This window comes from Flavobacterium sp. EDS (assembly GCF_020991525.1).
In the GTDB taxonomy this organism is placed as follows: domain Bacteria; phylum Bacteroidota; class Bacteroidia; order Flavobacteriales; family Flavobacteriaceae; genus Flavobacterium.
On record NZ_JAJMOZ010000007.1, the window covers coordinates 1 to 57,671 of the forward strand.

Genomic DNA, 57,671 nt, shown 5'->3' on the forward strand with positions numbered 1-57,671 from the left:
CAATAGATGTCTTTTTTATTTTTTGAATATGAGGGTTATTCGCTTAAAGCGTCCCATCCACGAGCTTTTAAAGCAATTTTTGTATTAGCACGAGTTACTAAGTGAATCCCTTCGCTTTCTTGCGTCATATGACCAATAATTGAGAAGTTTGGATTTGCTTTTATTTTTTCGAAATCTTCCATAGCAATAGTAAAAAGTAATTCATAATCTTCTCCGCCATTTATTGCTACTGTGGTGCTATCGATATTAAACTCTTCACAAACACTAATGAATTGAGGATCTAGAGGTAATTTATCTTCGTATAAATTACAACCTACTTTAGATTGCTTGCATAAATGAATAATCTCAGAAGATAATCCATCAGAAATGTCAATCATAGAAGTTGGTTTAATTTCAAGAGCGTGTAATAAAGTACGAATGTCTTTACGAGCTTCAGGTTTTAATTGGCGCTCAATTAAATAAGTATAAGCATCTAAATCGGGTTGAGAATTAGGGTTTACCTGAAAAACTTGTTTCTCTCTTTCTAAAACTTGTAATCCCATATAGGCAGCTCCAATGTCGCCAGTAACAACCAATAAATCGGTTTGTTTGGCGCCATTTCTATACACAATTTCATTCTCATCGGCTTCACCAATAGCAGTAATGCTAATAATCAGCCCTTTTTGAGATGAGGTAGTATCACCACCAATTACATCTACATTATATTCTTTGGCAGCATGTGTAATACCTGCAAATAACTCTTCTAGGGCTTCTAAAGGAAAACGATTAGAAACTGCTACAGAAACAGTTATTTGTGTTGGCTTGGCATTCATAGCGCAAATGTCAGAGATGTTTACTACGACAGCTTTGTAGCCTAAATGCTTTAAAGGCATATAAGCCAAATCAAAATGCACGCCCTCGATTAATAAATCGGTAGAAACAACTACTTTTTTATCTTTAAAATCTAATACGGCTGCATCATCACCGATACTTTTTAAAGTAGATTCCTGAGTAACATCAAAGTTTCGTGTTAAGTGCTCAATTAGTCCAAATTCGCCTAATTGTGCTATGCTGGTACGTTGTGGGTTTTTATCTTCAATCATTTTTTCTAAGTTCCAAAGTTTATTGAGGGGCAAAGGTACAAAGGTTTTTTTTATAAATAAGTTTCTGACTCTAAAGACACCAGACAGCTTTTTTTGAGTAATAATTAAAATAATTAATAACTTTATTTTACTACTGACAAACTGTTGTCACCAGCTCAATTTACTTTTGAAGTAATAAAAAATCAAACTTTAAAATTATGAAAACACTAGTAGCACAAGTTATTACTCCAGAAGATTTATTAAAACATTGGCAAGGACATCGTGCGTTAACACGTCATGTTATAGAAGCGTTCCCGGAAAAAGATTTTTTTGAATTTTCTATCGGAGGGATGCGTACTTTTTCAAAAATAGCAGATGAGCTTTTGGCTATTGCGGCACCAGCTCTAAAAAGTATCGTAGAAAGAGAGAGTCAGCCTTTTAAAGAAGGAGAAGAAAAATTGATTTTTAAGGCACAATATCTTGAAAAATGGGATGAATCTACAGAAGAGATTAATCGATATTGGGAAAAATTAACGATAGAAGACTTTAATGAAACTTTCAATTTGTTTGGACAATATGAATTTCCGATTATTCAGAATATCTTGTATTTTATAGATAATGAAGTACATCATCGTGGACAAGGCTATGTTTATTTGAGAGCCTTGGGTATTGAACCTCCATTTTTCTGGGAAAGATAAAATGATTAAAACTCCTAAAATAAGATGAAACTTGTTTTAGGAGTTTTTTTCTAGAAGTCTGTTTTTGTTTTTATCTAACAATTCTAAAACCCGAAGTTTTAATCGCTCAGGTTCAATTATCGTAGCATAATCACCAAACATTAAAAACCAACGAGGGAAACCTTCTTCAATGTCGCGTGACATAAAAGTCATTTCAATTTGGTGCTCTACTTCTCTTTCAGAAATAAAACCATGGTATTTTTGCTCATATGATAAATATCGAGCTATTTTTTTTTCGACAAGAATACGCACTTTGGTAGTCGAGATAGTTTCATTCTTGTTCAAATAAGTCTCTAGAGAATCATGTTCTAATGTAAAGAGCTTATCTGTTTTTTTTATCGCATGTATGCGATCGGCTCGAAACTGTCTGTAATCGCTACGTAAATGACAATATCCTATAACGTACCAATTGTTATTATCATGAAAAACGCCAACCGACTCTATGTTTCTCTCAATAATTTCATATGAATTTAATGCTTTATAGGAAAGGATAATTTGTTTTTTCTTGGCAATACTTTCAAATAGAACTGCTAAAGTATTTGGAGATTTATCATTAAAAAGCTTTTCGGCAGATTGCATCAAAACGTTTGATTCAATTGTAGAAACCCAATCCTTATCGTCGCTATTGAGCACTGCTTTTAATTTATACATGGCCGAAGCATAATGGTTTCCCAATGCAGTGTCAGTGAATTTTTGCATCAATTTTTCGGCAGCGATAAAACTGCTTGCTTCTTCTTTAGTAAACATTACAGGAGGTAAGCGGTATCCTTCCATCAAAGCATAACCAACTCCGGCTTCACTGTAGATAGGAACTCCAGAAGCTTCAAGAGTGCGAATGTCGCGATAAATAGTTCGCAAACTGCAGTCAAAACGATTGGCCAATTCCTGCGCTTTTACAATTTTTTTAGATTGCAATTGGATAAGAATAGCCACAATTCGGTCAAATCGTTTGGGAGTTTCGTCGAGCATTTTTTTCTTTTAAGGAACTAAGGTTTTGAGATGCTAAGTTACTAAGGTTTTTGAAATTCGTAGCGACAGAAAACAAAAAACCCGACAACTTTCGTCATCGGGTTCAATCTATATTCTATTCTCTTTATTCTTTCTTTCTTCTAAAATAAAAAACTAGTCATTCAATTTAAGTACAGCCATAAATGCTTCTTGCGGAATTTCAACGTTTCCTACCTGACGCATACGTTTTTTACCTTTTTTCTGTTTTTCAAGAAGTTTACGCTTACGCGAAATATCTCCACCATAACATTTTGCAGTAACGTCTTTACGTAATGCTTTTATAGTTTCACGAGCAATAATTTTAGCTCCAATTGCAGCTTGAATCGGAATGTCAAATTGTTGTCTTGGGATTAATTCACGTAATTTTTCGGTCATTTTTTTACCGATGTTATAAGCATTGTCTTCGTGAATCAATGCAGAAAGTGCATCAACAGTTTGTGCATTTAAAAGAACATCCAATTTTACTAATTTAGAAGTTCTCATTCCTATCGGAGTGTAATCGAAAGAAGCATAACCTTTAGAAACCGTTTTTAAACGATCATAAAAATCGAATACAATTTCGGCTAATGGCATATCAAAATTTAATTCTACACGTTCTGTAGTTAAATAGGTTTGATTGGTAATTTGACCGCGTTTTTCGATACACAAACTCATTACGTTTCCAACAAAGTCAGCTTTTGTAATAATTGTTGCTTTAATATATGGTTCTTCAACTCTGTCTAGTTTTGAAGGCTCTGGTAAATCTGATGGATTGTTTACTACAAAAGCCGTTTCTGGTTCTTTTTTGGTATAAGCAAGATACGAAACGTTAGGTACTGTAGTAATTACAGTCATATCAAATTCGCGCTCTAAACGCTCCTGAATGATTTCCATGTGAAGCATTCCTAAGAATCCACAACGGAAACCAAATCCTAAAGCAGCAGAACTTTCAGGAGTAAAAACTAACGAAGCATCATTTAATTGTAATTTCTCCATAGAAGAACGCAAATCTTCATAATCTTCAGTATCTACAGGATAAATTCCAGCAAATACCATTGGTTTTACATCCTCAAAACCGGTAATCATATTAGTTGTAGGGACTTTAGCATCAGTTAGAGTATCTCCAACTTTAACCTCTTTGGCTTCTTTAATTCCAGAAATTAAGTAACCAACATCACCTGCAGAAATTACATTTTTAGGAACTTGATTTAATTTTAATGTTCCAATTTCATCCGCAAAATATTCATTTCCAGTGGCCATGAATTTAATTTTTTGCCCTTTTCTGATTTCTCCATTTTTCACACGGAAAATAACTTCAATTCCACGAAACGGATTGTAATGTGAATCGAAAATCAAAGCCTGTAATGGCTCATCAATATTTCCTGTTGGAGGTGGGATTTTTTCAATAATGGCAGCCAAAATATTTTCGACACCAAAACCTGTTTTTCCAGAAGCATGAATAATATCTTCTAATTTACATCCTAATAAATCAATAATATCATCACTAACTTCTTCTGGATTTGCACTTGGTAAATCAACTTTATTTAAAACTGGAATGATTTCTAAGTCATTTTCTAGTGCTAAGTATAAATTTGATATGGTTTGAGCCTGAATACTTTGTGCAGCATCAACAATTAATAGTGCTCCTTCGCAAGCAGCAATTGATCGAGAAACTTCGTATGAAAAGTCAACGTGTCCTGGAGTGTCAATTAAATTCAGGATGTATTCTTCTCCTTTATAAGTGTACTCCATTTGTATTGCGTGACTTTTTATGGTAATTCCACGTTCGCGCTCCAAGTCCATATTGTCTAGCAATTGGGCCTTTTCTTCACGAGCAGTTACGGTTTGTGTAGCGCCAAGCAAACGGTCAGCAAGTGTACTTTTACCGTGATCAATGTGTGCAATAATGCAAAAGTTACGTATCTTTTTCATTGTTTATTATGTCAATTCTCTATGCGAGTTTAAGTGTTTTTTTGTTGTAAATCTATGGTGTAGCAAAGCCGTAACACCTCTTCAATAATCTGCAAAGATAATGCAAAGTTTTGGATTCTAGAATCTAGATGTATTATTGTTGAGGCTTTAAGAAATAAAAGATGAATTCGGCTGTTTTTTACACTCTTATATGTTTATTCTAAAATCTAAATTTGCATAAAAGGCAGTCTTTGTTATGTAAGAAAAGATCTTTTATTTGGTTGTTTCAGATTCTTTCTCAGCACTGCTTTTCTTTAAGGTATCATACCAGTTTTCTATTGAAGGATAAATAAAACTAGCTACTTTTTGTATTGGATTATAAAAGATTGATTTATCTAAGGTTTCTTTTTTTGCAAAAGTATGGTTGAAGTTTATTTTTTCAAAAAGGGTAAAAACGACACTTAATATTAAAACAGTTTTTAGAATTCTAAAAAGACCACCACCAAGTTTATTAAGCCATCCTAATTGAGCAAAATCTGCAATTCCGGTTAAAAATTTAGCTAATAGATATACAACAATGACCACTAAAATAAATGTCAATATAAATGCTGTAATCTGAATCGTATTTGGATTCCATGAAACATGTTTCATGATGATTTCTTTCATTAAAGACGAGAATTTAATGGCTAAATAAATTCCCAATAGTAGAGATATAAAAGAGGCAACCTCTACAAAAAGACCATTTTTGATGCCTTGGTACAAACCGAAAATCAATAAAGCACCTAAAATCATATCGAAAAAACTCATATTCTTAATTTTTGTTTAATGAATGCGCAAATATAAAAGAATTATCTACTACGTATTGTCAAATTTCAAGTTCTTATCTTTGTAAACGGATTTATATTTTTTAAATCCTATAAAATGTTATCCTGAGCAGAGTCGAAGGGTACAAATCATAATCAACAATATAAATATGTCAAGAGACACACAACTTAAAGAACGCTGGGAACAGCTTGTAAATATACTTTCTGATCAATTTTCACAAGGAGAAAACTTAGATTTAGATTCCATAATTTATTTAATCGGGGTACAGGAGTTAGGAAAATTACATCGCGAATTTAAAAAAGATGAAAAATTAAACCTAATGCATATCGCTATATGTAGGTTATTAGAACCTTATGGGTTTTATGAATTTGAGTTTTTTGACGAAGAAGGTTGGCCGCATTACAAAGTAAAAGAAGAATTACCTCCATTAAAGGCAGGAGAACAATCTGTTTTGATGAAAGAAGCAATTGTGAATTATTTTTTAGAAAGAAAACTTATTGATTAGTTTTTTAGTATTCAGTCTCAGTCTACAGTCACAGTTTCGGTTTGTCTTTCAATAGGTACTGAAAACCCAGAATGAATATCGCGACTGTAAACTGCGACTAAAAATTAGTTTGATAAGATAGTTTCTTGAAATTGAAAGGAAACTTTGAATTTTAGACATTATACTTAGAACAAAATCCTTAAATTTGTAGTTTCAAAGTAAGATCGATGATAGATAAGATAAAAGAATATATTGGGGAAGCTCAAGCTTTTTCAACAGAAAACAAAGAAGAATTAGAAGCATTCCGAATTAAATTTCTTGGTAAGAAAGGTGTTTTAAACGATTTTTTTGCCGAATTTAAGACTGTACCAAATGATCAAAAAAAGGAATTTGGACAAGTTATAAACGCTTTAAAAACAGCTGCTGAAGATAAAGTAAAGGCTATTGTTGAAGCTTTAGAAAGCAAGGAAGAAGTTAAAGGTGTTTATGGAGATTTAACTCGTGCTGCAGAACCAATAATTATTGGCTCTCGTCATCCGATATCAATCGTGAAGAATCAGATTATAGATATTTTTGCTAATATTGGTTTTAACGTTTCCGAAGGTCCAGAAATCGAAGATGACTGGCATAATTTTACCGCATTAAATCTTCCGGAATACCATCCGGCACGTGATATGCAGGATACATTTTTTATACAAACAAATCCTGATGTATTGTTGCGTACACATACTTCATCAGTTCAGGTGCGTTATATGGAAAATCATAAACCGCCTATTCGTACTATTTCTCCAGGACGTGTTTTTCGTAATGAAGCAATTTCGTCACGTTCACACTGTATTTTCCATCAGGTAGAAGGATTGTATATTGATAAAGATGTTTCGTTTGCCGATTTAAAACAAACTTTGCTTTACTTTACGAAAGAAATGTTCGGAAAGTCAAAAATTCGTTTGCGTCCATCATATTTTCCATTTACAGAGCCTAGTGCTGAGATCGATATTTATTGGGGACTAAAAACGGAAACTGATTATCGTATCACTAAAGGAACGGGTTGGTTAGAAATTGGTGGTTGTGGAATGGTAGATCCAAACGTTTTGAAAAATTGTGATATAAATCCAGAAGAATACAATGGGTTTGCATTTGGAATGGGAGTAGAGCGTATTGCAATGTTGTTGTACCAAATTGGAGATATTCGTATGTTTTACGAAAATGATGTTCGATTCTTAGAGCAATTTAAATCGAATATATAATATAAGTTGAAAGTTATAAAGTCGAAAGTTTCAAAGTATGGGATTTTCGACTTTATGATTTTATAAGTTTAGACTAATATGAAAAAGGATATAATTATTCCAGAAGTAGAAAATGTATTTTTGGCAGTTGTTCAAGAATGGAGCGACGATTTTATGGAGAAAGTGTGGTACGCTTATCTTATAAATGATAGTGATTTTAATATTGATAGTGTAATGGTGGTTTCAAAAGCTTTTGGAACAATCGATGGCGAAATGAAAAAAACGTCACTTTTGCGTCATGCTTTTGTTGAAGTTCCTGCAGTTTCAGTTGTAAAAATCGAAATGGTAGAAAAAAGCCTATTGACTTTAAACAACGAATTTATGGTTACTTATTTTATCGGTAATACATTATATGATAAGAAGTTTATTTTCAAAGCACATTCTATTCATGAAGATTTTTCTGAAGAAGTGCCAATTCTATTCGTTGAAGGAATTATGGTGAAATAGTTTGTTGTTGCAATTTTTAAAAAATGTAGCATATAATTTCTATAAAAAGAGTAAATAGATGAATAAAGAAGAGTCCCAAATAATTTAATTATTTGGGACTCTTCTTTATTTTTAACAGATAGAAAACGAAATATTAGTCTAATAAATCCGTTAATTTTTTAAATACCACTTTGGCGTCTTTGCCTTCATATAAGATACTATATACAGCATCTATAATTGGTGTTTTTGCACCGTAACCTTGGTTTAGTTTGTAAGCGCTTTTGGTTGCATAATACCCTTCAGAAACCATGCTCATCTCCATCATAGCACTTTTTACAGTGTATCCTTTTCCAATCATATTTCCAAACATTCTGTTTCTTGAAAAAACAGAATATCCTGTAACTAATAAATCGCCTAAGTAAGCTGAGTCATTAATGTTACGTTTCATTTTATGCACTTTCTTGATGAATTTCTTCATTTCACGAATGGCATTACTCATGATAACCGATTGAAAATTGTCGCCATAACCTAAGCCATGTGCAATTCCAGCAGCTATCGCATAAATGTTTTTAAGCATTGCAGCATATTCGGTACCAATAATATCATCAGAAATTTTGGCTTTAATGTAGTTTCCAGATAGGTTTTTAGCAACAACGCCAGCTTTACTTGGATCGCCACATGCAATTGTTAAATATGATAATCTTTCAAGCGCAACTTCTTCGGCATGACATGGACCAGTAATAACACCAATATTGTAAAAAGGAATGTCGTATTTTATATGAAAATGCTCTCCAACAATCAAACTCGTTTCAGGAACAATCCCTTTAATAGCAGAGAAAACAATTTTATTCTCTAACGATACAGTTAGTTTCTCTAACTCAGCATGTAAAAAAGCCGATGGAATAGCAAAAATAATATAATCAGCATATTCAACGGCTTCATTTATATTATTGGTAAGCTTTAGTTTTTGAGTATCAAATTCTACCGAACTTAAGTAATTCGGGTTGTGTTTGTATTTATTAATGTGTTCGATAGCAGCGTCATTACGCATGTACCACGAAATTTCAGAAAGATTTACACATAGCATTTTTGCAATGGCGGTCGCCCAGCTTCCACCACCGATTACTGCAAATTTTAAATTTTCGCTCATTTAATTATTAATTTTCATCAAAAGTACTTAATAATGCAGTAATAACACAAAAAAGAGCCGAATTAATGTGCTATTTTGGTTTCAATAATAAAAAACGATTTTTTTTACATTGCATACAATAAGTTATTGATTCTTACGTTATAGTAGTTTATGAATTAGAATTTTAGTTAAATGAATTTACAAATTGAGTTAGTTAGTTTTGTTTTAGTATTGTGAAAAGGCGTCCTTAAAATAAGTTTAAGAACGCCTTTTCTATTTTATTTCTATCTTGAGAAGTTTAATAACTCATTTCTACAATCGATTTTACTTTATCCAAAGTAACCAATTGATTTTCTCCTAAACCTTTCCATCCTCTTTCTTCAAAGCGATTTACTATAAAATCGGCTGTTTTGTCATAGTCATTTGTATATTGAGATAGTTTGGTATCCATTCCCATAGTATGAAAAAAGGCCACTGTTTGGTTGATAGCTTCTTTAGCAACTTCATCATCTGAACCTGTTAGGTTAAAAATACGTCTTCCGTATTGTGCTAGTTTTCCTTTTTTAGTTTCAAACATTACATGGTATAAACTAGGACCAACAATTGCTAATGTTCTAGCATGGTCGATGCCATATAAAGCAGTTAATTCATGACCAATCATATGAGTTGCCCAATCACTAGGTACACCTTTTTGAATTAATCCATTTAGCGCCATAGTACAACTCCACATAAAGTTTGAAGCCAGAGTATAATCAGTAGGGTTTTCAACTACTTTTGGTCCAACCTCTATTAAAGTTTGTAAAATACCTTCGGCAATTCGGTCTTGTAAATAACCTTCATGAGGATACGTTAAGTATTGTTCCATAACGTGAGTATAAGCATCTACAACACCATTTTGTAATTGTCTTTTTGGTAAAGATGCAATTACAGTTGGATCACAAATAGAGAATTTTGGAAACAACGCACTTCCACCAAAAGCTAATTTTTCCTGAGTAGCTTCAATGGTAACTACAGCACCTGAATTCATTTCGCTTCCTGTTGCAGGCAACGTTAGAACGGTTCCGAATGGTACAGCATTTTCTTTAATCAACAAACGTTTATGAAGGATATCAATTGGATTCCCATCAAAATTAACGGCAGCCGAAATAAATTTAACTCCGTCAATTACAGAACCACCACCAACAGCTAAAATAAAATCAATTTTTTCAGCTTTGATAACCGCTACAGCTTTCATTAAAGTTTCGAAGTGTGGATTTGGTTCAATTCCGCCGAATTCAACAATATCAAAACCTTTAAGATTATTGATTACTTGTTCGTGAATTCCGTTTTTAAAGATGCTTCCACCTCCATAAGCCAATAATATTTTCGCTCCTTGAGGAACAAGGTCTTTTAGTTTATCAATTTGTCCTTTTCCGAAAACTAGATTTGTCGGATTGTATAATTCAAAGTTTAACATAGTTTTTTATTTTATAGTTACTAAGATACTAAGTTGTTGAGGTTCTATGTTTTTTTCATAGTAGAATAGAATCTCAGGAGCTTAGCATCTTTATTTAGAATTCAATTTTTGTAATAACTTTTTAGCAACCAATTTTGATGATGCAGGATTTTGTCCTGTAATTATTAATCCATCTTCAACGGCGTATGGTTCCCAGTTTCCTCCTTTTAAGAAATTTGCTCCATTATGTTTTAAAGCATCTTCTAATAAAAAGGGAACGACTTTAGTTAAGCCAACGGCCTCTTCTTCTTCATTTGTAAAACCAGTTACTTTTTTTCCTTTTACTAAAAATTCACCATTTACTTTCACATTTTTTAACACAGCAGGAGCGTGACAAACAAAAGCTACAGGTTTTTTGTGAGTATAAAAAGACTCAATTAAAGCAATTGAATTTTTATCTTCTACTAAATCCCACAATGGTCCATGACCTCCAGGATAAAAAACAGCATCGTAATTTGCTTGATTGATAGTCGAAAGTTTGTGTGTGTGTGCTAATTTTTCTTGTAATACTTTGTCAGTATCAAATCGTTTTGTGTCTTCTGTTGCAGATGCTGGATCTGCACTTTTTGGATCTATTGGTGGTTGCCCTCCAAGTGGTGAAGCAATTGTAATTTCAATACCCTGATCTAATAACTCATAATAAGGTGCAGCAAATTCTTCTGACCAAAAACCTGTTTTTTCTCCTGTATTGCCCAGTTTGTCATTACTGGTTACAACAAATAATACTTTTTTCATAGCTTTTTTATTTACTTTTTGGGCAGTAACTTTTGTACTGTTTATAGTTAATGCGATAATAACAAATAGAGCAATTTTCTTCATAAGATGTTTTATTTGATACAAAATTAGAGTAATTAAGGTATTAGTAAAAATAAAATAAATTATGTTTGTGATAAATATATTTATATCATGGTTAATTTAGAATGGTACAGAACGTTTAAATCGGTATATAAAAATGGTAATTTTTCTTTGGCCGCCAAAGAGCTTTTTATCAGTCAACCAGCAGTTAGCCAGCAAATATCAATGTTGGAAGCACACGTCGGTTATAAGCTCTTTAATAGAAAATCAAAAGGAGTAGAACCAACGGACTATGCTAAGTTACTTAATAATCTAATTATAGATGCCCTAGATCGTCTCGAAAATGTAGAGAATGGATTTCGTGCAAAGGCTTCCGATGCCAATCGATTAATTTCAGTAGGGATTTCTAAAAATTTATTTGCTAGTTTAGGAAGTGTTCTGATTTCTAAATTCGATTTTATAGATTTTAGTTTTCATGATAATGATACACTTTTTGAGTTAGTTGATACTAAGAAGCTTGATTTTGCCATTATCACCAAGCAGTTTGATACGTTTGATACGATATACGAAATTGTTGGAAAAATTAAATTAATAATGGTTTCATCCCCGCAACTTGAGACAAATGAATTCAAGTTAAAATTAAAATCTAAAAAATTATCTGAAATAGAGCAGTGGCTTAATGAGCAAAAATGGTATAGTCATGATGCTCGAATTCCGCATATTAAATTATTTTGGTTAAGTGTTTTTAATAAAAAAAGACCATCTATGGTGGCCAATTATATTATTCCTAATGAAAGTGAAATGCTAAGGGTGCTTTCTAAAAATAGTGGAATTGGAATAACATGGGATTGTAATGCAAAAGAATTAATTCAAGAAAATAAGATAAAACTACTATGGAATAGTAAAGAAATGCCTAGTATAGATGTTTTCTTATTGTCTGGAAAAAACAGTAACCTGAGTCCTATTTTTGAAACTATTGCTACAGAATTAAAGGAGGTTTTAAAATGATAATCACTTATGTTTATATTTGATAGAGGTTAAATCTTAATCAGTACAAATAGTATTTATATTTGTGTAAATTTTACGCATTAAAGTTATGATAGAAAATCAAAATATTAGAGTTGCTGTCGATGCGATTGTTTTTGGATACCAAAACAATCAATTATATGTGCTTTTAATTCAGCAAAAATTTGGATCTACAGAATCGTATTGGGCTTTGCCAGGCGGATTAGTGAAAAATGATGAATCATTGCAGCAAGCAGTAAAACGGGAGCTAAAAGAGGAAACTAATATTACGGTGAATCACTTTGAACAATTATTTACTTTCGGTGATGATGTTTTCAGAGATCCGAGAAACAGAGTTATTTCTGTAGCATATTTTGCATTAGTAGATCCTTCAAAGCTAAAAGTTAAGGCTGATTCTGACGCAGATAATGCACAATGGTTTAAAGTGGATGCTATTCCAGTTTTGGCCTTTGATCATAATTTGATTCTAAAAAAGGCAATTGAACGTTTAAAAGCAAAACTTACTTATGAACCAATCGGGTTTGATTTATTGCCAGTAGAGTTTATGTTTTCAGAATTAGAGAATCTATATTGTACGATTTTAGAGAAAGAAATAGATAGAAGAAATTTTAGAAAAAAGATTTTAAGTTACGGGATTATTCAGGAAACAGATAATTTTTCTCCTAATAAAACAGGAAGGCCAGCAAAATTATTTAAGTTTAATCAGAAGAAATATAATGACTTATTGAAAGAAGGATTCCACTTTGAAATAAAGTTTGCGTAATTTTTACACAAAATAATTGTTGAATAAAATATTAAATGTATATTTGCGTATAATTAACGCAAACTAAAAAACTATGATACTTAATTTAGACCCAAATTTCAGACCATTTCCAGGACAAAAAGAAATAGATTTTAAAAGTTTCATTTTTTCAGGAGGAGAACCACACATCAAGATTAATCCTGATTTTGATGTCAATCAAAAAATAACAATTACACATAGATTAAATTCATTCAACGATTTTGGATTATTATGTTTAGCTGTTGACGCATTAAGAAGGATGGACGTAAAAGTTATTGATTTGTTTATTCCTTATTTTCCAGCAGCAAGACAAGATCGTGTCATGATAAAAGGAGAACCATTATCAGTAAAAGTTTATGCAGATATCATAAATGCAATGCAGTTGAACAAAGTATCTGTTTTTGATGCACATTCTGAAGTTACCCCAGCTTTGGTAAACAATTGTGATGTAATTCCGAATCATATTTTTATCCAAAAAGTGATAAAAACAATAGGAAGCAATGTAAAATTAATTTCTCCAGACGGTGGAGCGTTGAAAAAAATCTATAAAGTTTCTGAGTTTCTTGGCGGAGTAGAGGTTGTAGAATGTAGTAAAAGCCGTGATGTAAAAACAGGAAGATTATCTGGTTTTAAAGTATATGAAGATGATTTGCAGGGAATGGACTGTCTTATTGTAGATGATATTTGTGATGGAGGGGGAACCTTTGTAGGATTAGCAGAAGAGTTAAAAAAGAAAAACGCAGGGAAATTATATCTAGCTGTAAGCCACGGAATTTTCAATAAAGGTTTTGAGGTTTTAGATTGTTTCGATAAAATATTTACAACCAATTCTTTCAAAGATTTTGAGGGAGAAAGTGTTGAAGTTGTAAAATTAAGTGAATTGATATGAAGTATAGTATAGAAAAACTCATAGTAGAAAATCAAGATAATAAATATCTCTTTTTTTGGGGACATCAGCCAAATAAAGATGGAAGTATTTCTAAAACTTGTTTCAGTCAGTGGTGGTTAAGCTCATTTGAAGTTGATAATGTGACTTATAAAACGGCAGAACACTGGATGATGGCAAAGAAAGCAGAATTGTTTAACGATAAAGAAGTTTTAGAAAAAATAATTAAAGCCAATTCTCCCGCAGAAGCTAAAAAGCTAGGCAGAGAAGTTAAAAATTATGATGATGCTGTTTGGTTAGATAATAGATATGAGATTGTTCGACAAGGGAATTTTTACAAATTCAGTCAGAATAAGAACCTAAAAGAATTTCTGATCAATACAAAGGATAGAGTTTTAGTAGAAGCAAGTCCAGTTGACCCAATCTGGGGTATAGGAATGGCAAGTGACCATAAAGATGTTTTGAATCCTAAGAAATGGAGAGGGCCAAACCTTTTAGGATTTGCTTTGATGGAAGTTAGGGATGAATTAAAGTAATAGATTATGAAAATAGAACTTCTTAAAGCAGATATTACAGAAATTCATGTTGATGCAATTGTAAATGCTGCTAATACTTCTTTATTAGGAGGAGGAGGAGTTGATGGAGCTATTCATAGAAAAGGAGGGAAAGCTATTTTAGACGAATGTGTCCAAATCCGAAACAAACAAGGAGGCTGTAAAGTTGGAGAAGCAGTAATTACAACGGCAGGTAATTTACCAGCAAAATATGTAATTCATACCGTTGGTCCGGTTTGGAATGGAGATGAGGAAGAAAAGTCCAAATTGTTATCTGAGTGCTATAAAAATAGTTTAGAATTAGCGGTTCAGAATAATATTAAGACAATTGCTTTTCCAGGAATTAGCACAGGAATTTATCATTTTCCAAAGGATAAAGCTGCTGAAATTGCAATAAAAACTGTGAGCGATTTCGATGAAATTTCAGAAATAGATAAAGTAATCTTTGTCTGTTTTGATGAAGAGAGTTATGAAATTTATAATCGTTTATTAGATAATAAATAAACTAAAATAGAATCAGATTATCAAAGACTAAATCTGATAAAATTAAAATAAAATGCACACAATGAAGATATTGTGTGCGAAATAAAATGAAAATAGAATTAAAAAAATACGATGAGCAAATTACAGCATGGCCAAAATCAGGCTATCACATTATGGCTCAATATGACGATGAAGAAATAATAGTTTATCAATCGTACCGAAAAGAAATAGGAGATTTTGCAGTGAAAAATCAGTTTTTTGGAGGAGAATTTAGTCTTACCCGAATGACTTGGATAAAACCTAATTTTTTGTGGATGATGTATAGAAATGGATGGGGAACAAAAGAAGGACAAGAAGTGGTGCTGGCAATTCATCTCAAGATTTCAGCATTCAACGAATATTTGCAAAACGCAGTTTATTCGTCTTATGATACGTCACTAGGAATAAGTCATGAAGAATGGCAAACACAAGTAAAAAGTTCATCAATAAGACTGCAATGGGATCCGGATCATGATCCTTACGGAAATAAGTTAGAGAGAAGAGCCATACAGATTGGCTTAAGAGATGACTTTATAAAATCTTTTGCGAAAGAAGATATAGTGCTAATCGAGGATATTTCAGATTTTGTAAAAGAGCAATATTCTTTTGTTCAGAATAAACAATTAGAATATCTGATGGTTCCAGCAGAAAGACCTTTCCTTTTTAAGGATGAAGAATTGAATAAAAAATTAAAAATCTCATAGAAATTATGAATGAAAAAATAGCAAAAAGCATTAGCAAATTCCTGAGTTTAGTACTCAGACATTCGCCAGAAACCATAAATTTAAAACTAGATGAAAATGGTTGGGCAGATGTAGAAGAATTGATTGCAAAATGTTCGAAAAACGGAAACACATTAAATTCAGAACTTCTGGATTATGTAGTAGAAAATAATGATAAAAAAAGATTTGCTTTTAATGAAGACAAAACTAAAATAAGAGCAAGTCAAGGGCATTCAATTTCGGTTGAGTTAAACCTGAATGAAGCTGAACCTTCGGAGTTTTTGTATCACGGAACAGTTGGGAAGTTTATGGAAAGCATCAAAAGAGAAGGACTTCAGAAAATGAGCCGTCAACACGTACATCTTAGCCAGGATAGAGAAACAGCTATTAAGGTGGGAGGAAGAAGAGGAACTCCGCAGATCTTAAGCGTTAGGAGTGGAGCCATGCATAGAGAGGGATTTAAATTTTATTTGTCTGAAAACAATGTTTGGTTAACGGATGAAGTGCCTGCAAAATATATAGAATTTTAATCATGAAAAGGACTTTGGTAATTGGAGATATTCATGGCGGATTAAGAGCTTTAATTCAGCTTTTGGAGCGAACCAATATCCATGCAAATGATAGATTGATTTTCTTAGGAGATTATGTTGATGGTTGGAGTGAATCTGCAGCAGTAATTGATTTTCTTATCGAATTGAATAAAACACATAGCTGTATATTTATTAAAGGGAATCATGATATTTGGTGTCAGGAGTGGTTACAATCAGGAAAGCCAAATAATATTTGGTTGCAACACGGAGGAACGGCGACTATAAAAAGCTATGAAGATTTTACTTCTGAGAAAATAGTGGAGCATTTGTTCTTTTTTGAAAGCATGAAAGATTATTATATCGATGAGCAAAATCGCTTATTTATTCATGCAGGATTTTCCTCAATGCATGGTCCAGAAAAAGAACATTATTCGAGTAATTATTCTTGGGATAGAACATTGTGGGAAATGGCTTTGACAATGGATAAACGAATAAAAAAAGATTCGCTTTTATATCCCAAAAGATTATCGCTTTACGAAGAAATATACATAGGTCATACACCGACCTTACATTATAATATCGAAGTTCCTATGCAGGGTTGTAATGTTTGGAATATAGATACAGGAGCTGCTTTTCATGGAAAATTATCCTGTATGGATGCTGAAACAAAAACATTTTGGCAAAGCGATATAGTCCAGGAATTATATCCGAACGAAAAAGGAAGAAATTAAACGTATAAATTAAAATAATAAACCATGAACCCATTATTACTAACAGATGGTTATAAAGTAGACCACAGAAGACAATACCCAATAGGAACAACATTAGTATATTCTAATTGGACGCCAAGAAAATCAAGAATAGAAGGAGTCGATGAGGTTGTGTTTTTCGGATTGCAATATTTTATCAAAAAGTATATTATTCAGGATTTTGATTTGTACTTTTTTAAACAGCCAAAAGAAGAGGTTGTGAAAAAATATGCAAGAAGAATCAATAACTATTTAGGTGAGAACTTAGTTGGAACGAAACATATTGAAGATTTACATGATTTAGGATATATCCCTATGGTTTTCAAAGCATTGCCGGAAGGAACAAGCGTCCCTGTTCGTGTACCTATGTTTACAATGTATAATACGCTTCCAGAATTTTTCTGGTTAACAAATTATTTCGAAACATTGCTTTCAGCAGTGGTTTGGTTGCCATGTAACTCTGCAACAATTGCTAAACAGTATAGAATTGTACTTGATAAATATGCACAAGAAACGTCATCAGCTCCAGAGTTTGTAGATTGGCAAGGACATGATTTCTCTATGAGAGGAATGGGAGGGATAGAAGCGGCTGTAACATCTTCGGCAGGACATTTATTGAGTTTTGCAGGTTCTGATACTATTCCTGCAATTGATTTTCTAGAGGAGTATTACAATGCTAATTCAGATGTTGAGCTTGTTGCTGGATCAGTAGCTGCAACCGAGCATTCAGTAATGTGTATGGGGACAACTGAAGGGGAATACGATACATTTAAGAGATTGATTTGCGAAGTGTATCCTAAAGGAATAGTTTCGATAGTTGCAGATACTTGGGATTTGTGGAAGGTATTAACGGATTATTTGCCTCGATTAAAAGACGAAATTATCTCAAGAGAAGGAAAAGTAGTAATCAGACCTGATAGTGGAGATCCTGTTGATATTATTTGCGGTAATCCAAATGGGAAAACAGAAGAAGAAAAGAAAGGTGTTATTGAGTTAATTTGGGACGTTTTTGGAGGAACTACAAATAGCAAAGGATATAAAGAATTAGTGCCTCAAATTGGAGCAATATATGGGGATAGTATTACTGTAGCCAGAGCAACTCAAATTTGTGAAAGATTAAAATCTAAAGGTTTTGCTTCTACAAATGTGGTTCTTGGAATAGGTTCGTTTACATATCAATACAATACCAGAGATACATTTGGATTTGCAATGAAAGCAACTTATGGAGAAGTAAATGGTGAAGGAAGGGCTATTTTTAAAGATCCAATTACAGATGATGGTACTAAGAAGTCTGCCAAAGGATTAATGAAAATTGACTTAGTAGATGGCGTATATCATTTAACCGATAATGTTTCTTGGGAAGAAGAACGTAAAGGAGAGTTAAAAGAAGTCTTTAGGGATGGTAAATTATTAATCGACCATTCATTATCAGAAATCAGAAATAACGTAAAAAAAGAAGAGCCTGTTATAAGCTAATCAATAAAGAAAAAGCCTAAATGTTAATTCATTTAGGCTTTTTTATTTTTATACAAATTACTTTTTGTAGAAATTATTGTGGTCAATATATTCCCAGACTTTTTCTGGTAATAGTGGTTGAATATTTTTTCCTTCTTTAATATTGTTACGAATAAAAGTAGAAGATATTTCTACAATAGGCGCATCTATTAAATGAATTTTAGGATGGTTTTTTAATTCTAAATTCTCTACTTCAGATGAAATTCGAGGATAAACATAAATGTCATAATCTTGAAGGATTATTTCATAGTTTTTCCATTTGTGAAGAGTCTTCAAGTTGTCTTCGCCCATAATCAATGAAAATTCATGATTAGGATATCTTTCTTGTAAATGAACTAATGTATTTACAGTATAATTAGGCTGAGAGAGTTTAAACTCAATATCCGAAGGTTTTAATTTTTCAAAACTATCTGTAGCCAGATGAACCATTTGCAAGCGATGATAGTCATCGAGTAAAGTATTCTTCTTTTTAAGAGGGTTATGAGGTGTAACTACCATCCAAACCTGGTCTAAATCGGCATGTTCTGCCATGTGATTGGCAATGATTAGATGCCCAACATGTATGGGATTGAAAGTTCCGAAATAAAGACCAATTTTCATAAAAAAGGTAATTTTGTTTGATCGAATAAATAGTGAGTAACTACATCATTATTTAACAGGATGAGGTAGTGTGTACTTTTTTATTTTCAAATTGTTCTAAAAATATTAGCTGTAAAGCTTAAAAACGACTCTTTTTACTAATGAAGTTGTCTATTGAGAATTTACCACTTCCAGTTACAAAAAGGAGTAAATAAAATAATAGATATAAAATAGCCATTTCTTTAACATCGATTGGGTCGGCTCCATGAATAACAAATACTGCAACTGCCATTGTTATTATTAAAGGGATTGAAGCTAATCTTGTGCCTAATCCTATTGCGATAAGAAATGAACATACAAATTCTGCAAAAACAGCAAGTCCTAAAGAAAGCGTGTTTCCTACTCCAAGAGGATCAGGGAATTGAATTTCACCTCCTGCTAAAAGTGTATTTAACTTTGGTAAACCATGAAAAATCATCAATGTAGCAATTGATAATCGGATTATAAGAATGATAAAATCTACGTTGTTTTCGTTTCTTTTTACTTGAAATAATCTATTCATAATAATACTGTTTTTATTTTAAAATAATTTTGGTTTTATATTGCTTTTTATAGCGTAGGAATGTTATTCTTTATTAATGAATTCTTTTACCAGTTGATACGCTTCTTCTTTGGCGGTATCCAAATCGTAGTTTTTGATGATTTTGTCAAATTGTGGTGCAGTTGCTAATTCTACAGATGCTTTAGCAATGCGCATATTGATTTTATCTTCACTTTCGGTCGAGCGTTTTTTCAAACGAATTTTTAGTTCATCGATACTTGGTGGTTTCACAAAAACTGCAAGAGTTTCTTTAGGAAATTTATGTTTAATACGCAATCCTCCAGAAACGTCAATATCAAAAATCACATTTTTGCCTAAAGCCCAAATACGTTCGATTTCGCTTTTTAAAGTCCCGTAAAAATTATCACGATATACTTCTTCCCATTCCAGGAAATCTTCGGCCTTAATGTGTTTTTTAAACTCTTCTAAGGAAATAAAATAATAATCCGTTCCATGAACTTCTTCTCCACGAGGTTCGCGGGAAGCTGCCGAGATAGAAAATTCTAGGTTTAAATCTTTTTTACTTAATAAATGCCTAACGATGGTTGTTTTTCCTGAACCGGAAGGCGCTGAGAATACGATTAATTTCCCTTTTTTCATTACTTATGCTTTTGGCTTGAAGCACTATGCTTTAAGCTTGTATTTGTTATATCTTTTTGGTTTCTTGTTTTACAAAACATTTAAAACCTGCTCTTTTATTTTTTCTAATTCATCTTTCATCATCACAACCAATTTTTGCATTTGGGCATGATTAGATTTAGATCCCATTGTATTGATTTCACGTCCCATCTCTTGGGTTATAAAACCTAATTTTCTACCATTGGCTTCAGTGCCATCAATAGTTTCTAGGAAATAATCAAGGTGATTGGTTAAACGTACTTTTTCTTCAGTTATATCTAATTTTTCTAGATAGTAGATAAGTTCTTGTTCAAAACGATTTTCATCAACGTTTACCTGAAGTTCAGAGATTGCAGTTTGCAGACGGTCTTTAATAGCTTGAACGCGTTCGGGGTCTAATGCCAAAGCATCTGTCATATATTGACGGATATTACCTATGCGTAATTGAAATTCTTTTTCAAGAGATTCTCCTTCGTCTTTTCTGAAGGTTAAGATATTTTGTAATGCTTCTTCAATTACAATTTGAATTTGCTCCCAATCATTTTCATCAATTTCCTCACGTTCCGTTTTTAATGTGTCTGGCATACGAATAGCCATTTTCATTAATTCGGTTTCGTCAGCTTCAGGATAAACCTCTTTTAACTGGTTGATATAAATTCTCACGATAGGAACATTTACTTTCGTAGATGTTTGTTCAGAAGTACTTTCGATAAAAATAGAAAAATCAACTTTACCTCTTTCTAGTTTCAATGCAATCTGATTGCGTAAACCCAACTCCATTTCTCTGTAAAGGGAAGGCATTCTAACATTGAGGTCTAGGCCTTTACTGTTTAACGATTTTACTTCTACAGTAATTTTTTTTGTTGGTAATTGCAAAGAAGCTTTACCGAACCCTGTCATGGATTGTATCATATAATTGGATATAAAGGGGCAAAGATAATGAAATATTTGCTGTAATGCAGTTGAAGCTTATTTCGCTAAAGCTTTCATTACCTGTAAGATATTTTGTTGTGAGTTACCAATGTATATTTTTTCATCAATAATAAAGACAGGACGGCTCAAGAAAGTGTAATGTTCTAGTATGTATTTTTTAAAATCTGCTTCTGTCAATGATTTGTTTTTTAAATCCATTGATTTATACAATTGTGCTTTTTTGCTGAAAAGCGCTTCGTAACTGCCAGAAAGACGGTGCATTTCTTCAAGTTCAGTTTCAGTAATTGGATTTTGCTTGATGTCATGAAATACCAGATCTATATCTTTAGGTAGTCCTTTTATTATTTTGCGACAAGTATCACAAGAAGCGAGGTAGTATATTTTATTCATAGCGTCGAAATTTAGAGTACAAAGAAAACCCTTTTAAATATTTAAAATGGCTATTTTTATAAAAAAACAAAATCATGGATCAAACATTTGAAATTATTCGAACAAGTAGAAAATTGACTTCGCAATTTTTAGATAATTATTCATTAGAACAACTAAATAAAATTCCAGAAGGATTTAGTAATAATCTAATTTGGAATATTGCACATGTTGTTGTTACACAGCAAATTTTAGTTTACAAGCTGTCTGGATTACCTATGATAGTTTCGGATGGGTTTGTAGAAAAATATAGAAAAGGAACCAAGCCTGAAGGTGATATATCACAAGAAGAACTGGAGGAAATTAAATCATTACTTTTTGAAACTATAATTAAAACAGAAGCAGATTATAATGCCAAAGTATTTAATACGTATAATGAGTTCACGACAAGCCTTGGTTTTACTTTTAAAAATGCGGAAGATGCGATAATCTATAATAACTATCATGAAGCGCTCCATTTTGGAGTCATGATGAGTATTCGAAAATTTATTTAATTTTTTCGATTGTCTCAATAGTTACTTTCATTGCACCAGCACCTTTGTTTTTGGTGATGTCCATAAAAGCACGTTTGGATAAATCTATCTCGCGTGTTTTTACAAATGGGCCTCTGTCTGTAATTTCTACAATTACAAATTTTCCATTGGCTTCGTTTGTTACTTTTACTTTGGTGCCGAAAGGAAGTTTTTTGTGAGCGGCAGTATATTTATTGTTGCTGAAACGACTTCCATTTGCGGTTTTTCGACCATTAAAACGATCAGCATAATAAGAAGCGTGGGCAGATTTTTTGTATAATTTTAATTTGGAATTTTTGTCTATAGTTATAGAGTCATTTTCTTTATTAGTAGGGGAGGCAACTGTTTTGTTTTTTGGGTTTTTTAGGGTATCCTGTATTATCTTAGGCTCAGCTGGTTTGGTTTGACTTGTAATATATGAAAAACCGCAACTTAAAAAAGTAATGATAAGGATAGAGATAAAGATTGATGTTTTATTACTCATAAATTTATTTTTAAGGTGATAACTTACACAAATAATATGCCGAAATTAAAAAAAAGCCCTGTAATTAGGGCTTTTTCTGTATTTTTAGAACCATAAGTTCCATGGCAATCTACTTAAAATCAGTACTAATCCTAATCCGTAAAAGATTGAAAATGTTTTAAATTTTGATTCACTCGTGATTAAATTTTTATGTTTTGACCAACCAATAGTTATCAAAATGATTGCAATGATATTGATTAATGGGTGCTCTAGTGAAGTAAGTCTAAGTTCTGCATTTGACATTTGTCCGAAAGCGGCTTTACCAAGCGGAGAAATAAAATAAAGAATCAAGCCAATTAATAATTGTGTATGAGTTGCAATTAAAGTAAAAAGACCAATCTTACGATCTGTAGGTGTGAACTCTTTTTTTGAAGAAAAACCGATGATGGCATTTACAACTGCAACTAATAGAAGGATTAAGACAATATATGCCCATCCAGAGTGGAATTTTTGTATGAAATCGTACATAGAACTAAAGTTTTTTAAACAAATATAAACAAAAATGTGGCATAAAAAAAACGGCATTAAGCTAAAAGCTAATGCCGTTTTTAATAATTATTTTGATTCTAAATATTAGAAATTATAACTTAATGTAAAGTTCCAAGTTCTTCCAAAACCAAAGAATACTTGATTGTTTGTTGCTACACCATTATATGTTCTTCCAGCTGAAGCATAAGTAGCCCCATCTTTTCCATTAATGAAATCGCTTGCGAAATAATTAGTTCTAGATTCAGCAATGTAAACTTTGTCTAAAACGTTGTTTACGTTTAATCTAAAGTTCATTGATTTGTCTTTGTCTTTACCTAAAAGCATTTTATAAGAGAAACCAGCATCCAATATTCCGTATGAAGGTAATTCTAAAGCTCCTTTGTTGTTTGGAGAAGTAAAATCTACTGGGCTTAATCCTGCGTACAATTTGTCATTAAAATTGTAGTTTGCATCTAATGTTACTCTTGTTAGTACTTCGTAAGATGCACCTAAAGAAGCTGTTATTTGTGCGGCATCACCAACTTTTACTTTGTCAATGTAAACTGTAGTCCCTGTGAACTCTGGAATTGGAGTATTGTCTGCTTGTAAATAAGCATTTACGGTTGCATTTCCTTTGTATTCCCAAATTCCGTAAGAGAACATTGCATTAACTTTTAATTTTTCAGTCAAATTTGAACTTCCTTCAAATTCAATTCCTGAGTGAACTTCATTAAGACCTACGTATTCTGTATAAGTAGTATTTGAAGGGTATTGAACACTAGTTGGAAGAGCTTTACCTTTTAAGTATCTATCATTCCAAGTTGTGTTATAAACGTTAACAGTAGCATTGAAGAAACGAGAACGGAATCCGTATCCAGCTTCAAAACCAATGATTTTTTCGTTAGTAAGGTTAGGGTTTACTGTTGATTTGTTATTTGGGTAAACAGCGTTAAAAAACGGTTGTTTTGAGTAGTAACCTGCATTTACATATACATTGTTTTTCTCGTTAATGTTGTAATTTGCTCCTCCTTTTACGTTACCACCTACTATATTTTTGTAGTCTGTTGAAGCTAATTCAGGATTTACAGCTGGATCGTATAAGAAGTTATCTTCTCTTTTGTATCCTTGTTGAGAGATTGCTCCTTGAACAAATGCAGTTAAGTTATCTTTAGAATACTCAAGTTGAGTAAAAGCCCCGTACCATCTTACATTTCCAGTACTATTGAATGAAATTTTCTCATAGTCTACTTTTTTGAAAACATTCCATTCAACGTCTGTAGAGTAAGTATTTGTGAGTACTCTACCACCTGGTTGTAAGCTTTTGATTGATGTATCGTAAAATTCATCTCCACCTAATAAATCATTTAGTACAGTAAAGTGGTATCCTTTGTAAGTTCTAGCATCAACTCCAAAATCTAAAGTTAATGTATTGCTTAATTTTTTGTTTAAATTAATTACAGCTCCAAACCAGTCATGCGAGTTGATAGAAGAAGTTTGAGAAATTCCAGAAGTTCCTGTTAAAGCAGCAGCAGGAGTGTCGGCACTAGATCCTGAAGAGAAAGTGTTTCTGTAAGCTCCGTTAACATCTTTTCTTCTTTGTAATCCAGTAAAACCATTTATGAAAACTGGTTGACCAGAGTTGTAAGCTACAATTTTATCGTAATCTACTAATCCGTTAGCTGTTCTGAATGCTGTTGCATCACTGTAAGCTTTTCCTCTAATACCACCTGAAGCACCTGCTCCAGCACCACGACCCATTGAAGCATAAAGTACACTCGAAAGTTTAGTAGTTTCGTTTATTTTATAATCCCAGTTGATAGAAGCAATTGGTTTGTGGTAGTAGTTTTTTCTAATATTGTACGTCTCTCCATCTAAATATCCTGCATCTGCATTATATCTTGTATTTGGGTTGTCAATAGAACCGTATTTTTGGTAAGTTTCAATTGAAATGTTTGAAGATCTCTGGTTGTGCCATTGTGGAGCACCAGTTACGGTAAATTGAAAATCGTGTTTGTTATTTTTTGTAGCATATCCTAAAGCTACATAATAGTTAGTACCTTCAAATTCTGTACCTGTTATATATCCGTCTCCACGAGTTTGTGATAATAAAACAGAAGCAGAAAGACCATTATCTAATTTTCCAGTATTGTAAGATCCTTGTAGTTTTAAGTAATTTGCATTACCAAATCCTGAAGAAAAAGATCCGCCTTCTTTCATGTCAGAAGATTTAGTTACAATGTTTATTGTTCCTCCTACAGAAGATACAGCAAGTTTAGATGAACCTAAACCTCTTTGTACTTGCATTGCTGAAGTTACATCTGAAAGTCCAGCCCAGTTACTCCAGTAAACAGTTCCACCTTCCATGTCGTTAATTGGCATACCATTTACCATTACAGCAATATTCTTTTGGTCAAATCCACGAATGGTAATTCTTGAATCTCCATATCCACCACTACCTTTTGTAGCGTATACTGAAGGTGTATTTCTCAAGATCTCAGGAAATTCTTGAGTTCCTAATTTTGCTTGAATTTCTGAAGCTTTTATAGTAGAAACAGCAACAGGAGTTTTTCTATCCTTAGCAATATCAACTATAGTACTTTTTACAACAATCTCATCTAATTGGTTAGAGTTTGAAGTTAAAATGATTGTTCCTAAATTAACAGTCCCTCCTTTAGAAAGAGAAAATTTAACTGTTTTAGAATCGTAACCTAGGTAAGAAATAACTACTTCTCCAGATGCTACTGAAGTTGTAATAGTAAATTTACCATCAAAATCGCTAGAACCAGCATCAGTTGACCCTTTAACAACAGCGTTAGCTCCTGGTAAAGAATTTGAACCATCAGTAATAATACCAGTGATTTTTCCTTGAGAAAATACGGTTGAAACTATCATGAACAATAGTCCTGTGAGTAACCAATTTTTCATTGTCTTCATTGTGTTATTTAGTTAATTGTTTTTGGCAAAATTATAACAATTTAATCGGATTATGTTATCAAAACGTTAAGAAAATTATGTTTTACGTAATCTCTTGAATATTAAAGCGGTTTTATTGATTTATAGTAGTAAAATTGTCATTTTTTTGAATTTATGAGTTGATTTTTTGTTAAAATAGCAATGAGTGTTGATGGGAAAAAGCGAGGTGGTGTTAATTTTTGATTAACTGAATATACTGAAAACTAGTATTATAAGAAAAAGCTTATTGATTGCATAGGAATCAATAAGCTTTTATGTATTTTACGGTATGTAGTTTTTAGGCTTACTTATTTTTTAAGAAATGATTTAGTAGAAAAGAAGTAGAGCTGTCGTGATTCTTTACTGTTTTTGTATTGATTTCTTCAAGTATAGAATTAGCTAATTGTTTTCCTAATTCTACCCCCCATTGGTCAAAACTGAATATATTCCATATTACTCCTTGAGTAAATATCTTGTGTTCATACAAGGCAATTAGTGAGCCTAAAGATTTTGGAGTTAATTTTTGGATCAATATTGTATTTGTAGGTTTGTTGCCTGCGAATACTTTAAAAGGTGATAAAAATGCTGCTTTGTCTGCAGGTATACCTTGTTTGTCAAATTCGGCTTGAACTTGTTCTTTGGTTTTCCCGTGCATTAAAGCTTCAGTTTGTGCAAAGAAGTTCGACATTAGTTTATCGTGGTGGTCTTCATTACCGTATAAAGGTTTTATGTATCCGATAAAATCTGTTGGGATTAATTTTGTTCCTTGGTGTATTAATTGGAAAAATGCATGTTGTGAGTTTGTACCAGGCTCTCCCCAAATAATAGTTCCGGTTTGGTAGTTTACAGGTTTTCCATCACGGCCAACACTTTTTCCGTTACTTTCCATTGTTGCTTGTTGTAAATAAGGAGCTAGTTTTTGTAAATATTGTGTGTATGGAATTAAAGCTTCACTTTCAGCTCCGAAAAAATTATTGTACCAAACGCTTAATAAAGCTAATATTACAGGAATATTTTGGTCAAATTCAGCTGATTTGAAATGTTCGTCCATTTCATAAGCACCATTTAATAATTCATCGTAGTTATCAAATCCAACAGCTAAGCTGATGCTTAAACCAACTGCGCTCCATAGAGAAAAACGTCCTCCAACCCAATCCCACATTGGGAAAATGTTATCAGGATTAATTCCGAATTCGGTAACTTTTTCAATATTAGTTGATACAGCAACAAAATGCTTAGCAATATCTTCCTGACTAGCCGATTTTAAGAACCATTCTTTTATTGTTTCAGAATTGGTTAGTGTTTCTTGAGTAGTAAACGTTTTAGAAACAATTACAAATAATGTTGTCTCAGGGTTTAGTTTTTTGATAACTTCATTAACGTGGTCTCCATCTACGTTTGAAACAAAATGGGTTGTTAAGTGATTTTTGTAAAACTGTAAAGCTTCAACAGCCATTACAGGGCCTAAATCTGATCCGCCAATACCAATGTTTACAATATCTGTAAAAGTTTTTCCTGTGTATCCTTTTCTAGTGCCTGAAGTAACTTCTTGAGTAAATGTTTTTATTTTGTTTTTTACACTATAAACTTCAGGTATTACGTTTTCGCCATCTGCTTTTATTACTGCTGATTGTTTGGCGCGTAAAGCAGTATGTAAAACAGCTCTGTTTTCAGTCTGGTTAATGGTTTCTCCATTGAAATATTGAGAAATAGCATCTTTTAATCCAGTTGAATTTGCTAATTCTAATAAAAGAGAGATGGTTTCCTGATTGATGTTATTTTTAGAATAATCTAGTAGAATGTCATTCCATTGTAAATTGAATTTTTCAGCACGAGCACCATCTTGTTGAAATAATTCTTGTATCGTAGTTTCGCGAATTGCGTTATAGTGGTTTTGTAGATTTTTCCACGCTTCAGTCCCAGTTGGGTTTGTTGTGTTTAAAGCCATTTTTTTGTTTGAATTGAAAATTTGGTTATTAAACAACAAAAATACTGAAATTAGTTTCTAATAGAGTAACCCTTCACAATTATATAGCAATTAGTTACGAAAACGATTTATATGTTTGTTAGTCTTTAATTCTTGCAGTTATTATGATAGCGCCAGCATTTTCTTTTTCATTATATATTATACGGCTACTATTTTGGTTTAAGAATTCTAAATTTAGGATATCGGATTTCTTAAGAGGTAATAATATAGTATCTTGTTTTTTGTTGTATTTAAAAGGAATTCCGTTTATTACAATCAAAGGAGATTTGTCAATCTGATTTTCTTTGATAGCATGGTTGATTGATTCTGAAACAAAATATTTGTTTGCCTCGGTATCATTTAAAATAAAAGTTTGATGATTGGAACATCCTAATACAATTATAGAATAAACTACTAATAGAACTTGTTTCATCAATTAATATGATTTAGTGAATTGTTATTTTTTAGGTGTGAAGTTTTACCATATTTTCCACCAAGGTTTTTTATTTACCTCAATTGTTTTCTTAGTCATATTGATTTCTATTCTTTTAGGTGATTCTATTTTAATTTTAGAATCATCAAAAAACATTTCACCAGTATCATCCATTCCAATTGGAGTTTTTGTTTTTTCTTTCCAGTCTTTAGTTTGTAGTTCTGGAATCAACAGATTGTTTCTTTTGTTAATAAAACTATCTCTTGCTTCTTCTGTAATTTCTTCTTCTAGGTTTGAAGATGAATTTTTAAAAAGCGTTAGTGAATTGTCAGGAATGTTTAAAAGAAAAATCTGTGTTTTGTCATCGATTGTCTGGATGTCTAATACTTTAAAATAAGCAATAGTGTCTAATAGGAAATGTCCGATCTTTGCTGAATCGGGATTGAATATAGACAAGTCTTTTGCGTGAGCACTTGCAATTATATATCTACAATTTCCAGAAAGTCCTCCGTTTAAAGAGCTCATATCCGTAAATCCTTTTTCATGAATTATTTGACCGACTTTATAATTAGAAATTAGGCTATCGGTCAAATTTGTATCTCTGTAAAATAGTTTTAAACCTGAAAAAGTTTCATTGTATATAGACTTAAGTCGAGAGTTTTTCATTGGTTCCTATTTAAAAAAAAAAGATTTTATTAAAAGCTATAAATTCCCAATACTATCCAGTTCTCTTTTTAAAGGTTCTATTTGGTTTAAAAAGCGTTCTCTGTTTCTGCCAGTCAATGATTCTCCTGTTGGTAGGTTTAATTTTAAGGCATCTACCTGTACACCATTTTTCCAGAAACGATAACATACGTGAGGGCCAGTTGCTAAACCTGTGCTTCCTACTAATCCAATAGTTTGACCTTGTGTAACGCGCTGTCCGCGTTTTACTAATATTCGGGACATATGTAAATATTGAGTAGAGTAAGTACCGTTGTGTTTTACTTTAACAAAATTTCCATTTCCAGCGGTATAGCCTGTAGTTTCTACTATTCCAGCCGCTGTTGTCGATATTGGAGTTCCTGTAGGAGCTGCATAATCAGTTCCTTTGTGCGCTTTCCAAGTGTGTTGCACAGGGTGAAATCTATTGCTAGTAAACCTAGATGTGATTCTACTAAATTTTATAGGTGTTTTTAGGAAGAGGTTTTTAAGTGTTTTTCCCTGATCATCGTAATATTCTATTTTTCCAGATGTAGTATCTTGTTCAAAAGGGAAGGCGTAAACGATTTTGCCTTTATATTCAAAGAAGGCAGCTTCTAGTTCTTCTACACCATCATAAATAGAGTCATTTATGAAGCGTTCTTTGAAAATTAAGCCATAGCGATCTCCTTTTTTTAATTTAAAGAAGTCAATAGACCAAGCAAATATTTTAGTAATTCGGCTTGCAAGTGCAGCTTCGACACTCTCATTTCCTAAAGTTTCTGACAAAGAGCTTTTTAAAACCCCACCTATTATTTTTCGTTTAAGAGTAACGGGTTTTACTTTTTTATATGCTTTTGCAATGCTATCTCGTAAATCAATTACATAATAACTTAATGCGTCGGGTTGGTATATGAATACTTGGAGGTTGTTTGTTTTGTTTTTTGATCTAAGTAGTGTGTATGGTTTGTGGTATCGAATGTTTCTAACATTAAACGAATCTTTTATTTGCTCAACAATAGTGTAAACTTGTTTGTTCCCAATGTTTTGTCCTTGTATTATAGTTCCGAAGGTTTGTCCTTTTTCGATAGTGTCATTAACTACATTATAGTCAGCATAATTAAATCCAAATTCAGTTTTAGATGGTTTTGGTTTGGTTGTTTTAGTTTCAATTTTATCCGTTTTTTTATTACATGATATTATTAAAAATAATACTATTATAATTGCTGCTACTTGTTTCAAACTGTTCCTTTTTTTATTAATTAAACTTCTTTTTCATTTCCCCAATTGGCTAATTCTTCTGGGCTCCATAATTCTGGAAAAAATATTCTGCGTTGATATTTTGGATGCATATATTTTTGCCAATCGCTTCCTCCAGTTGCTTCTCCATTTCCTTTTCCGCTCTCAAGGATGTATTTTATAGCTGTGTTTAAATGTTGCATTACCCAAGTAATATTTACTGTATGGTCATAATGACGCATTGCTTGGACTAATGTGGGGTTTTTTTGATCTTCTTCTGGGAGTTGTTTGAATTTTTGCCAAATATTTTTGGTTCGGTATTCTTTCATTTGGGTTAGAAATTGAGATTTGTATTTTTTCTCAAATTCTTGAAGTAAATATGATTTTTTTCCTGTTTGGTAATCTTTTCCGGCTGCCTGCCAATATAAATGCTCAAAACTAGTTTCTAAATCGGTATTTGAATCAAAAGTTTCTTTGTATCTACGATCTGTTAGATTGATAACATCGGTTGATGAAAACTCTATTAGGCGATATTGTGCGCTTTGGAAACCACTGGCAGGAGTTAGTGTATTTCGGAATTTCATATATTGTTCAACTTCCATTCCGTTTTCCATGATGCTAAATGAATTGGTTAGCATATCAAAATATCGTGTGATTCTAGAAAGACGTTCACTGAAAAAATCAGTTTGTATGTTTTCTACCTCCGAAATTTGTTCAATTTCCCAAAGTATCATTTTGAATATTAATTCATTTACTTGATGGTACATAATAAATACCATTTCGTCAGGAAGTGTTGTTCTTTGTATTTGTAGATTTAAAAGTGCGTCAGTTTGAATGTAATCCCAATATGTAATAGGTTTTGACCAAAGCAGACCTTCCAATTGTACATCTGTTTTCTGGTTTATAGCGTGGTATTTTTTATCAATTTCTTTTAAAATTGATTCTGAATTATCAGTGATATTCATTATTTTTTTACTTTAAGTGGATTCTTTAATCCTTTGAATGCATCTAAATCTGCTTTTATTGAGCCAACAGCAAGTTCTGCTTTTACTCGAACAGGTAATTTATTGTTGTCGTCTGATATCCATAGCGTTACACTTTCTTTTTCTTTGAAAACGCGTCCCGATTGTACTAATGGTTTGAAAATCATAGTTGGAACGGTTCCAAATTTAGTTGTAATATCCTCACGACCTACGAATTTTAACTTAAATTTTGTTGTTTCGTTGTCAAAAAACATATCAATCGTTATTGAATCACCCGATTTTAGTTTGTCTATATTAGGGTGATTTCTTAGATAATAAAATGCAGAGATAATATCTTGTACATTTTTACCAACAGCGACTGTTTTTTCGGTTTTGTGTTTGTAATCTTTTACTAGAACTCGACCATCTTGAGCAAAAAAACCTTCTTGATTCTTGGTGTATCCGCCTTCGTCTATTTTTCGTACAAATTGATAAGGGGCTCCGGTTTCTTTATCAAAATAGCTTTCGTATAAATCATCTACTTTAAAGAAAAATCGTGACATACCAGTTGTGTATCCTTTGCCAATTGCATGGAATACTTTTTTATTATTTACTGTAGCTTCTTTAACTTCAAGTGTGGCATATCCAGCATTTATAATACCGTAATGTATTCTAAACTTGAACCATTCGCCTACGTCGAATGCGTCTTCTTTTTGGGAATCGAAGCTGAGTGTAAGAATGACGAATATGGAGAGGATTAGTTTTTTCATAAGTTTCTTTGACAATTTATAAAGATAAATGCAAATTCTATTCCAAATGTATTAAAACAAAAAAACTCAGTCAAGGAATGACTGAGTTTTTATGCTATTAACTAACCAAAAAACTATAAATTATGAAATTTATATCAATTTAGGAAGGAAACCACCCCCTCCTGTTTTGCGAGTGCAAAGATAGATACAAACTCCTTAAAAATAATAGTAAAAAAGTCAGTTTAACATAACATTTGCAAAAAAAGCATCAGTTTAAAGAGGATTTTTTTGCATAATGCATAAAAAAACCGTTTTTACAGCGTTCCTCGCAATTCTTGTTCTCTTTCAATTGACTCAAAAAGGGCTTTGAAGTTCCCTGCACCGAATCCTTTAGCTCCCATTCTCTGAATTATCTCGAAAAATAAGGTAGGACGGTCTTGAACTGGCTTAGTAAATATCTGTAACAAATATCCATCTTCGTCTGCATCGACCATAATGGCTAGTTTTTCAATTTCATTGATGTCTTCTTTCATCATTTCCATATGAACTCCTAAGCGTTCTGGAATTGCTTGGTAATATGTATGTGGTGGAGCTGATAAAAATTCAACACCTCTTGCTTTTAATTGTGATACAGTTTTTATAATGTCATCTGTAGCGATAGCAATATGTTGAATTCCTGGTCCGCCATAAAAATCTAAATATTCTTCAATTTGTGATTTTTTCTTTCCTTCAGCAGGTTCATTGATTGGGAATTTGATTCTTCCGTTCCCGTTAGACATTACTTTACTCATCAAAGCAGAATATTCTGTAGTGATTTGTTTGTCATCAAATGATAAGAAATTTACGAATCCCATAACGTCTTCGTAGAATTTTACCCATGTATTCATTTCATTCCAACCTACATTTCCTACCATGTGGTCGATATATTTTAATCCTGTTGGTTCTGGATTATAATCTGATTTCCATTCTTTGTAACCTGGTAAGAAAACACCATTATAATTTTTTCTTTCTACAAAAATATGAACTGTTTCTCCGTAAGTGTAAATTCCTGAACGTACTACTTCTCCAAATTCATCTTTTTCGACAGTAGGTTCCATAAACGAACGTGCGCCACGTTTTATAGTTTCTTCATATGCGCTTCTGGCGTCTTCAACCCAAAGAGCAGCAACTTTTACACCATCACCATGTTTTTTAAGATGTTCGTGAATAGGAGAGTCTTGCGTTAAGGGTGTTGTTAAAACAATTCTGATTTTGTCTTGTTTTAAAACATATGATGCTTTGTCTCTTACTCCTGTTTCTAGCCCTGCATAAGCTAATGATTGGTAGCCAAAAGCTGTTTTGTAATAGTGTGCTGATTGTTTTGCATTTCCTACGTAGAATTCTACATAATCTGTACCTAATAAAGGAAGAAAGTCTTGTGCTCCTTCAAAGATTTTTTCTAATCCGTATTCTACTGATTTTACGTTTTTCATAATGAGATAATTTGTAAATGAGATAATGAGATAATTCTTGAAATGGATATAATTAAAAAAAAAATATTTTCTAATTGACACATTCTCTAATTTTCTAATTTTCTAATTTTTGATGTTGATATTATTTTGTTTAAAATTTTTAAAATTTCAGACAAATCATTTAATAAATTATTACAGTTTGGGTAATCTTTATGAGCTTTACATAAGAATAGCCAATATTCAGTTTCGTCTGCTTCTTTAATCGCAATTTTTAATTTATGAATAAAATCTGCTTTACTTTCTACATTTTGAGATTCTTTCGAATTAGCTCCAATAGATGTTCCGCTTTTTAATAATTGATTTGCAATAACAAATTTCTTTTGATCTTGTAATTGATTCGTGTAGTCAATTATTTTTAGTGCAAAATTGAATGTCTTTATTAAAAGTGTATTGTCTTTGTATTTTTCGTTGAATGTCATTTGTTTAATTAGAGAATTAGATAATGTGTTAACGAGATGATTTATTATATTTAGTAAAGATAATAATTTGTAATCTAAGGATTACTTTTTTCATTTCAATAGAGATTTTCTAATTATCAAATTGGCACATTGACTAATTATTCTGTCCAAGATTTGTAATACTGTCCATCATCAAGACCCATTGCTTCTTCCGTTACCATAAGTGGTCGGAAAGTATCAACCATTACAGCTAATTCGTGAGTTTCTTTATGACCAATACTACGCTCCATTGCTCCTGGCGCTGGGCCGTGTGGAATTCCTTTTGGATGTAAAGTAATATGACCTTGTTCTATGTTATTGCGACTCATAAAATCACCGTCTACATAATATAGTACTTCATCTGAATCGATATTACTATGATTATATGGAGCAGGAATTGCTTTTGGATGATAATCGTAAAGTCTTGGGCAGAACGAACAAACAACAAAAGTGGCTGTTTCGAAAGTTTGATGTACTGGTGGCGGTTGGTGTACACGCCCAGTTATAGGTTCAAAATTATGAATCGAGAATCCATAGGGGAAATTATATCCATCCCAGCCCACAACATCAAAAGGATGAGTGGCATAAACAACTTCGTGAATCATGCCTTCTTTCTTGATTTTAATTAAAAAATCACCTTTTTCGTCGTGTGTTTCTAATTCATTTGGCAATATAAAATCACGCTCACAAAATGGAGAATGTTCTAAATGCTGACCTGATTGATTTTTATAACGTTTTGGAGTATAAAAAGGAGCGAATGATTCAACGTAAAATAGTCGGTTTTCTTCTGTCTCGAATTCTATTTGGTAAATAATACCTCGGGGAATGATTAAATAATCTCCATATTCAAAAGGGATATTCCCTAGCATGGTTCTTAATTTTCCTTTTCCTTTATGGATGAAAATCATTTCATCGGCATCGGCATTTTTGTAGTAATATTTTCTAAGTGATTCTTTTGGAGCTGCTAAGCCTATAATGCAGTCTTTGTTAACTAACATAGCTTTGCGACTGTCAAGAAAATCATTTTCTGGCTTTAATTCAAAACCTTTAAAAAGCAATGACTTTATATTTTTTCCAATTGCAATTTTTGGTTCAACAGAGTAAGAGTTTAAAATTTCCTTTACTTGTGTTGGTCTGTGAACATGATAGGATAATGATGAGTGTCCGTGGAAACCTTCGGTTCCAAATAACTGTTCATAATAAAGTTCGCCGTTTGGTTTTTCGAACTGGGTGTGTCTTTTTTGAGGAAAACTTCCTAATTTATGATATAATGGCATGGCTTTTCAATTAGATAACTTGTAAATTAGATAATTAGAAAATGTGAATTGTGTGAACAGATAATTAGTTTATTTTCTAATTGACCAATTACCCCAATTCGAAACCATTACTCAGGATTTCTCTTGATGAGGAATTGAAGATGTTCTAATAAACCTGTCCATTTTGTTTTCATTATGACAAATATCGTAATTTATATTAATAAAAATTACACATTATATTATTTATAACACAAATTATTTCTAAAATCTGAATTAGAATACAAAACCTATTTTAAACCAAGTGTAGCCTTTTGTATTTTCTGGTGACCAAGAATATTTTACTTCTATAGGGCCTAACATTGTTTCTAGTCCGTAACCTACGGCATAACCGGTGTATTTGGGTACTGATATCCATTCGACACCTTCAAAAATATTGTCACCAAGGTTTGCAAAGTTTGCAGCGAAATTAATATGATTTTTTTTGAAAATCTCATAATCAAATGTTATGTCAGTTTTTATAAGGCTATTTCCAGAAACACTTAAAAAGTCATATCCATAGAAATAATTAAAATTATCTAATTTTTGATAGCCATATCCTCCTAATAGATAATTAAAAAAAGGTACACTTGTTTGACCAAAAGTTAGCCCTGCATTGGCTTTAAGCACAACTGTAGCTCTATTAAATATGGTTTTTGCTATACCAATTTCGGCTTTTGCAGTAGAGAAGGGTTCAAATGCTTGTGTGTAATTTGAAGAGAATAAATAAGATTGAATATTACCCGAAAAACCCCACCCTCTTTTAGGGAAGTCTTTATTGTCGAAATTGTCGTAATTCATATATCCGAATAAACTAAAGTAGCTACTTTTGTCGATATTAGGATCTGTACTGACAGATGTATTAGAATTTATTTTTAAATATTTGTATTCGACTCCTCCTCCTATTAAAAACTTCTGAACAAAAATACTTTGAAAATAAGCCTCATTCGTAATATCAAGAAAATCAACATTAACTAAGTTTGGATCTATGTTTTTATTAAGTGGATTGCTTAATTCACTTGATATGTTTCGATTAAATTGGGTTAATCTTGATTTGAATCCAAAACTAATATTAAAACCATTCTCGATATAATAATCTAGATTATATCTAAAATTATCTCCTAAAATTACATCTAATGAAGTAATGTCGTTTTTAAAGAGTGTTTTTTTATGTGTTAGATTTACTAGTATTGCACTTTTATACAAGCCATCGTAGTGTAAGCCAAATTTTAAATATGTTTTTGTTGGATTTTCTTTTAAAACTAAATTTAAGTCGTCGCGAGAATCGTTAGAATCTAATGAATAGGAGATGGCGCTAAAGTTTTGAGTAGCATTAATGTTGTTGACTCCTTTTATTAGATCTGCATAGGTTATTTTTGAACCAGCTTTAAAACGTAGTTTACTTGTTATGTATTCTTCAGTATAATTGTCTAAATGATTGTTGTTTATGTTTTTTATTTTTAGTGTGTCTGAAGCTACTTTTAATGCAGGTTTTTTATAATAGCCTTGTTTTTCAACTAATGCTTTAATTTTTTCATAAACCGAGAATGTAGCATCTTCTCCTCTGCGGATAATTTGTTCTCCTTTATCAAACGAGATTACGCCATATTCTTTAATATCTGGTTTGATATAAATATCGGTGTTTTTTACTTTTCTCTTCATCTTATCGATAGATTGAAGATTGGTAATTTGTACCAAAATACGAGTAGCATCTTTAAGTTTGTGTCGGTCTAATAAGTCATCTTGTACATCGACTCCTATGATAATATCCGCTCCTAAATTTCGAACTTCTTTTATTGGATAATTATTTACAACTCCTCCGTCTACAATAAGTTTTCCATCTATTTCTACAGGTGAGAACAAGGAAGGAAATGCCGCACTTGCAATCATAGCTTGAGCTAAATTACCTTTGTTTAGCAATATTTCTTCACCAGTTTCAATGTTGGTTCCAATACATAAAAAAGGAGTAGGTAATTTATTGAAATCTCGAATGTGCCTTACGTTTCGAGTAAGACTGCTTAGTAAATTATAGTTGTACATTCCTTTGGAAAGGGCTTCGGGAATACCAATTTTAAAATTACTGAATGGTAAAATTACAGCATATAACTCATCGTTTCTTTTTTCGTAAAAGTTTTTAGATGATCTTGGGATGTAATCATTTATTAAATCATCAAAATTGGTTCTTTTGAAAATAGAATCAATCTGGGCGGCGTTATATCCTGATGCGTATAAACCACCGATTATTGACCCCATGCTGGTACCGCCTATAAAATCTATTTTTACTCCAGCTTCTTCCAGTACTTTTAAAACACCAATGTGTGCAAATCCTTTGGCGCCTCCACCACTTAACACTAATCCTATTTTTGGACGATATGAAGGATCATCTTTCGTTTTCTTTAGGGTATCTTGAACAAGTTTGTCTTGAGCAAATGTGTGTTGTGTAAATCCAAATAATAACAATAGAGCCAATTTTTTTAAGCTCCAGATAGGAATGGAAAATTGCGAGTATATAAAAGCTGTTTTTTCTTGCAAAATAAGAGCGACCCTAGAAGCTCTTTTTTTTGTAATAGAAAAAAAGCTTTTTAATCGGTTTGTAGTGGACAGCTGGGTGAGGCTCATAGAAATAGCTGGTTTGTTTTGTAAAAGTCGGAAATATTATTGAACTTTATGTGTCATTTTTGTTTTAATACTATTATTTCTTTAATAAAATTAGGTTTTTGTTTTTGTCAAATTTCCATACATCAGTATGCCATCGTGCACCACCTCGACAACTTGATTGAAACGTTTTTTCTTTTTTATTTAGTTGGATGTCGCAAAATTCATCGCATTTAGGATTGTAATCTGTTGGGATTTTTAATTTGTTAAATTGTTTGTTTACAGAGTTATATATGAAAAGTTGATGTATTGTATAAACTCCCATTCCATCATCTAGATGATAATAAGCAAAATCTTGGTAGCCATCAAAATTGTAATCTTCATTCACCAGATGCATTTCTTTGCCTGTTATAGATGTTTCGATACTATCTATAACTTGTATTTTGTTATTCTCTGAATTAGTGATTTCTAATTTTTCAAAATCATTTATTGCTTTTATTTTTATTAGCGTTTTATCTTTTTGGTAAAATTCAAGGTTCTTTTGACTGTAACAGTGGCATGAAAGCAATATAATAATACTTAGAAGTGCTATTCTCATGATCTTATTCTTGGGTTGTGTTCTTGTAAAATGTTGTTATCTTTTTTGCTTTATATGGGCCTACAACAGCTGATATTTCTTTTTCTGAAACCAATTTTAATCGTTTTACACTTTTAAAATGTTGTATTAAGGTCAGCATGGTTTTTTCGCCAATTCCAGGAATACTTTCGATAGATGAATTTAATGCTGCTTTGCTACGTTTGTCACGGTGAAATGTAATTCCGAATCGGTGCGCTTCGTTTCGTAATTGTTGAATTATCTTTAATGTCTCAGATCTTTTATCTAGATATAATGGTACAGAATCTCCAGGGTAAAAAAGCTCCTCAAGACGTTTAGCAATACCTATTATTGTAATTTTACCTCGTAAACCAAGCTCGTCGATACTTTTTAAAGCAGCTGATAATTGCCCTTTTCCTCCATCAATAATTATTAATTGCGGTAGTGGCTCGTTCTCTTCCAATAGTCTTTTATAGCGACGATAGACAATCTCTGTCATAGATGCAAAGTCATCTGGACCTTCAACAGTTTTTACATTAAAGTGGCGGTAATCTTTTTTGCTTGGTTTTCCATCTTTAAAAACCACACAGGCAGCAACAGGGTTTGTTCCTTGTATGTTGGAGTTGTCAAAACATTCTATATGACGTGGCTCAACAGGTAGGCGTAAATCTTTTTGCATTTGTGCCATAATACGTTTGGTATGACGGTCTGGATCTACAATTTGTAATTGCTTTAGTTGTTCTATGCGGTAAAATTTGGCATTCCTAATTGATAAATCGAGAATTTGTTTTTTATCACCCAATTGTGGAACTGTAACTTTAATATTTTCTCCTAAATCGACTTCAAAAGGTACAATTATCTCTTTTGAAAGTAATTGAAATCGTTCACGAAGTTCGATTATTGCCAGTTCAAGTAATTCAGCATCAGTTTCGTCTAGTTTCTTTTTGATTTCTAAAGTATGGGAACGAATAATTGAACCATGCGAAATTTGAAGAAAATTGACGTATGCAGCACTTTCATCCGAAATTATCGAAAATACATCAATGTTGGTGATTTTCGGATTTATAATAGTTGATCGTGATTGATAATTTTCGAGAACTTCTATTTTCTCTTTTATTTTTTGCGCTTCTTCAAAACGTAAATCTTGTGCCAATTGGGTCATAAGACGTTTAAAATCTTTCATGCTTTCTTTGAAGTTTCCTTTTAGGATTTCACGAATTGCATCAACTTGTTTTTGGTAATCTTCTAGTGTTTCTAATCCTTCACAGGGACCTTTGCAATTTCCAATATGAAACTCTAAACAGACTTTGAATTTTCCGCTATTGATATTAGACTGACTCAAATCGTAATTGCAGGTTCTAAGAGGATATAGCTCTTTTATAAGGTCCAAAATTGTATGTACAGTTTTAAAGCTGGTATAGGGGCCAAAATATTCAGAACCATCTTTGACCATTCTGCGTGTAGAAAATATTCGAGAAAAAGGTTCTTTTTTTATACAAATCCAAGGGTAGCTTTTGTCATCACGCAATAAAACATTGTAACGTGGCTGTAAGGTTTTTATAAGATTGTTTTCTAATAAAAGTGCATCTGTTTCTGTAGGTACTACAATGTGTTTTATAGTGGCAATTTTCTTCACCAAAACATTGGTCTTGGCAGTATCATGAATTTTATTAAAATAGGAAGAAACTCTTTTCTTTAAATTTTTAGCTTTACCTACATATAATATTTTTCCATCTTTATCATAATATTGATACACGCCAGGATTGTCTGGTAAAGTTTGAATTTGGAGTTCGAGAGGTGTTTTTTGCATTCTGTTTTATTTCTAAAGCTCAAACAATGTGCCTTAGAAATAATTTTCATAGGCATGATGTTGAATTAACTTCAAATTTACGAATTCAAAATAATAATCTCTATATTTAGCTTTTATTATTGAATATGAGAAATAGTAAACCATTGGTGATTTTTGGAGAATCGATTTTACCAGGTGAAAGTAAAACTATCAATGTTGAAATTGCCCGACTGCACACTACAACCAAACTTAATATTCCTGTTATTATAAGACGCTCTAAAATAGAAGGGCCTGTAGTACTTTTTTCGGCAGGAATTCATGGTGATGAAATTAATGGTGTCGAAATTGTTCGCCAGATAATTAGCAAGAAAATAAATCGTCCTAAAAAGGGAACCATCATTTGTATTCCAGTTATAAATATGTATGGCTTTGTAAATAAGGCGCGTGAATTTCCTGATGGACGTGACTTAAACCGTGTTTTTCCTGGAAGTAAAAAAGGATCTTTGGCAAGCCGATTTGCATTCCATATTGTTAATGATGTTTTGCCAATTGTTGATTATGCTGTCGATTTTCATGCTGGAGGTGCAAGTCGTTTTAATGCACCTCAGATTAGGCTTTCTGAAAATAATGCTGATTTGAAAATTTTAGCGGATGTGTTTAGCGCCCCTTTTACTTTATATTCTAAAAATATTTCGGGTTCTTTTAGAAGTATAAGCGAAAAATTAAAAGTAAAAATGCTACTTTTTGAAGGAGGAAAATCATTGGATATCAATCATGATATTGCCAATATAGGAATTGATGGAGTTAAGCGCTTACTGACTCATTTAGGAATGTTAGATGTAGGACATGTTGTTGATCCTCCGGAAAAACCTTCTATTTATATTGAAAAATCAGTATGGTTGCGAGCTAAATGTTCTGGATTACTGCATGACTATGATACAATTGGCAAGTTTGTTAAAAAAGGGACTATTTTAGCAATTATTACCGATCCATTTGGTAAGTTTGAACGAAAGGTAAAAGCACCTCATGATGGTTATATTATTAATGCAAACCATTCGCCAATTGTGTACGAAGGTGATGCTATTTATCATATGTCCAAAACAAACCTCGATGATGATGATGACTAAAAAAGAATTGCGCTTACAGAAAAAAGATTTGAGAAAACAGCTCTCTGAAACTGATATTGATGAATTGAGCTTGGTGATTGCTAATAGTATTCTTTCGTTACCAATCTGGGAGAAAACCTATTTTCATGTTTTTTTGCCAATAGTTGAACATAATGAAGTGAATACTGAGTTTATCTTGCACTTGCTTGCAGGCAAAGACAAAGAAGTTGTAATTTCTAAAAGTGACTTTGAAACTAGAAAGATGACTCATTTTTTGCTTACTGATAATACTAAAATAAAAAAGAACGAGTATAATATCCCTGAACCTGTAGATGGTTTAGAAGTCCCATCAAGTAAAATTGATGTTGTCTTTGTTCCTCTCTTAGCATTTGATGTTTTTGGAAATAGAGTAGGATATGGAAAAGGATTTTATGATAAATTTCTATCTGAATGTAAGCCAGAAACTATAAAGATAGGATTGTCTTTCTTTGAAGCTGAAACTGAAATTATAGATGTTTTTGAAGGGGATGTAAAATTGGATTATTGTATCACGCCTAAGAAAATTTATAAGTTCTAGGTTTCTTTATTGAAAAGTTTTTCAGTTTGGGACTTTTACCGCCAAGATCCGCCAAGAAATAGGATTTGGTTTGTACTGAATTAAGATTCGCAAAGATTCTTGGTTTGGGTTTTTTACCGCAAAGATCCGCAAAGAAATTTAGATTTTGTTTGTGTTGAATTAAGGTTCGCAAAGTTTTCTTGGTTTGGGTTTCTACCGCAAAGCTTTAAAATTCTCTGTTTGATATCATTTGAGTTTCTTTACATCAAAAAAAGGCAGGATTGTGTCTGGTTAAATAAAAAAAATAAGACTCCTGAAGAGTCTTATTTTTGAAAGCCTTATATTTTTTATTTAACTAATAGGTTAAAAAACTATTTTACTTCTTTAACAGCTGAGGATTCTATCCAGCCTTCGGTTCCATCAGTTAATTCTATTTTTTTCCAGTTTTGTAATGACTGTTTCACGTAGACTTTTGCTCCTTCATGAAGTGTGATAATAGGGGAGCCTGCTTTTTGAGGCTCACTACGTACTTCGGCAATTTCTGCAAATACGATAGCAGGTCTTTCATTATCAAAATGACTTTTTTCCAGAAATCCTGCTGTTAAGGTTACAAGTAAAGCTAGTAATATTAAAAACATACCAATAAAATACACTCTTTTAGCAAGAGTACGTTGGGAGAAATAATATCCAATAAAGCAAAGCAAAAATGCTGAAGCCATCGCTACAGAGATCCATGCCCAGGTATTGTAATGATATATTCCTGTAAAGTTTCGAATGAGTTTTGCAAAACCAACTTTAGGAACTTCTTTTATTTCGTCGATAGTTAGTTTCTTGGCAAATTTTAAATTGTTTAAAGCCTCTGGATGATTAGGATTTAGAGCCAGAGCTTTTTCATAATTGTATATTGCAGGGGCTACTTTATTAAGTTTGTAATAGCAATTACCTAAATTATAATATAATTCAGCCGATTGTTGTTTTTCTGTTTTTATGACATTTTCATATTCTTGAACTGCTTGTTCGTATTGCCCTTTTTGGTACAAAGCATTTCCTTTTTCAAAGCTATTTTGAGCAAAGAAAAGCTGAGACAATAATAAGAATAGATATAAAAGAATATTTTTCATTTTAGTGATATGTAATAAGAATTTTAACTCAGTGAACATTGATTCAGCGTAAGCTAAAGTAATTTTTAGCGTACTTGTAGGTTAAAAATCATTAAACAATTTGTTTTTCTAATTCTGAAATTATCAATACTGCTTTATCAAAATCTTGCTGAATAGAAGCGCTAGATGCAGGTGCATATCGTGCAAATTCGCAGTTTTCTGTTAGGTCAATAAAATTTTGAACTGATGCTGGATTTGCATTTCTAGATAATAAAAGCTCTTTGATATTATCTTTGCTCATTTCTGAAGTTTCAATATGTAATTTAGCTTTCAAGAAATTGTGCATTGCTTTTTCAAGTGCAATATAAAATGCTTCTTTATTATTGATTTGTTTTTTAGCTTGTGATAAATATTTCTTGGCTAATTTATTATTCATTTTAATTCTGTTTCCAGTGATATCGCTATCTAGTGCTTCTTTTTTCTTTTTAGCCAAAATAATAATTGGTAAAATCAAGAATGGTAAAAACAATAATGTATAATATAACTTAGAGCCGTAGAAATCATCTTTTACCACTGAGGTGAAATTGCTTTTTAGTTTGATATATTTGAATTGATCGTGGCCAGGAGCTTTGTTTATTGCGGTTGGGCCAGATGCTACATTTGCGTCAGCAGGAGTTGGACCATCGAGAACATTTACCATTATTTCTGGAGAAGTAATCGTTTTATAGCTTCCAGTATTTAAATCAAAATAAGAGAATTGCATTGGTTTTATTGCATAATCTCCCTTGTATTGTGGAACAATGGTGTAAGTGTCAGAAATTTTTCCTGTCATACCGCTAAGACTTGTATTTACTTTTTCATCATGTACAGGATCGTATATTTCCAAAGCATTTGGTACCACAGGTTTTGGTAAAGAAAATAATTTCATGTTTCCACTACCAGTAGCACTAACTACTAACTCTAAGCTTTCTCCGTTTTTTAATATTGTTTTAGATGGAGTTACTTTAAAATCAAAACGACCAACGGCCCCTGAAAAGCCCTCTGGTTTATTAGTCTCAGGAAGTGCTTTTGCATAAATTGTTTTAGTTCCTGCAGATACACGTTTGTTTCCTTCAGTAATGATAACCTGACCAAACATGTTTCTTCGGTTGGTAGGCAATTGTACATCAATGTCTAATGATAAAGGTTCGATAGATAATTTCCCTGATTTTTGAGGATATAATACTGCCTTTTTAAGTACAACATAACGATATCTTTCGCCTTTAAACATACCTTCTTCAGCAACAAGTTGTTTTATATCGATGTTCTGACTCCAGAAATCATTGTATTTTGGTTTGTTTACTTCTTTGAAACCAGAAATACCAATATTGTTACTGAAATATAATTTATAAACGACAGTAATTGGTTCGTTTACATATGGAGTCGTTTTAGAGATGTCTGCGACTAGGTATAAATTATCATCTGCTGATATTTGTTGTGGGTCATTAGGATCTCTCTCTTGTGCTACGGCTGCAGTAACATTTATTTTTATTGGTGAAGTTTTGTATATCTGACCGTTATATTCTATTGCAGCTTGTCTTATAACAAGGCTTCCTTTTTGGTTTGGTAATAAAAAATAAGAATAAACTTTTTCGAATGAACTTTTTCCGTTTACCCATGATTGACTAATTTGTTGGCTTGGACCTGCAACAATTCGAAAACCATCAAATGAAGGCTGAACAAAGTTATCTCCATCAACGTTCATAATGAAGTCAATTCGAAGTCTTTCGTTTAAACCAAGCGTAGTTTTGCTTACTCTGGCTTCAAATTGTACTTGAGCCATAAGCCCTTGGAAACTTAATAGTAATAGAATTAAATATCTTTTCATTACCTGTTTAATCGTTTTTTTTAAATCGTTTAACTGCTTAATCGTCTAACTGTTTGTTGCCTATCAAATAAACAAATTAACAGTTAAACGATTCAACTTTATTTTACCAGTCTTTTTCAGTTTTTTTAGGAGCTCCTTTTACTTTTTGAGCATTTACTTTATCTTGAATTTTCTTTTCTTCGTTATTTACAGCATTTAAAAGATTTTGTAAACGTTCTTTTGATATGTCTCCAGGTGCTGGTTTTGGTTCTCCTTTATTGTCTTCTTTTTTTGGATCACCTTTGTCATCTTTTCCATCCTTTTTATCTTTATTAGGATCGCCCTTGTCATCTTTTTTATCTTTGTCCTTGTCTCCTTTGTCGTCCTTTTTATCTTTATCGCCGTCTTTTTTGTCGTCTTTTTTATCCTTGTCCTTATCTTTATTTTTGTCCTTGTTTTTATCTTCTTTAGGAGGGTTTTCTTTTAACATTTTTTTTGCCAATGCATAGTTGTAGCGTGTTTCATCGTCTGAAGGATTGTTACGTAGCGCATTTTTATAGGCTTCAACTGCTTGACTATAGTCTTTCTCTTTCATGAATACATTACCAAGGTTATGATAAGCTTTGTGTTTCTGAGAGGGGGTTTTGGCATTTTTTATGGCTTTTGCGTAAGCAAATTTAGCTTCGATTGCTTGATTTTGCTTATAAATAGCATTTCCTAGGTTGTAAGGAGCAACGGTACGATTTGGAAATTTAGATTGCGAAATTCTATAATTAGCTTCAGCATCTACAAATTTATTCTGTTTATATTCTTCATTAGCTTTTGGCAACGCTTTATCCTTTTCTTGAGCCGAAATGGTCAAAGAAAGCGTTAATAAAATATATAGAAGTAAATTTTTCATTCTAATTTTTTTGTTTTTTTGTTTCAAAAGATATTAACTGTCTTGAAACAATTATTTTTTTTCGTTAAATAAGTTCAACTCTTTTATCCAATTTGTTTTTCTTTCTAATAAGAATAGATCAATGAACAATAAAACAAAAGCTATACCAATAAACCACTGGAATTGAGATTGGAAATCGGCCATTTGTGTAGCTTCAAATTCTGTTTTTTGGATATTGTCTAAAGCATTTTTTACATAATCTAAGACTTCTTTGGTGCTACCACCGTAAACATAACCGCCTTTGGTTGCTTTTGCAATAGCTTTTAAACCTTCTTGATTTAATTTTGTAATAACTATTTCGTTATTATTATCTCTTTGGTAACTTTCAACAACACCATTCTTTTTCAATGGGATTGTAGCTCCTTTCTCAGTTCCGATACCAATAGTAATGATTTTCATTCCTAACTTATTGGCTTCTTCAGCTGCCACTTCGGCTCCTTCAGAATGATCTTCGCCATCAGAAATCAAAATTAGCAGCTTACTCGTCTTGCTTTTTTCATCAAAATAAGTCGCTGATAGTTTTATAGCTTCGTCAAGAGATGTTCCTTGTGATGATACCATATCTGGGCTCATGCTTTGCAAGAACATTTTGGCAACACTATAATCAGTTGTAATTGGTAAAACAGGGAAAGCGCTTCCAGCATAGGCAACAATTCCTATTCGGTCATTTCCTAATTGGTTAACAATTTGAGAAACCAGTTGTTTACTTTTTTCTAAACGACTTGGAGCAACATCCTCTGCAAGCATACTCTTAGAGACGTCTACTGCAAATACAATATCGATTCCTTCTCGTTTTACAGTTTCCATTTTTGTCCCAATTTTAGGATTAACCAATCCTAAAATCAATGTTGCTAAAGCTAAAAGGATAACTCCTAACTTTAAAAATGGTTTAAAAACAGAATGCTCCGGGGTTAGTTTTTTTACTAATTCCAAATCTCCAAATTCTCGTTGTTTTTTTCTTTTCCAATACATATTGAAAAAGAAAATGCAAGCCAAAATGGGAAGCAGTATAAGAAGGTATAAATATTTTTTTTCGTCTAATTCCATTTTCTAATTCTAGTTTTCAGTTTCTAGTTTCAGCTTCCAGTTATTTACTGTGGCTGTAACTGAATACCGAAATATTATATAAAGCTTCTGTAAACAGTATTTCGTAATCCAACTTCCAATAATAGCAATAAACCCGCTAATATTACAAAAGGGCGGAATTTTTCATCGTAATCATAAAATTTTAGTTCTTCGATTTCGGTTGTTTCCAGCTTATTAATTTCATTATAAATAGAGGCAAGTTTCTCATTACTTGTAGCTCTAAAATATTTCCCTCCTGTTTTGTTTGCAATAGTTTTCATCATTTGCTCATCAATTTCTACTTTCATCATTCTGAATAAAAACTGACCATTTGGAGCAATTGCATATGGAAATTCGGCCATTCCGTTAGTTCCAATTCCAATTGTATATACTTTAATCCCGTATTGTTTCGCTATATCTGCTGCAGTATCAGGTTCTATAAATCCGGCATTATTAACACCATCGGTCATTAATATAATTACCTTACTTTTGGCTTTGCTGTCTTTAAGTCTGTTTACGGCAGTTGCTAATCCCATCCCTATTCCAGTTCCGTCAACTAAAACATTATCGTATTTTATGCTTTTAATAGCTTCAAGGATAATTGCTTTATCGCTTGTTACAGGTATTTTGGTATACGCTTCAGATGCATATAAAACGATTCCAATTCTGTCGTTTGGTCTTTCGTTCACAAATTCAGCTGCTAACTTTTTAAGGGCTTGCATACGATCTGGTTTTAAATCTCTTGCAAGCATACTTCCAGAAACGTCTATTGACATTACAATATCTATCCCTTTTGTAGTTTTCGTTTTGTTGCTTACATCTACAGTTCTTGGTCTTGCAAGTGCAATTATTAATGAGCTTAATGCCAAAATTCGAAATACACCCAAAAAAGGCTTTAGTTTCGCTAATAATGATTCTGAAGATTTAAAACCTTGTAATGAACTCATTTTTAATGTTGCTGATTGCTGATTTCTTTTCCAGAATAACCAAGCAATTGCAATGGGAATCAAAAGAAACAACCAGAAAAACTCAGGGTTTAAAAAAGTTATTTTATCCATTAATTAGTTGCTTTTTTTAGTTCCACAGAGTTTAATATACGGTCTGCAATATCATTAGCATAAGTATCTCCTTCTTCGTGAAAAATCATTATTTGTTGTAATCCGCCTTCTTGGCTAAATAAAAGAATTTCATAATACATTTTAGTACTTGATTTGCTACCTTCATCTATGCTTGAGAAAGTTCCATATCCTTTAATTCCGCGAATTCCTTCTTTAGTTTCAAAATCCTCTTCTTTTACAATCATGTTTCGAGCTCCTTGCGCTTCGATAGTTTTGATGGTAACTTCTAATGATTTTGATAAATCAATTTGAGTTTCTTGTTTGTATTTTAAAGTTGAAATCATCAATGAGAAATTATCAACCAAGCTTCCGTATCCAAAAGATTGCATTTCTTTGATTAAAGCCAATCCTTCTTTAGGTAAGGTTTTGGTTAAATCCATTCGTTTTAAAACCTTAGGAGTTTCAATCAATATACCTGGATTTCCATAATCACTTTTTACCCATTCTCCTTCTAACAATTCTTTAGATGGATGTCCGATGATATTATCTTTTACATAAGTAAATCCCTTAGTGGCAATAAAATATCCAGTAACAATAATAATCAGGAATAAAACGGTAGCTACAGATAAAGCAATACGTTTGTTGCGTTTTTTTAGTAATTGAAGTTTTATTTGTTTTTGTCTTTGAGCTTCGTTTAATAAAGTATCTTCTTCAACAACTACTTCTACAGGAATTGCGCTGTCTAGAGTAAGGATTACTTTTTGAATTTTATTTCGGTCTTCAGTAATTTCAAAATCCAATGGTTTAGATTTTGCAAACTTAACTAAATCGGCTTGTTTCAGTACACGTTCAAGGTTCTCAACTGTTTCTGGCGTAAGTGTCATTTTCTTTTTTAAAGAAGCGGCTCTAATACCTTGTATTAACTCAGAAGTTGTGCTTTCCATTGCAGGAATTTCTATGGCTTCCTCAATATAATTTCTAGCAATATCGGTCAATTCACTATAATAAGCTTTGACTTCTCCTTTTTGCCAAAGTTCTTTTTTCTCTAATGTATTAAGCAAGCTAGTTGCTTTTTCGATAGGAGTTTTATAAACTTCTTCTTCTATTTTTTTCTGTTGTCTTTTTTTGATAAACCAATATACCAAAACACCAATTCCTATAATTAAAACAAGAGCCAAAAGATATTTCCACCAATCACCAATTTGATTTTCAACTTTAGTAATGTCTTTAATATCATACATTTTTTGTTGCAACGTATCAACTTTCACATTGGCAACTTCTACTCGAATAGAATCGGATAGGTAAGGTTTTTTATCAATAAGAATTTGAATACTTGGAATGGTATATCTTCCAGAATCAAATTGTGTTAAACCATATTTCTTAATCAGTTCATAACGGTCTTCTTTTTTGACAGTATCAATAGGATAAGATTTAATTACCTCAAGTGCGCCAATGTTTTTAAGTTTAGGAAAAACAACTTTCGATTTAGAATCGACCGTAGTTTTAAGGGTTAGCTTAAATTCAGCTCCAATTTTATTTTTAGTCGTATCTATACTAGTCTCAATCTGTTTTTGTTGTGCAAAAACAGTTGCGGATAGTAAGAATAAAAATATGTAAAGTTTTAATTTCATTTGATTAATGATTTCAGATTTTAGTCTAAAATGAATGCTTAAAAAGACGTTGAAGGTACATATTTAAGCGAATTTTATTTTTTAATTTATGTCTTCAGATTTTGTTTAAATCCAATAATCTAAGAAGTCTAATAATCTAATTTCTTTATCTCGATTTAAAATAGCCTAATAATTTGGTTACATAACTTTCATCGACACGGGTGTTTACAACACCAGCCCCCGATTTGCTGAACGTTTCTTTAAAATAATTCACTTTACTATGATAATGTTTTTCATAGTTTGCGCGTATTGTTTTTGAGCCTGTATTGATTAATTGTGTTTTGCCAGTTTCGGCATCAAGCATAGAAACCATTCCGATATTTGGTATCTTTTCTTCTCGAATGTCATATACTCGAATGCCTGTAATATCATGTTTTTTAGAAGCAATTTTCAATGTATGCTCATAATCATCTGACATGAAATCGGAGATTACAAAAACGATAGCTTTCTTTTTTTGTGTTCCTGATAAAAACTTTAATGCTTGAGCGACATCAGTTTTATTACTTTTAGGTTCAAATTCGATTAATTCACGAATGATACGTAATACATGAGATCTTCCTTTTTTAGGTGGAATATATAATTCGATTATATCCGAAAATAAAATCAATCCTATTTTGTCATTATTCTGTGTTGCTGAGAAAGCCATTGTTGCGGCAATTTCGGTTACGATATCTTTCTTAAATTGACTTTTTGAACCGAAATTTTCAGAACCCGAAATGTCCACCATAAGCACCATGGTAAGTTCGCGTTCTTCTTCAAAAACCTTTACATGGGCCTCATTATAACGTGCTGTTACATTCCAATCAATAGCACGAATGTCATCACCATATTGATATTGACGCACTTCGCTAAAAGTCATTCCTCGTCCTTTGAATGAAGAATGGTATTCTCCCGAAAAGATATGATTACTCAATCTTTTGGTTTTTATTTCTATTTTACGTACTTTTTTTAAGAGGTCTTTTGTATCCATTTTATTTGTTTAAAGTTTAAAAGTTTCAAGTTTCATGTTAGTTATCCCAACATGAAACTTGAAACATTAAACAAATTTTAAGGTACTTCAATTTCGTTTACAATTTTATTGATGATGTCAACGGAAGTTATGTTTTCTGCTTCTGCTTCGTAAGTAATACCTACTCTATGGCGTAATACATCATGTACAACTGCACGAACATCTTCTGGTATTACATAGCCACGACGTTTAATAAAAGCGTAACATTTAGCGGCATTGGCTAAGTTGATACTTCCACGTGGAGATGCTCCAAAACTGATAAGTGGTTTTAAGTCGGCTAATTTATATTTTTCAGGGTAACGTGTTGCGAAAATAATATCTAGAATGTATTTCTCTATTTTTTCGTCCATATAAACTTCACGAACAGCTTCTTGTGCACGTAAAATTTGATCTACAGAAACAACAGCATTTACCTTTTCGTAACTTCCTTTTAGATTCTGGCGAATTACTAAACGTTCTTCATCCATTTTAGGATAATCAATTACCGTTTTAAGCATAAAACGATCGACTTGCGCTTCTGGAAGCTGGTATGTTCCTTCTTGTTCAACAGGGTTTTGAGTTGCTAGTACTAAAAACGGACGATCTAGTTTAAAAGTAGTGTCACCAATAGTTACTTGCTTTTCTTGCATCGCCTCCAAAAGTGCTGATTGTACTTTGGCTGGAGCACGGTTAATTTCATCGGCAAGAACGAAATTAGCGAAAATTGGTCCTTTTTTTATAGAAAATTCATTTTGCTTAATGTTGTAAATCATTGTACCAACAACATCGGCAGGTAATAAGTCAGGTGTAAATTGAATACGGCTGAATGAACCTTGCACTGCTTGTGACAGCGTATTTATCGCAAGAGTCTTTGCTAATCCAGGTACTCCTTCTAACAAAATATGGCCTTGACCAAGAAGCCCGATTAACAAACGTTCGACCATATGTTTCTGACCCACAATAACTTTGTTCATTTCCATTGTGAGAAGGTCTATAAAAGCACTTTCTCTTTCAATTTTTTCATTGATCGCTCTAATGTCTAAAGTCGTTGTATTTTCTTCCATATAAATATTTTTAAAACCTTGAATTTAATGCCTTACTTTTGAGAGTGCAAATTGAATATTTTTTGAGAAGTAAGATGTTAAAGAATGGTTAAAACTTCGGGCAAAGATCTAATTTTAAGGATGAATTGTGAATCTATTTTTATATTTTTAAGAACTTTGATGATTATGCTTTACAAAGCAAGATTTATTACTACAAATAATGTTATATTACCATGAGCAAAACACTATTATCGCCTATAATTGTGGGCACTATGAATTGGGGAGTTTGGGATAAAAATCTAACTCCCAACGAAATGGAAAATCTTATCCAAATATGTTTAGAGAATAAAATAAGCACTTTTGATCTTGCAGATATTTATGGTTCGTATACCACTGAAGCAGACTTTGGAAAAGCATTCGCAGGAAGTAAAATTTCAAGAGAGAAATTACAACTGATTTCTAAGTGTGGAATTCAAATGATTGCCGAAAACAGAAAAAATACAATTAAGCATTACGACTATTCGAAAGAATACATCATTTGGTCTGTAGAAAATTCTTTAAAGAACCTAAAAACGGATTATTTAGATGTTTTTTTATTGCATAGACCTAGCCCCTTAATGCAAGCTGATGAAATTGCAGAAGCTGTTGAAAAGCTTAGAACAGAAGGTAAAATTGTTGATTTTGGTTTGTCAAATTTTACAACTTCACAGACTGAATTAATCCGTCAAAAAATTGATGTTAGTTATAATCAAGTACAATTTTCGGCTACAAATTACGAGCCGATGGTAGATGGTAGTTTTGATTATATGCAAATGCATGGAATTCGTCCAATGTCTTGGAATCCATTAGGTACTATTTTTAGAGAAGACAATAAAAAAACACGAAGATTAAAGAAGTTATTAGCAACATTGGTTTCTAAATATAGTTTAGGTTCAGATACTATTTTATTAAGTTGGATTTTAAGCCATCCTGCAAAAGCGATTCCTATTGCTGGAACAGTAAATGTGGCCAGAATTCAAGCGTTGATGAAAGCAGTGGAATTACAATTAGAAAAAGAAGATTGGTTTGCTATTTGGACAGAAAGTATGGGAGATGATGTACCTTAATTTTTAGTATTCGGCTAAATCGATTAAAAAAACATTTGCCACAGATTATAAGAAATAATTTTAGTCTTTTGATCTGTGGCAATAAAATAAAAACAAGAATGAAAAAAACAGTTTTAATTACTGGAGCCACAAGTGGTATAGGTAAAGCCACAGCACAATTAATGGCAAAAAACAACTACAAAGTGGTGCTTTGCGGACGACGTATTGATCGATTGAAGGAATTAGAAAAAGAGCTTTCGGGATATACTGAAGTACATATATTAGCATTTGATGTTCGTGATAAAAAAGCTGTTTCAGAATCTATTGGTTCCTTGCCAGAATCATTTTCTGTTATCGATATTCTTATCAATAATGCGGGAAATGCGCACGGATTGGATCCAATTCAAACAGGTGATTTAGACGATTGGGATGCTATGATTGATATAAATGTAAAAGGACTTTTGTATGTTTCTAAAGCAATTATACCGCAAATGACTGAAAGGAAATCGGGGCATATTATTAATATTGGTTCAACTGCAGCCAAAGAAGTGTATCCTAATGGGAATGTGTATTGTGGTACAAAACATGCTGTTGATGCGATTAGTCAAGGAATGCGAATAGATCTAAATCCATTCGGAATTAGAGTAGGCGCAATTCATCCAGGTATGGTTGAGACTGAATTTAGCGAAGTGCGTTTTAAAGGAGATGCAGATAGGGCTTCAAATGTTTATAAAGGGTTTGCTCCTTTACAAGCAGAAGATATTGCTGATATTATTCATTTTGTGGTTTCAAGACCTTATCATGTAAATATTGCGGATTTAGTTGTTATGAGTACGGCTCAAGCTTCATCAACGATAGTAAAAAGGGACTAGCTTAGATTTTTAGACTAACTTAGACTTCTTAGATTTGAAGTTTATGCAATCCAAGTAATCTAAGAAGTTAAAGATTCAAAAGTCCGACAGTCTAAGAAGTCTAAAATTCTAACAATCTAAGAAGTCTAAAAATAATGATCAATAAACGTCTTTTAATAAAAAATCTACTCGCACATAATGATGAGAGTAGTTTTTATGATAAAAAAAGGCAATTAAATTTACATTCTCGTGAAGGGAAGGCAAAGTTTTTAAAACATATTTGTGCGTTATCTAATTCTAACCCAACTAATAATTCTTATATAGTTGTAGGGGTTGAGGATCAGGACAATGAGATTGTAGGTGATGATTTTTTTGACGATAGTCGAATTCAGAATCTGGTCAATGCTTTTCTTGAAAATCCACCAAAAATTCAATATGAAAATGTGCCTTTTCCTAATCTTCCAAAAGATAAAGTGATAGGATTGGTTACAATTAAACCCAAAAGTAAAATATCATATTTCAAAAAAGGAATTCACACTATTATTGCCAATAGTGTTTTTATTAGGCGAGGAAGTAATTCGGTTCCAGTTGAAGAAAGAGAAGTTGAGAAAAATTATCAGAATACCGAAACTGTAATCGGGATCGAAAATAATTCACGTAATAGTATAGAATATACACTAGATGGTGTAATTGATTTTATGAATTTTAGACATAAGGATATGTCGCCAAAATATAAAGTTTTTAAGGAGTTATTTGTGATTTGTTGGGCAGGAGTCCCGAATAAGTCTCGTGACAAAACATTTTTATCTCGGGTTGATATTGAACTAATAAATGAGCAAATTAAGTTGTTTTATTCGGCTCAGGATGTGGTTACGATTACTTATGATGAAGATAGTTTTACTATTTTGGAATATGTCCCACTAGGACTAAATGACAAAACAAGTTATTATCCGTTAGAAAAGCAAACAATTCATTTTTTTGATAATGGTTACTATAAAATTGATAGGGAAATACTTTTTCAACCCCCAGAGTTTAATAGAAAAATGCTATTTCATATATATAATTCCAATATTGCTTTACTGGCTAAATTACAAAAAGGACTTGTTTTATCTAATCGGGAAATGATAGATTTAGAGAACTTACCTTCTACTTTTATGATCTGCTATCTTAATGGTTTTGAAGATGCTAAGCAAAAATTAATTGATGCTAAGCTTCTTTTAAAACCGTTTACTCAAGTTTATTTATCCTTTAAGGAAGCTTTACGAATTTTGCGAAAGATGAAATATGATGTTCAATAAAGGTACTGAGGTTCTAAGAGGCAAAGGTTCAAAGGTTTCTGTGGATACGCACCGCAATGTATCTAATTTTTTGTAGATGAGAATTAGTAAGTTTGTTTCGCAAAGATTTTCTGTAGAGACGCACTGCAGTGCGTCTGAAGTTTTTTGCAAAATCCTACAAATGGCATCTAGTGAAATTTTCCGTAGAGACGCGCCGTAGTGCGTCTAACTTATAGAGACTTAATTTTAAAATTCAAACAAGAATTATTTAAAAACTAAATAGTCATTTACCTTTTCATAAGGTAGTACTAATTCTTTTGGGCCATCGGCATATGAAGCAACTTCATAGGAGTTATAATAAAGTAGTAATCCTTCTTTTGTATAAAAAATATTCAAAGGCAGATTAAATTTTTCATTCTCAAACATTAAACCCGTTGCATTGATACTTCCAGTGGCAGGAATTTTATATTTGTTTCTGAATTCTTTTTCGGCGAAAGCCTTAAAGTCTTTTTCGCTTTTAAATAATTGATTGTTTGTAATTGTTTTTCCAGTTTTAGGATTAAACAATAAAGAACGATATCCTTGATAGCCGTGAGCGCCACCAGTAAAGGTGTAATGGTTTATTTTTATATTTAAAATGCTATCTGACTGGTACTCTATATTACCTTCGATTTTGGCTTCCCAGCCGAATGTATCATCAGGGAATTTTTTACGCATTTCTTCATAAGAACCAATAAAGGAAGTTGTTAGTTCATTGTAATCTGTTGATTCAAAAGGTTTTTCTCCAAAATAAACGATTTCTTTTAAAATAGAAAAAACTTTTTTATTAATGCTATCTGCTACAATTGGAGCATTTTGAGCAATTGGGATTTTTATACTAATTTGTGGACAATTGCTTTTACAAGGCAAACTTGACTTCTTTTCAAATGTTTGTTCTTTGAACGAAAGTTCTCTAGTACAACTTGATAAAATAAAAAGGGTTACGAGTAAAAAGGTGTAATGTTTCATCTTGAAAATGTTAATTAATTACAAAGGTATCAACTTGTAACTTGATTAAAATAAATTAAAGGGTAAATTTGTAGAACATTTTAGTGTTAAAAAAATATAAAGATATGAAATTCAATACAAAAGTTATACATGGTGGGCAACATCATGACCCAAGTACAGGAGCAGTAATGCCTCCAGTGTATCAAACATCGACATTTATTCAAACAAGTCCAGGGCAACCTCTAGGAGATTATGAATATAGTAGAGCATCGAATCCTACTAGATCTGCTCTTGAGAATGCATTGGCAAGTATTGAAAACGGAACACGTGGATTAGCTTTTTCATCTGGATTAGCGGCCACAGATTGTATTTTGCGTTCTTTTAAGGCAGGTGATGAAATTATTGCTATGGACGATTTATATGGTGGAACATATCGTATGTTTACTCGTATTTATAAAGATTCAGGAATAAAATTCCATTTTGTGGATATGAATGATATTGCAAAATTTAAATCTTTAATAAACGAAAATACAAAGTTGGTTTGGGTAGAAACACCAACAAATCCATTAATGAAATTAGCAGACATTGAAGAAATAGCTAAAATCACTAAGGATAAAAAAATATTATTTGCAGTGGATAATACCTTTGCAACACCTTACTTACAAAAGCCTCTTGATTTAGGAGCAGATATTGTAATGCATTCTGCAACTAAATATTTAGGAGGACATTCAGATGTTATTGCAGGAGCTTTAATTGTAAAAGATGAAGCTTTGGGGGACCAATTACATTTTCAACAATTTGCTACAGGTGCAACTCTAGGGCCAATGGATAGTTTCTTGGTTTTGAGAGGTATTAAAACACTTCATTTACGTGTGCAAAGACACTGTGAGAATGGAGAAAAAGTAGTTGAATTTTTAAGTAATCATCCTAAAATAGCAACAGTTTATTATCCAGGTTTACCGAGCCATCCATTTCATGAAATTGCCAAAAAACAGATGAAAGCTTTCGGAGGAATGGTTTCATTTACTTTTGTTTCTGGTAAAAAAGAAGATTCAATTACTTTCTTAGAAAAATTGAAAGTGTTTACTCTGGCAGAATCTTTAGGTGGAGTAGAATCTTTGGCAAATCATCCTGCTTTAATGACTCATGCTTCAATTCCTGCAGATAAGAGAGCAGAAGTTGGAATCACAGATGATTTAGTTCGATTAAGTGTTGGTATCGAGGATGCAGAAGATTTAATTGCTGATTTAAAGCAAGCTTTAGAATAATAAAAATTGTTTACAAATATAAAACCTCAAGCATTTAATAAATGTTTGGGGTTTTGTTTTATATAGCGAGTTTAAAAATCCAGATAATATACATATCCAAAATTAAACCAAATCTGATTGTCGTTGGATTTGTTTTCTTTGTAAATATTCTTGTTAGGATTTAATCCGTCAATCCAATCGGAGTTGAAATATTGGAATCTTGCCTCGAATAATAAATCATGTAAAGGAGCTAATTTATAGTGTACTCCAGCCCCATAAGTAACAGACAGAACAGTGCCACTTTGACTAGAAAATCCGTATTGATGTCCATCAGAAGGAGTAAGGTATTTGTAAAAAGTAGTTGAAGTATTCCCTAAAGGGCCTAATGTTGAACTTACTTTTGAGTTGTAATAACTAAATTGAGCACCTGCACTTATGTAGGGACTAAATCCTCCAAGGGTATTTTTAAAATCATGTATTTTCATGAATGGAGAGTATTCTAATTGAAAACCCAAATTAGCCAAAGTTGATCTTCCACGCATAGCTTTAAGTTGTATAACGCCTATGTCG

Annotated in this window: 57 protein-coding genes (1 of these 57 running past the window's edge); 20 read left to right on the top strand and 37 right to left on the bottom strand. The window is 32.3% G+C overall.

Features of this window, described 5'->3' with window-relative positions; translation table 11 throughout:
- Positions 1-35 precede the first annotated feature (35 nt).
- On the bottom strand, positions 36-1,082 hold the full coding sequence (gene thiL / locus LPB87_RS11345) for a thiamine-phosphate kinase (protein ID WP_230727961.1): 1,047 nt from the start codon (positions 1,080-1,082) through the stop codon (positions 36-38).
- A 197-nt stretch (positions 1,083-1,279) separates the two neighbouring features.
- Between thiL and LPB87_RS11350 the strand changes: the two genes are divergently transcribed.
- On the top strand, positions 1,280-1,759 hold the full coding sequence (locus LPB87_RS11350) for a DinB family protein (protein WP_230727962.1): 480 nt from the start codon (positions 1,280-1,282) through the stop codon (positions 1,757-1,759).
- 36 nt (positions 1,760-1,795) lie between these two features.
- On the opposite strand, the gene LPB87_RS11355 is transcribed toward LPB87_RS11350, so the two are convergent.
- From LPB87_RS11355 to LPB87_RS11365, 3 genes are all read right to left on the bottom strand, one after another.
- Positions 1,796-2,767, bottom strand: coding sequence for a YafY family protein (locus LPB87_RS11355; RefSeq protein WP_230727963.1), 972 nt, complete (start codon positions 2,765-2,767; stop codon positions 1,796-1,798).
- 153 nt (positions 2,768-2,920) lie between these two features.
- Positions 2,921-4,717: a translation elongation factor 4 gene (gene lepA / locus LPB87_RS11360; RefSeq protein ID WP_129540513.1), complete on the bottom strand. Its 1,797-nt coding sequence runs from the start codon at positions 4,715-4,717 to the stop codon at positions 2,921-2,923.
- A gap of 252 nt (positions 4,718-4,969) precedes the next feature.
- Positions 4,970-5,503, bottom strand: coding sequence for a CvpA family protein (locus LPB87_RS11365; RefSeq protein ID WP_129540514.1), 534 nt, complete (start codon positions 5,501-5,503; stop codon positions 4,970-4,972).
- Between the two features lie 166 nt (positions 5,504-5,669).
- On the opposite strand from LPB87_RS11365, the gene LPB87_RS11370 reads away from it, so the two are divergent.
- The 3 genes from LPB87_RS11370 (at position 5,670) to LPB87_RS11380 (ending at position 7,738) form a co-directional block, all read left to right on the top strand.
- Complete coding sequence (locus LPB87_RS11370; RefSeq protein WP_129540515.1) at positions 5,670-6,026, top strand: hypothetical protein; 357 nt, start codon at positions 5,670-5,672, stop codon at positions 6,024-6,026.
- 206 nt (positions 6,027-6,232) lie between these two features.
- Positions 6,233-7,252 carry a phenylalanine--tRNA ligase subunit alpha gene (gene pheS / locus LPB87_RS11375; protein ID WP_230727964.1) on the top strand — a complete coding sequence of 340 codons (1,020 nt, stop codon included), beginning with the start codon at positions 6,233-6,235 and terminating at the stop codon, positions 7,250-7,252.
- 78 nt (positions 7,253-7,330) lie between these two features.
- Positions 7,331-7,738, top strand: coding sequence for a hypothetical protein (locus tag LPB87_RS11380; RefSeq protein WP_129540516.1), 408 nt, complete (start codon positions 7,331-7,333; stop codon positions 7,736-7,738).
- 133 nt (positions 7,739-7,871) lie between these two features.
- On the opposite strand, the gene LPB87_RS11385 is transcribed toward LPB87_RS11380, so the two are convergent.
- The 3 genes from LPB87_RS11385 to LPB87_RS11395 all read right to left on the bottom strand — a co-directional run bounded on the left by LPB87_RS11385 (position 7,872) and on the right by LPB87_RS11395 (position 11,160).
- The gene (locus LPB87_RS11385) at positions 7,872-8,867 is read right to left on the bottom strand and encodes an NAD(P)H-dependent glycerol-3-phosphate dehydrogenase (protein WP_129540517.1); all 996 of its coding nucleotides are present in this window, start codon (positions 8,865-8,867) and stop codon (positions 7,872-7,874) included.
- A gap of 277 nt (positions 8,868-9,144) precedes the next feature.
- A complete protein-coding gene (locus LPB87_RS11390; RefSeq protein ID WP_230727965.1) occupies positions 9,145-10,302 on the bottom strand; it encodes an iron-containing alcohol dehydrogenase in 1,158 nt (385 codons plus the stop codon).
- Between the two features lie 90 nt (positions 10,303-10,392).
- Complete coding sequence (locus tag LPB87_RS11395) at positions 10,393-11,160, bottom strand: type 1 glutamine amidotransferase domain-containing protein (protein ID WP_230727966.1); 768 nt, start codon at positions 11,158-11,160, stop codon at positions 10,393-10,395.
- A gap of 87 nt (positions 11,161-11,247) precedes the next feature.
- Between LPB87_RS11395 and LPB87_RS11400 the strand changes: the two genes are divergently transcribed.
- The 9 genes from LPB87_RS11400 to LPB87_RS11440 all read left to right on the top strand — a co-directional run bounded on the left by LPB87_RS11400 (position 11,248) and on the right by LPB87_RS11440 (position 18,382).
- Positions 11,248-12,144 carry a LysR family transcriptional regulator gene (locus tag LPB87_RS11400; RefSeq protein ID WP_230727967.1) on the top strand — a complete coding sequence of 299 codons (897 nt, stop codon included), beginning with the start codon at positions 11,248-11,250 and terminating at the stop codon, positions 12,142-12,144.
- 88 nt (positions 12,145-12,232) lie between these two features.
- Complete coding sequence (locus LPB87_RS11405) at positions 12,233-12,925, top strand: NUDIX domain-containing protein (RefSeq protein WP_230727968.1); 693 nt, start codon at positions 12,233-12,235, stop codon at positions 12,923-12,925.
- 73 nt (positions 12,926-12,998) lie between these two features.
- Positions 12,999-13,832 (top strand): ribose-phosphate diphosphokinase, encoded by an 834-nt coding sequence (gene prs, locus LPB87_RS11410; RefSeq protein ID WP_230727969.1) that lies wholly within the window; start codon positions 12,999-13,001, stop codon positions 13,830-13,832.
- The gene (locus LPB87_RS11415) at positions 13,829-14,365 is read left to right on the top strand and encodes an NADAR family protein (RefSeq protein ID WP_230727970.1); all 537 of its coding nucleotides are present in this window, start codon (positions 13,829-13,831) and stop codon (positions 14,363-14,365) included. The genes prs and LPB87_RS11415 overlap by 4 nt, the downstream gene beginning before the upstream one ends.
- A gap of 6 nt (positions 14,366-14,371) precedes the next feature.
- The gene (locus LPB87_RS11420) at positions 14,372-14,887 is read left to right on the top strand and encodes an O-acetyl-ADP-ribose deacetylase (RefSeq protein ID WP_230727971.1); all 516 of its coding nucleotides are present in this window, start codon (positions 14,372-14,374) and stop codon (positions 14,885-14,887) included.
- A gap of 86 nt (positions 14,888-14,973) precedes the next feature.
- On the top strand, positions 14,974-15,609 hold the full coding sequence (locus LPB87_RS11425; RefSeq protein ID WP_230727972.1) for a DUF4291 domain-containing protein: 636 nt from the start codon (positions 14,974-14,976) through the stop codon (positions 15,607-15,609).
- Between the two features lie 5 nt (positions 15,610-15,614).
- The gene (locus tag LPB87_RS11430; protein ID WP_230727973.1) at positions 15,615-16,157 is read left to right on the top strand and encodes an RNA 2'-phosphotransferase; all 543 of its coding nucleotides are present in this window, start codon (positions 15,615-15,617) and stop codon (positions 16,155-16,157) included.
- A 2-nt stretch (positions 16,158-16,159) separates the two neighbouring features.
- Complete coding sequence (locus LPB87_RS11435) at positions 16,160-16,888, top strand: metallophosphoesterase family protein (RefSeq protein ID WP_230727974.1); 729 nt, start codon at positions 16,160-16,162, stop codon at positions 16,886-16,888.
- 24 nt (positions 16,889-16,912) lie between these two features.
- Complete coding sequence (locus LPB87_RS11440; RefSeq protein ID WP_230727975.1) at positions 16,913-18,382, top strand: nicotinate phosphoribosyltransferase; 1,470 nt, start codon at positions 16,913-16,915, stop codon at positions 18,380-18,382.
- Positions 18,383-18,439: 57 nt separating this feature from the next.
- Here LPB87_RS11440 and nadD read toward each other — a convergent pair whose 3' ends face one another.
- The 5 genes from nadD to LPB87_RS11465 all read right to left on the bottom strand — a co-directional run bounded on the left by nadD (position 18,440) and on the right by LPB87_RS11465 (position 21,542).
- Complete coding sequence (gene nadD, locus LPB87_RS11445; RefSeq protein WP_230727976.1) at positions 18,440-19,021, bottom strand: nicotinate (nicotinamide) nucleotide adenylyltransferase; 582 nt, start codon at positions 19,019-19,021, stop codon at positions 18,440-18,442.
- Between the two features lie 118 nt (positions 19,022-19,139).
- On the bottom strand, positions 19,140-19,562 hold the full coding sequence (locus tag LPB87_RS11450; RefSeq protein ID WP_230727977.1) for a DoxX family protein: 423 nt from the start codon (positions 19,560-19,562) through the stop codon (positions 19,140-19,142).
- Positions 19,563-19,625: 63 nt separating this feature from the next.
- Entirely contained in the window at positions 19,626-20,201 is a 576-nt protein-coding gene (gene gmk, locus LPB87_RS11455) for a guanylate kinase (protein ID WP_230727978.1), read from the bottom strand.
- Between the two features lie 69 nt (positions 20,202-20,270).
- Positions 20,271-21,131, bottom strand: coding sequence for a YicC/YloC family endoribonuclease (locus LPB87_RS11460; RefSeq protein WP_230727979.1), 861 nt, complete (start codon positions 21,129-21,131; stop codon positions 20,271-20,273).
- Positions 21,132-21,188: 57 nt separating this feature from the next.
- Complete coding sequence (locus LPB87_RS11465; protein ID WP_230727981.1) at positions 21,189-21,542, bottom strand: ArsC/Spx/MgsR family protein; 354 nt, start codon at positions 21,540-21,542, stop codon at positions 21,189-21,191.
- 74 nt (positions 21,543-21,616) lie between these two features.
- Here LPB87_RS11465 and LPB87_RS11470 point away from each other — a divergent pair, with 74 nt between their 5' ends.
- Positions 21,617-22,072 carry a DinB family protein gene (locus LPB87_RS11470; protein WP_230727982.1) on the top strand — a complete coding sequence of 152 codons (456 nt, stop codon included), beginning with the start codon at positions 21,617-21,619 and terminating at the stop codon, positions 22,070-22,072.
- Here LPB87_RS11470 and LPB87_RS11475 read toward each other — a convergent pair.
- The 15 genes from LPB87_RS11475 to uvrC form a co-directional block, all read right to left on the bottom strand.
- Positions 22,065-22,574 carry a septal ring lytic transglycosylase RlpA family protein gene (locus tag LPB87_RS11475; RefSeq protein WP_230727983.1) on the bottom strand — a complete coding sequence of 170 codons (510 nt, stop codon included), beginning with the start codon at positions 22,572-22,574 and terminating at the stop codon, positions 22,065-22,067. The genes LPB87_RS11470 and LPB87_RS11475 overlap by 8 nt on opposite strands.
- Before the next feature lie 84 nt (positions 22,575-22,658).
- Positions 22,659-23,081: a hypothetical protein gene (locus tag LPB87_RS11480; protein WP_230727984.1), complete on the bottom strand. Its 423-nt coding sequence runs from the start codon at positions 23,079-23,081 to the stop codon at positions 22,659-22,661.
- A gap of 105 nt (positions 23,082-23,186) precedes the next feature.
- Entirely contained in the window at positions 23,187-26,015 is a 2,829-nt protein-coding gene (locus LPB87_RS11485; RefSeq protein ID WP_230727985.1) for a TonB-dependent receptor, read from the bottom strand.
- Positions 26,016-26,337: 322 nt separating this feature from the next.
- Complete coding sequence (gene pgi / locus LPB87_RS11490; protein WP_230727986.1) at positions 26,338-27,981, bottom strand: glucose-6-phosphate isomerase; 1,644 nt, start codon at positions 27,979-27,981, stop codon at positions 26,338-26,340.
- Between the two features lie 118 nt (positions 27,982-28,099).
- Entirely contained in the window at positions 28,100-28,432 is a 333-nt protein-coding gene (locus LPB87_RS11495; protein WP_230727988.1) for a hypothetical protein, read from the bottom strand.
- Between the two features lie 45 nt (positions 28,433-28,477).
- Positions 28,478-29,098 (bottom strand): hypothetical protein, encoded by a 621-nt coding sequence (locus LPB87_RS11500; protein WP_230727989.1) that lies wholly within the window; start codon positions 29,096-29,098, stop codon positions 28,478-28,480.
- Positions 29,099-29,134: 36 nt separating this feature from the next.
- Positions 29,135-30,355 (bottom strand): peptidoglycan DD-metalloendopeptidase family protein, encoded by a 1,221-nt coding sequence (locus LPB87_RS11505; RefSeq protein WP_230727990.1) that lies wholly within the window; start codon positions 30,353-30,355, stop codon positions 29,135-29,137.
- A gap of 20 nt (positions 30,356-30,375) precedes the next feature.
- Positions 30,376-31,317 (bottom strand): tryptophan 2,3-dioxygenase family protein, encoded by a 942-nt coding sequence (locus LPB87_RS11510; RefSeq protein WP_230727991.1) that lies wholly within the window; start codon positions 31,315-31,317, stop codon positions 30,376-30,378.
- Positions 31,317-32,084: a DUF3108 domain-containing protein gene (locus LPB87_RS11515; protein WP_129540537.1), complete on the bottom strand. Its 768-nt coding sequence runs from the start codon at positions 32,082-32,084 to the stop codon at positions 31,317-31,319. Before LPB87_RS11515 ends, LPB87_RS11510 begins: the two co-directional genes overlap by 1 nt.
- 293 nt (positions 32,085-32,377) lie before the next feature.
- Positions 32,378-33,538: a 4-hydroxyphenylpyruvate dioxygenase gene (gene hppD, locus LPB87_RS11520; protein ID WP_129541135.1), complete on the bottom strand. Its 1,161-nt coding sequence runs from the start codon at positions 33,536-33,538 to the stop codon at positions 32,378-32,380.
- A gap of 83 nt (positions 33,539-33,621) precedes the next feature.
- Positions 33,622-33,993, bottom strand: coding sequence for a four helix bundle protein (locus LPB87_RS11525; protein ID WP_129540538.1), 372 nt, complete (start codon positions 33,991-33,993; stop codon positions 33,622-33,624).
- 137 nt (positions 33,994-34,130) lie between these two features.
- Entirely contained in the window at positions 34,131-35,288 is a 1,158-nt protein-coding gene (locus tag LPB87_RS11530; RefSeq protein WP_129540539.1) for a homogentisate 1,2-dioxygenase, read from the bottom strand.
- 252 nt (positions 35,289-35,540) lie between these two features.
- A complete protein-coding gene (locus LPB87_RS11535) occupies positions 35,541-37,772 on the bottom strand; it encodes a patatin-like phospholipase family protein (RefSeq protein ID WP_230727993.1) in 2,232 nt (743 codons plus the stop codon).
- Between the two features lie 223 nt (positions 37,773-37,995).
- Positions 37,996-38,496, bottom strand: coding sequence for a hypothetical protein (locus LPB87_RS11540; RefSeq protein ID WP_129540541.1), 501 nt, complete (start codon positions 38,494-38,496; stop codon positions 37,996-37,998).
- A 4-nt stretch (positions 38,497-38,500) separates the two neighbouring features.
- Entirely contained in the window at positions 38,501-40,303 is a 1,803-nt protein-coding gene (gene uvrC / locus LPB87_RS11545) for an excinuclease ABC subunit UvrC (protein ID WP_230727995.1), read from the bottom strand.
- Between the two features lie 125 nt (positions 40,304-40,428).
- On the opposite strand from uvrC, the gene LPB87_RS11550 reads away from it, so the two are divergent.
- Together LPB87_RS11550 and LPB87_RS11555 are read left to right on the top strand one after the other, a co-directional pair.
- Complete coding sequence (locus tag LPB87_RS11550) at positions 40,429-41,409, top strand: succinylglutamate desuccinylase/aspartoacylase family protein (protein ID WP_230727996.1); 981 nt, start codon at positions 40,429-40,431, stop codon at positions 41,407-41,409.
- The gene (locus tag LPB87_RS11555) at positions 41,396-41,965 is read left to right on the top strand and encodes a 5-formyltetrahydrofolate cyclo-ligase (protein ID WP_164998761.1); all 570 of its coding nucleotides are present in this window, start codon (positions 41,396-41,398) and stop codon (positions 41,963-41,965) included. The genes LPB87_RS11550 and LPB87_RS11555 overlap by 14 nt, the downstream gene beginning before the upstream one ends.
- A 350-nt stretch (positions 41,966-42,315) precedes the next feature.
- Here LPB87_RS11555 and LPB87_RS11560 read toward each other — a convergent pair whose 3' ends face one another.
- The 8 genes from LPB87_RS11560 to LPB87_RS11595 form a co-directional block, all read right to left on the bottom strand.
- Positions 42,316-43,065 (bottom strand): tetratricopeptide repeat protein, encoded by a 750-nt coding sequence (locus tag LPB87_RS11560; RefSeq protein WP_230727997.1) that lies wholly within the window; start codon positions 43,063-43,065, stop codon positions 42,316-42,318.
- Positions 43,066-43,156: 91 nt separating this feature from the next.
- Positions 43,157-44,911, bottom strand: a complete 1,755-nt coding sequence (locus tag LPB87_RS11565; RefSeq protein WP_129540545.1) for a BatD family protein — start codon at positions 44,909-44,911, stop codon at positions 43,157-43,159.
- A gap of 103 nt (positions 44,912-45,014) precedes the next feature.
- Positions 45,015-45,791 carry a tetratricopeptide repeat protein gene (locus LPB87_RS11570; protein WP_230727998.1) on the bottom strand — a complete coding sequence of 259 codons (777 nt, stop codon included), beginning with the start codon at positions 45,789-45,791 and terminating at the stop codon, positions 45,015-45,017.
- A 51-nt stretch (positions 45,792-45,842) separates the two neighbouring features.
- Positions 45,843-46,877, bottom strand: a complete 1,035-nt coding sequence (locus LPB87_RS11575) for a VWA domain-containing protein (protein WP_129540546.1) — start codon at positions 46,875-46,877, stop codon at positions 45,843-45,845.
- A 74-nt stretch (positions 46,878-46,951) separates the two neighbouring features.
- On the bottom strand, positions 46,952-47,953 hold the full coding sequence (locus LPB87_RS11580) for a VWA domain-containing protein (protein WP_129540547.1): 1,002 nt from the start codon (positions 47,951-47,953) through the stop codon (positions 46,952-46,954).
- Positions 47,953-49,584 (bottom strand): hypothetical protein, encoded by a 1,632-nt coding sequence (locus LPB87_RS11585; protein WP_129540548.1) that lies wholly within the window; start codon positions 49,582-49,584, stop codon positions 47,953-47,955. Before LPB87_RS11585 ends, LPB87_RS11580 begins: the two co-directional genes overlap by 1 nt.
- A 145-nt stretch (positions 49,585-49,729) precedes the next feature.
- Positions 49,730-50,593, bottom strand: coding sequence for a DUF58 domain-containing protein (locus LPB87_RS11590; RefSeq protein ID WP_129540549.1), 864 nt, complete (start codon positions 50,591-50,593; stop codon positions 49,730-49,732).
- Between the two features lie 77 nt (positions 50,594-50,670).
- Complete coding sequence (locus LPB87_RS11595; protein ID WP_129540550.1) at positions 50,671-51,675, bottom strand: MoxR family ATPase; 1,005 nt, start codon at positions 51,673-51,675, stop codon at positions 50,671-50,673.
- A gap of 212 nt (positions 51,676-51,887) precedes the next feature.
- Between LPB87_RS11595 and LPB87_RS11600 the strand changes: the two genes are divergently transcribed.
- The 3 genes from LPB87_RS11600 (at position 51,888) to LPB87_RS11610 (ending at position 54,888) form a co-directional block, all read left to right on the top strand.
- Positions 51,888-52,760, top strand: coding sequence for an aldo/keto reductase (locus tag LPB87_RS11600; protein WP_129540551.1), 873 nt, complete (start codon positions 51,888-51,890; stop codon positions 52,758-52,760).
- Positions 52,761-52,858: 98 nt separating this feature from the next.
- Positions 52,859-53,611 (top strand): SDR family NAD(P)-dependent oxidoreductase, encoded by a 753-nt coding sequence (locus LPB87_RS11605; RefSeq protein WP_230728000.1) that lies wholly within the window; start codon positions 52,859-52,861, stop codon positions 53,609-53,611.
- Positions 53,612-53,745: 134 nt separating this feature from the next.
- A complete protein-coding gene (locus LPB87_RS11610) occupies positions 53,746-54,888 on the top strand; it encodes an ATP-binding protein (RefSeq protein ID WP_230728002.1) in 1,143 nt (380 codons plus the stop codon).
- Between the two features lie 243 nt (positions 54,889-55,131).
- Here the strand turns inward: LPB87_RS11610 and LPB87_RS11615 are convergent, their stop codons facing one another.
- Positions 55,132-55,875 (bottom strand): DUF3298 and DUF4163 domain-containing protein, encoded by a 744-nt coding sequence (locus LPB87_RS11615; RefSeq protein WP_230728004.1) that lies wholly within the window; start codon positions 55,873-55,875, stop codon positions 55,132-55,134.
- Between the two features lie 104 nt (positions 55,876-55,979).
- Between LPB87_RS11615 and LPB87_RS11620 the strand changes: the two genes are divergently transcribed.
- Positions 55,980-57,122, top strand: coding sequence for a cystathionine gamma-synthase (locus LPB87_RS11620; RefSeq protein ID WP_230728005.1), 1,143 nt, complete (start codon positions 55,980-55,982; stop codon positions 57,120-57,122).
- A 71-nt stretch (positions 57,123-57,193) separates the two neighbouring features.
- Here the strand turns inward: LPB87_RS11620 and LPB87_RS11625 are convergent, their stop codons facing one another.
- A protein-coding gene (locus LPB87_RS11625) for a glutamate dehydrogenase (protein WP_230728006.1) crosses the window boundary here: on the bottom strand, positions 57,194-57,671 show its 3' portion. Its footprint extends 317 nt past the window's final position; the window shows 478 of its 795 coding nt (coding positions 318-795); its start codon lies beyond the right edge, outside the window; it ends in the stop codon at positions 57,194-57,196.

Excerpts from the sequence above, each read along its gene's own strand:
- pgi (WP_230727986.1), bottom strand. The coding sequence starts at position 27,981 with ATGGCTTTAAACACAACAAACCCAACTGGGACTGAAGCGTGGAAAAAT.
- LPB87_RS11370 (WP_129540515.1), top strand. The coding sequence starts at position 5,670 with ATGTCAAGAGACACACAACTTAAAGAACGCTGGGAACAGCTTGTAAAT.
- LPB87_RS11515 (WP_129540537.1), bottom strand. The coding sequence starts at position 32,084 with ATGAAAAAACTAATCCTCTCCATATTCGTCATTCTTACACTCAGCTTC.
- LPB87_RS11585 (WP_129540548.1), bottom strand. The coding sequence starts at position 49,584 with ATGAAATTAAAACTTTACATATTTTTATTCTTACTATCCGCAACTGTT.
- LPB87_RS11480 (WP_230727984.1), bottom strand. The coding sequence starts at position 23,081 with ATGTACGATTTCATACAAAAATTCCACTCTGGATGGGCATATATTGTC.
- LPB87_RS11560 (WP_230727997.1), bottom strand. The coding sequence starts at position 43,065 with ATGAAAAATATTCTTTTATATCTATTCTTATTATTGTCTCAGCTTTTC.
- LPB87_RS11550 (WP_230727996.1), top strand. The coding sequence starts at position 40,429 with ATGAGAAATAGTAAACCATTGGTGATTTTTGGAGAATCGATTTTACCA.
- LPB87_RS11355 (WP_230727963.1), bottom strand. The coding sequence starts at position 2,767 with ATGCTCGACGAAACTCCCAAACGATTTGACCGAATTGTGGCTATTCTT.
- LPB87_RS11530 (WP_129540539.1), bottom strand. The coding sequence starts at position 35,288 with ATGCCATTATATCATAAATTAGGAAGTTTTCCTCAAAAAAGACACACC.
- LPB87_RS11580 (WP_129540547.1), bottom strand. The coding sequence starts at position 47,953 with ATGGATAAAATAACTTTTTTAAACCCTGAGTTTTTCTGGTTGTTTCTT.
- LPB87_RS11420 (WP_230727971.1), top strand. The coding sequence starts at position 14,372 with ATGAAAATAGAACTTCTTAAAGCAGATATTACAGAAATTCATGTTGAT.
- LPB87_RS11395 (WP_230727966.1), bottom strand. The coding sequence starts at position 11,160 with ATGAAGAAAATTGCTCTATTTGTTATTATCGCATTAACTATAAACAGT.
- LPB87_RS11540 (WP_129540541.1), bottom strand. The coding sequence starts at position 38,496 with ATGAGAATAGCACTTCTAAGTATTATTATATTGCTTTCATGCCACTGT.
- LPB87_RS11400 (WP_230727967.1), top strand. The coding sequence starts at position 11,248 with ATGGTTAATTTAGAATGGTACAGAACGTTTAAATCGGTATATAAAAAT.
- LPB87_RS11555 (WP_164998761.1), top strand. The coding sequence starts at position 41,396 with ATGATGATGACTAAAAAAGAATTGCGCTTACAGAAAAAAGATTTGAGA.
- LPB87_RS11495 (WP_230727988.1), bottom strand. The coding sequence starts at position 28,432 with ATGAAACAAGTTCTATTAGTAGTTTATTCTATAATTGTATTAGGATGT.
- LPB87_RS11590 (WP_129540549.1), bottom strand. The coding sequence starts at position 50,593 with ATGGATACAAAAGACCTCTTAAAAAAAGTACGTAAAATAGAAATAAAA.
- LPB87_RS11605 (WP_230728000.1), top strand. The coding sequence starts at position 52,859 with ATGAAAAAAACAGTTTTAATTACTGGAGCCACAAGTGGTATAGGTAAA.
- LPB87_RS11485 (WP_230727985.1), bottom strand. The coding sequence starts at position 26,015 with ATGAAGACAATGAAAAATTGGTTACTCACAGGACTATTGTTCATGATA.
- LPB87_RS11595 (WP_129540550.1), bottom strand. The coding sequence starts at position 51,675 with ATGGAAGAAAATACAACGACTTTAGACATTAGAGCGATCAATGAAAAA.
- LPB87_RS11470 (WP_230727982.1), top strand. The coding sequence starts at position 21,617 with ATGGATCAAACATTTGAAATTATTCGAACAAGTAGAAAATTGACTTCG.
- LPB87_RS11575 (WP_129540546.1), bottom strand. The coding sequence starts at position 46,877 with ATGGAATTAGACGAAAAAAAATATTTATACCTTCTTATACTGCTTCCC.
- LPB87_RS11435 (WP_230727974.1), top strand. The coding sequence starts at position 16,160 with ATGAAAAGGACTTTGGTAATTGGAGATATTCATGGCGGATTAAGAGCT.
- gmk (WP_230727978.1), bottom strand. The coding sequence starts at position 20,201 with ATGAAAAAAGGGAAATTAATCGTATTCTCAGCGCCTTCCGGTTCAGGA.
- pheS (WP_230727964.1), top strand. The coding sequence starts at position 6,233 with ATGATAGATAAGATAAAAGAATATATTGGGGAAGCTCAAGCTTTTTCA.
- LPB87_RS11415 (WP_230727970.1), top strand. The coding sequence starts at position 13,829 with ATGAAGTATAGTATAGAAAAACTCATAGTAGAAAATCAAGATAATAAA.
- LPB87_RS11500 (WP_230727989.1), bottom strand. The coding sequence starts at position 29,098 with ATGAAAAACTCTCGACTTAAGTCTATATACAATGAAACTTTTTCAGGT.
- LPB87_RS11475 (WP_230727983.1), bottom strand. The coding sequence starts at position 22,574 with ATGAGTAATAAAACATCAATCTTTATCTCTATCCTTATCATTACTTTT.
- LPB87_RS11430 (WP_230727973.1), top strand. The coding sequence starts at position 15,615 with ATGAATGAAAAAATAGCAAAAAGCATTAGCAAATTCCTGAGTTTAGTA.
- LPB87_RS11440 (WP_230727975.1), top strand. The coding sequence starts at position 16,913 with ATGAACCCATTATTACTAACAGATGGTTATAAAGTAGACCACAGAAGA.
- LPB87_RS11460 (WP_230727979.1), bottom strand. The coding sequence starts at position 21,131 with ATGATACAATCCATGACAGGGTTCGGTAAAGCTTCTTTGCAATTACCA.
- thiL (WP_230727961.1), bottom strand. The coding sequence starts at position 1,082 with ATGATTGAAGATAAAAACCCACAACGTACCAGCATAGCACAATTAGGC.
- LPB87_RS11565 (WP_129540545.1), bottom strand. The coding sequence starts at position 44,911 with ATGAAAAGATATTTAATTCTATTACTATTAAGTTTCCAAGGGCTTATG.
- nadD (WP_230727976.1), bottom strand. The coding sequence starts at position 19,021 with ATGAAAATTGGTCTTTATTTCGGAACTTTCAATCCCATACATGTTGGG.
- LPB87_RS11425 (WP_230727972.1), top strand. The coding sequence starts at position 14,974 with ATGAAAATAGAATTAAAAAAATACGATGAGCAAATTACAGCATGGCCA.
- LPB87_RS11365 (WP_129540514.1), bottom strand. The coding sequence starts at position 5,503 with ATGAGTTTTTTCGATATGATTTTAGGTGCTTTATTGATTTTCGGTTTG.
- LPB87_RS11405 (WP_230727968.1), top strand. The coding sequence starts at position 12,233 with ATGATAGAAAATCAAAATATTAGAGTTGCTGTCGATGCGATTGTTTTT.
- LPB87_RS11510 (WP_230727991.1), bottom strand. The coding sequence starts at position 31,317 with ATGAATATCACTGATAATTCAGAATCAATTTTAAAAGAAATTGATAAA.
- LPB87_RS11350 (WP_230727962.1), top strand. The coding sequence starts at position 1,280 with ATGAAAACACTAGTAGCACAAGTTATTACTCCAGAAGATTTATTAAAA.
- LPB87_RS11610 (WP_230728002.1), top strand. The coding sequence starts at position 53,746 with ATGATCAATAAACGTCTTTTAATAAAAAATCTACTCGCACATAATGAT.
- prs (WP_230727969.1), top strand. The coding sequence starts at position 12,999 with ATGATACTTAATTTAGACCCAAATTTCAGACCATTTCCAGGACAAAAA.
- lepA (WP_129540513.1), bottom strand. The coding sequence starts at position 4,717 with ATGAAAAAGATACGTAACTTTTGCATTATTGCACACATTGATCACGGT.
- LPB87_RS11465 (WP_230727981.1), bottom strand. The coding sequence starts at position 21,542 with ATGAATAAAATATACTACCTCGCTTCTTGTGATACTTGTCGCAAAATA.
- LPB87_RS11385 (WP_129540517.1), bottom strand. The coding sequence starts at position 8,867 with ATGAGCGAAAATTTAAAATTTGCAGTAATCGGTGGTGGAAGCTGGGCG.
- LPB87_RS11600 (WP_129540551.1), top strand. The coding sequence starts at position 51,888 with ATGAGCAAAACACTATTATCGCCTATAATTGTGGGCACTATGAATTGG.
- uvrC (WP_230727995.1), bottom strand. The coding sequence starts at position 40,303 with ATGCAAAAAACACCTCTCGAACTCCAAATTCAAACTTTACCAGACAAT.
- LPB87_RS11620 (WP_230728005.1), top strand. The coding sequence starts at position 55,980 with ATGAAATTCAATACAAAAGTTATACATGGTGGGCAACATCATGACCCA.
- LPB87_RS11570 (WP_230727998.1), bottom strand. The coding sequence starts at position 45,791 with ATGAAAAATTTACTTCTATATATTTTATTAACGCTTTCTTTGACCATT.
- LPB87_RS11525 (WP_129540538.1), bottom strand. The coding sequence starts at position 33,993 with ATGACATTCAACGAAAAATACAAAGACAATACACTTTTAATAAAGACA.
- LPB87_RS11615 (WP_230728004.1), bottom strand. The coding sequence starts at position 55,875 with ATGAAACATTACACCTTTTTACTCGTAACCCTTTTTATTTTATCAAGT.
- LPB87_RS11450 (WP_230727977.1), bottom strand. The coding sequence starts at position 19,562 with ATGAATAGATTATTTCAAGTAAAAAGAAACGAAAACAACGTAGATTTT.
- LPB87_RS11390 (WP_230727965.1), bottom strand. The coding sequence starts at position 10,302 with ATGTTAAACTTTGAATTATACAATCCGACAAATCTAGTTTTCGGAAAA.
- LPB87_RS11380 (WP_129540516.1), top strand. The coding sequence starts at position 7,331 with ATGAAAAAGGATATAATTATTCCAGAAGTAGAAAATGTATTTTTGGCA.